Source organism: Amycolatopsis jejuensis (genome assembly GCF_000717335.1).
Lineage (GTDB): Bacteria > Actinomycetota > Actinomycetes > Mycobacteriales > Pseudonocardiaceae > Amycolatopsis > Amycolatopsis jejuensis.
This window is the reverse complement of the sequence record NZ_JNYZ01000020.1, coordinates 1-54133: the sequence shown is the minus strand read 5'-3', so window position 1 is coordinate 54133 and position 54133 is coordinate 1. Positions and strand designations below refer to the sequence as shown.

Here is a 54133-nt window from a genome sequence, read left to right as displayed (position 1 = left end):
GCCGTGACCCCTGCCCGGTACAGCTGGGGCGGAGACGAGCACATCTTCGTCGAGCTGGCCGAGGAAATGAGCCTGCCGGCCAACTTCCGCGCGATGGCGATCACCACGTCACTGCGCGAGAACCGGCCGGACGGCGTGGTGGAGATCTGCCCGGCGAACGCGTCGTACCAGGTCCGCTACAACCCGGACGTCATCGAGCCGCGCGAGTTGCTGGCGCAGCTGCAGGACATCGAGGCGAAGGTCGGTGACGCCGCGGACTTCCGGCTCGCCACGCGCGTGGTCGAGATCCCGGTGCTGTACCAGGACCCGTGGACCACCGAGACGCTGCTGCGCTTCCGCGACCGGCACCAGGACCCGGACGCGACCGACATCGAGTACGCGGCCCGGATCAACGGCTACGCCGGACCGGACGAATTCATTGCGGCACACAGTGGTTCGCCGTGGTTCGTCTCGATGGTGGGGTTCGTCGCCGGGCTGCCGTTCATGTACCAGATGGTGCCGCGGGAACGGCAGATCGTGGTGCCCAAATACCTGCGGCCGCGCACCGACACGCCCAAGCAGACCGTGGGCTATGGCGGGTGTTTCAGCTGCATTTACTCGGTCCGCGGGGCCGGTGGGTACCAGATGTTCGGCATCACGCCAGCGCCGATCTACGACCCGGCGCAGGAACTGCCCGACTTCGCGGACTTCATGGTGTTCTTCCGGCCCGGCGACATCGTGCGGTTCGCGCCGATCGACCGGGACCGCTACGACGACCACGTCAGGCAGGTCGAGGCCGGGACGTTCCGGATCCGCTCGCGCCCGGTCGATTTCGGGCTGCGGGAGTACGTCGAAGACCCGGACGGTTTCACCGCCGGACTGAAGGAGGTGCTCCGTGCCGATTGAGGTCCGCCAGCCCGGGCTGGCCACGACGATCCAGGACGCGGGCCGTAACGGCTACTACGACGTCGGCATCCCGCCTTCGGGGGCGCTCGACCAGTTCTCGTACTCGGTCGCGAACCGGTTGGTGGGCAACGATTCCGGCGCGGCCGTGCTCGAATGCGTCTACCTGGGACCGGAGCTGCATTTCACCGAGGACGCGGTCGTTGCGATCACCGGGGCCGAGCTGCCGCCGAAGGTGAACGGCGAGGATCGGCCGTTGTGGGAGGCGTTCGCGGTCTCTGCTGGTGACGTGCTTAGGTTCGGCTTCTGCAAACGCGGCGCCCGTGCGTACGTCGCGGTGAGTGGCGGGATTGATGTGCCGCTGGTGCTGGGTAGCCGGTCGACGTACGGGCTCGGCAAGCTGGGTGGGATCAGCGGGGCGCCGCTCGTTGCCGGGGATGTGATTCCGGTGGGTGCAGGCAACGGTGTCCCCGGCCGGGTCTTGCCCGAGGAGCTGCGACCGGCGTTGTCGAAGGACATCGAAGTGCGTGTCGTGATGGGTCTTTACGACCACGTGCTCACCGACGCGGGCCGCGCGACGTTCCTCGACACCACCTGGACGCTCACGCCGGTGGCCGACCGCGTCGGATTCCGGTACCAGGGCGGGGAACTGGAGACCAAGCCGCGTACGCCGCCGTTCGGGGCTGGGCAGGACCCGTCGAACATCGTGGACGCGCCTTACCCGATCGGGTCGATCCAGGTACCCGGCGGCGTCGAGCCGATCATCCTGCACCGCGACGCCGTGTCCGGTGGCGGGTACATGATGGTCGGCACCGTGTTGAGCGGCGACCTGGACCTGGTTGCGCAGTCGGCGCCGAATACCCGGACCCGGTTCGTGGCCGTCGACCTTGATGAGGCATTGGCCATTCGCCGAGATTACCGCGCTCGCACGCAGCGGGCCGCTTCGCTGTGACTCGAAAGGATTTCCCATGCCCCACGTGCGAATCGACTGGTTCCCCGGCCGCACCACCGAGCAGAAGCGTGAGCTGGCCGAGGTGCTGACCCGCGAGATCTGCCGGATCGGCAAGTGCGCCCCGGAGTCGGTCGGCATCGTGTTCGCCGACGTCGACACCGCGGACTGGGCGCGCGCCGGGCGACTGTTCGCCGACAGCTGATGGCGGACCTTCTGGCGACCGTCCGCGAGCAGGTGCTCGAACGCGGTGAAGGCCTTGCCCAGCACCAGGTCCGGGAGGTCCTCGACCTGCCGGACGCGGAACTGGACGACCTGCTGGTGCTGGCGCACGAGGTCCGGATGCGCTGGTGCGGGCCGGAGGTCGAGGTCGAGGGCATCGTCTCGCTCAAGACCGGCGGCTGCCCCGAGGACTGTCACTTCTGCTCGCAGTCCGGGCAGTTCCCGTCGCCGGTCCGCGCGGCGTGGCTCGACGTGCCGATGCTGGTCGAGGCCGCGAAGGAGACGGCGAAAACCGGGGCGACGGAGTTCTGCATCGTCGCCGCGGTCCGCGGTCCCGACGAGCGGCTGATGACCCAGGTCGCCGCCGGAATCGAGGCGATCCACGACGCCGTCGACATCAACATCGCGTGCTCGCTCGGCATGCTGACGCCGGACCAGGCGGCGCGGCTGGCCGGATGGGGCGTGCACCGGTACAACCACAACCTGGAGACCGCGCGGTCGTACTTCCCGCAGGTAGTCGGCACGCACACGTGGGAGGAGCGATGGGAAACCCTGCAGCTCGTGCGGGACAACCGCATGGAGGTGTGCTGCGGCGGGATCGTCGGGATGGGTGAGTCGCTGGACCAGCGCGCGGAATTCGCCGCGCAACTGGCCGAACTGGAGCCGGACGAGGTACCGCTCAACTTCCTCAACCCGCGCCCGGGCACGCCGTTCGCCGACCAGCCGCTGATGGAGGGCACGGACGCGCTGCGCACGGTGGCCGCGTACCGGCTGGCGATGCCACGCACGGTACTGCGGTTCGCCGGCGGGCGGGAGCTGACGCTGGGCGATCTGGGTGCCCGGCAAGGGTTGCTGGGCGGGATCAACGCGGTGATCGTCGGGAACTACCTGACGACGCTGGGCCGCCCGGCCGCGGCGGACATCGATTTGCTCGGGGATCTGCGGATGCCGTTGAAGGCGTTGAACAGTTCGCTATGAACCCCCTCGATTGGCTCGATGCCACCGCTGCTCAGCGGCAGGCGGCCGGGTTGCGGCGGTCCTTGACGCCGCGCCCCGCACGCGGCCCGCTGCTGGACCTGGCGGGCAACGACTATCTCGGCCTGTCGCGGGACCCGCGGGTGGTCGAGGCGGGTGTGGCCGCGCTGCGGACGTGGGGAGCGGGCGCGACCGGGTCACGGCTCGTCACCGGCACGACCGAATTGCACGCCGAGCTGGAGGATCGCCTCGCGGAGTTCGCCGGTGCCGAGGCTGCGCTGGTGTTTTCGTCGGGGTACGCGGCCAACCTGGCCGTAGTCACCGCGCTCGCCCCGCGTGGCAGTCTCGTCGTGTCCGACAGTGCCAACCACGCGTCGCTGATCGATGCGTGCCGGTTGTCTCGGGCGCAGGTGGAAGTGGTGCCACACAACGATGTCGAGCGGGTCGGCGAGGTGCTGGCTGCGCGCCGGTCGCCGCATGCGCTCGTGGTCACCGAAAGTGTGGATTCGATTGACGGCGATCACGCGCCGTTACTTGAACTGTCGCGGGTGTGCCGTCGGCACGGGGCCGTGCTGGTGGTCGACGAGGCGCATGCGCTGGGGGTGTGCGGACCGGGTGGCCGGGGCTTGGTCGCAGCCGCCGGACTGGCGGGCGACGAGGTCGTGGTCACCATGACGCTGTCCAAGGCACTCGGCGCGCAGGGCGGCGCCGTGCTCGGACCGCGGCGGGTGATCGAGCACCTCGTCGGCTCCGCGCGCACGATGATCTTCGACACCGGCCTCGCGCCTGCTGCGGTAGGATGTGCGTTGGCAGCATTGGGAATCATCGAAGCGGACCCGACCTTGGGAGGCGCGGCGATCAGGGCAGCGGGAGCGTTCGCGGCACTCCGTGGCCGGGTCGCGTCGTCGGCAATCGTGCCGCTCGTGCTCGGCGATCCCGCACGGGCATTCGCCGCGGCGCAGGAGTGTGCGGCGCGTGGGGTGCAGGTCGGGTGTTTCCGTCCGCCGTCGGTGCCGGAGGGGACGAGCAGGCTCCGTCTCACTGCCCGCGCCGACCTGACCCCGCCGGAAATCGCGACGGCATTGGACGTGCTGCGCGACGTCCTGCACAACCACACCGAGGAGCAGTCATGGCCACCCTTCGTTCACACGTCCTGATCGACGCCTCCGCCGACGAGGTCTGGCAGGTGGTCGGTGACGTCGCCGCGGTCGCGTCGTGGTTCCCGGCGATGGCGTCGTCCGCCGGGGACACGCGGCACCGCACGGTGATCCTGGCCGACGGCTCGAAGCTGGACGAAGCCGTGGTGACGCACGATCCGCAGCGCCGCCGCCTGCAGTACCGCGTGATCGGGGGCGACCTGCCGATCACCGGGCATCTCGGCACCGTGGACGTACTGGAGACCGGTCCGCGGCAGTCGATCGTGGTGTACAGCACGGAAATCGAGCCGGACAGCCTCGCCGGCGCGTTCGATGCGGCGATCGGCGAGGCGGTGGCGGGATTGCCGGATTACGTGCGCGCGATCGTCCGGTAGCTGCTGTCGTGAAAGATGAGCGGTGACACATCCGCCCTGCGCCCATCGTGTACGCGGAGCAGGACGATCAGGTGGTCACCCGCGTCGAGTTCGCGTTCCACCGTGCAGTCGAAATGCGCTGAGGCGCCCTGGATGAACACCCCACCGGCCGGGTGGCTGTGCCAGGCGAGACCGGCGAAACGGTCGCCTTCGCGGGCGGACAGGGCGGCGCAGGCGGGTTCCTGGTCGTGCGCGAGCACCGAAACGCCCAGATGCGGCGCGTACCGCAGCCGCGGCCAGGTACGCGACGTCTTCTGCACGCAGAACGACAGCAGCGGCGGGTCGAGCGACACCGGGACCAGCGAGCTGGCCGCCATCCCGTCGGGCGCGCCGCCGAGTTCGGCGCACACTGCGGCGACTCCGGCGGGCACCCCGGCGTAGAGGGTCCGGTATTCGCGGACGGGGGAGTCGAGTGACATCGCGGGTCCTTTCCGGAAGGGGCCTGTCCGACGGTAGGCCGCGCGTTCCGGCGCGGAAGCGGTAATGGCGGTATGTGCAACGCCGGGCGGCCGGTGTCGCGGATAAGGCAACATCTCTGCGGTCCGGGCCGGATTTCGCGCAGCATCGGGGAATCCGGTCCGGAAGGAGACCCGCACATGTCTGGTACCCGTCCCGCCTTGCGGGTGTTCGTCGACGGCAGCGATTGGCACGAGGTCACCGAGGGGGCCGCGGCGCCGGTGCGCGTGCGGGCCGCGGATCTGCAGCAGGCGCAGGCCCTTCGCGCGTTGTACCGGGCGCAGGCCGCCCGCGAGGGCAAGGACCCCGACGGGATCGCGGTGATCGTCGACCTGCCCGTGTTGCTGGCCTCCGGCAATCGCGAGGCGCTGGCTGCGCTGGCGGCGTCGGGGGAGGAACCGTCGACCCTCAACTACGTGGGCACGGTCGGTGGCCTGCAGGGCCTGCTGGCGGACATGCGAGCGGTGGAAGTGGCCGACGGCGTGACCTTGTCCGCGCTCGCCGGGCACAACGACCTGGACGCGGTGATCGCCGCGCTGACCGGGAAGCAGGCCGTTCCCGCCGGGAGCCCGGCGGGAACGGCCTGGCGTTAGTTGCGGTACCGGAACAGGATCCGGCCGCGGGTGAGGTCGTACGGGCTCAGCTCGACCAGCACCCGGTCGTACGGCACGATCTTGATGTAGTTCTTCCGGATCTTGCCGCTGATGTGCGCGAGGACGTGGTGCCCGTTCGGCAGTTCGACGGTGAACCGCGCGTCCCGCAGGCATTCGACGACGGTTCCCTCGACTTCGATCCCGTTCTTACCGGCCATCGCGCATCAGCTCCACGATGCCGTCGCCCCGCCGGGCGCCGAGGCTCTCGAACAACGCCGTTGCTGCTGCGTTGGCCTCGTTCACTTCGGCGTACGCCGTCTCGATTCCCGCTTCGTGCAGGACCCCGAGCGCGTGGGTCAGCAGCGCACGGGCGATGCCACGGCGTTGCCGGTCCGCGCGGACGGCGACCAGCCCGATCCGGGGCACCCGGGTCACTCGGACCACCCGGATCAGGCCCACGTAGCCGTTCTCGATGGCCACGGTGTATTTCGGCAGGTCAGCGGACTGCCACGGCAGCACCTCGGCAGGCATCTCCGCCCAGCCGACACTGGCTTCGACCTCGGCCCGGATGACGCGGTCCAGCTCGCGCAGCGGACCTTCTTCAGCGGGCCCGATCGTGACTCCCGGTGGCGTCACGGCGCGGGGTGGATCGGTGGGTACGAGGTACTCGCGCTCGCGCCGCCGGACGGTGAGCCCGGCCTGCTGCCACGCGGCCAGCTGTTCGTGATCGGTTTCGTCGACCACCGTGTGCACCGGTTCCGGCAGAGCGGCCAGCATCGCGCGGGCGAGCTGGTCGAAAACCGAGCGGTGCCAGGCGTCGACGCTGAGGAAGATCCGCCCGTCGGGCCGGGTGGTGGCCTCGGCGCGCCCGGCGAGACGGCCGTCGTCGAGCGCGTGCCACCGCCGCGGTTCGACCTGGGTGATCTCCACCGCGGGTTCGCCCGCGGTGAAGCGCAAAGTGTTCATGGGGTTGACCTTTCGGGAGTGCTTACCGCGCTCCCGGCAACCCCTTCGTCAGTCGCCCGACCGTGACGACACGGGGAGCACCCACATCGAAACAGCGTTCATGGTGCTCACCTCCTGGCGTCGAGTCACGGTCGCGGGAACCGTAACCGGGCGGCGCGGTTCCCGTCCGCCGAATTAACCGCCGAGGATTTCCTCCAGCTGGGAGGCGAAGCCGAGACACGGCCCGTCGGCCCGCCACGGGGCGATGACCTGCAGTCCCACCGGCAGGCCGTCCGTGACCCCGCACGGGATCGAGATCGCGGGCCAGCCGGTGAGATTGGCGAGCAGGACGTCCGCCCACCGTCCGCCCGGGCCCAGCGCGACGGGTTCGCCGTTGATGGCCGGATGGTCGTCGTCGTGCCGCCACGCGGGCAGGGGAAGGGTCGGGGTGAGGATGAAGTCGTAGTCCTCGAAGAATTCCGTGGCGCGCAAGTGCAAAGCCGAGCGATTTTCCTGTACCCGGAACAAATCTGCCACCGTCACTTCTGCACCGGCCTCGATGATCGCCGCATGCGAAGGCGAGAACAGCTCCGGCGTGCGGCGGTACGCGTCGCCGAAGTGGTGGAGGTCGTTCGCTGCGTGCCACATGTTGGCCCACTCGATCGGGCTGTCCCAGCACACCTCGGGCGACTCCAGCGGGACCCCGGCGTTCGACAGCCGGTCGCCCACTTTGCGCAGCACCTCGGCGACCCCGTGGTCCAGCCGCTGGCCGAAGAGGCTCTCCACGAATGCAACCCGGCCCCGGCGACGGCGTGGCGGCGGTTCGTCCCACACCAGGTCGGACGGGCCGATCGGATCGCGCGGATCGCCACCGGCCACTGCGCCGGTGATGATCCGCAGGTCGTCGACGCTGCGCGCGAGGAAACCGTGGTGCCCGCGCGCAGCCCAGAGATCCGGCGACGGCACCCGCGGCAACCGTCCGAACGACGGCTTGAACCCGGCGAGCCCGCACAGCGCCGCGGGCATCCGCACCGAACCGGCAGCGTCGGTACCGTGTGCGACCACGCTGACCCCGGTCGCCACCAGCACCGCCGCCCCGCCACTCGACCCGCCGGGCGTCCGCGCGGGGTCCAGCGGGTTCCGGGTGACGCCGGAGACCAGGCTGTCGGTGACGTCCTTGTGGCCGAACGCCGGGGTCGTGGACTTTCCCCAGATCACCGCGCCCGCGGCTCGCAGCCGGGCGGCGAGCGAACCGTCGGCGCGGGTCTCCGGGTCGACGAAGGCGGCACCGTAGGTGGTGGGCAGGCCGGCGGCGGGCTCGAGGTCCTTGAGGGCGATCGGAAGGCCGGACAATGGCCCGGCTGTGGGCTGTGCAAGAGCCCGATCGAAGTCGACTGAGACCAGGGGGTTCAGTTCGGGTGGCAACGCGTCGACCCGTTGTGCGGTTTCCTCGATCAACTCCGCCGGAGACACCTCCCCCGACCGCAGTTGGGCGAGCAGCGCACGCAACGCCGTCACGAGGCGACCGCCTTTGCACTCAGTTCCTGCTTCACCGCCGGGACGACCTCCTCGCCGACCAGCCGGATGCACGACAGGATCTCGTCGTGGGTGGCGTAGTCGACGTGGAACACCAGTTCGTCGATGCCGAAATCGGCCAGCCGGAGGATTTTCTCGATGGCGTAGTCCGGGGTGCCGACGCACAGCGGGGTGAGGTCGAGCAGGCCGTCGAAGTTGTCGAAGAACTGGCCGGTCGTGTCCAGGCCCTTGGTGTTGCCGTAGGTCAGCTCGTGGTTGCGCAGGTCCTGCTTCATCGCGCGGTTCGTGTACTCGACGATGCCGAACTCCACCTGCTCCCGCGCGGCCTGCGCGGTCGGCGCGACATGCAGTGGCACGTACATCGTGATGTCCGCGTTCGGGGTGGCGCCCGCGATCGTGCTGCCGGTGTCCCAGTGCTCGCGGTACGCCCGCAGGCGGTCCTCGACCTGGGGCCACTCCAGGTTGTTCACCGCGCCCATCAGCCCGAGCCGGTTGCTGCCCGCCAGCGAACACGCGCCGACACTCACCGCGGCCAGCGACAGCGGCGGGTGCGGGCTCTGCACCGGATGCGGCGTCACGCGCACGTCGTCGAAGTTCCAGAACTCGCCGTGGTGGTCGAAGGATTCCTCGGTCCACGCCTTCACGATCACCTCGAGCGCCTCCAGCGTGCGCGCGTTGGTCTCGGTGATGGCGACCTCGAACGCGTCGGCCGTCTTCGGGGTGTTTCCGCGGCCGACGGCGAAATCGACCCGCCCGCCGGACAGCGTGTCGAGTGTCGCCCAGTTCTCCGCGACGGCCAGCGGGTGCCGCAGCGCCGGGATCACCGCGCCGGGCTTGATCCGGATCCGCTCGGTGGTCGCCGCGACCCAGGACAGGACGACGTCGATCGCGCTCGTGGTGTTGGTCGGGAACTTGAAGTGCTGCTCGGCGACCCCGAACGAGTCGAGCCCGTACCGTTCGGTGGCCTGGCCCTCCAGCACCACCTGCTTGACGCGGGTGAGCTCGTCGGCGTCCTCGCGCACGTAGCCCTGGGTGACGATGCCGAACTTCATGGCTGATCCTTTCGCTGGCAGTGCTGCCGGAACGTAGGACCGCCACGGATGCCCCGGGTGCCGCGATGCAACTGCGGCAACGAGCGGCGGCGCGCGTTGCAGATGTGACAACCGTCCTGTCCGCGGGCCGGAACCGCGCCGAATACTGCCGATTCCGGACCCGGAGACGGACCCGCAGACAGGAGGGCAGCATGACCGACGCCGTCGCGTGGAGCGGCATGGGTGCGATGGGCGCCCCGATGAGCAGGCAGCTCGAAGCCGCCGGATACCAGGTCCGCGCCGTGTCGCTGCGGCCCGGCCGCGACCCGCGCGCGGTCGCCGAGGCGCTGAAGGACGTCGTCGCCGTGTTCACCTGCCTGCCCGGCCCGCCGGAGGTCCGCGACGCGTGGACCGGGCCCGGCGGGCTGCTGGAGTCGGCCCCGGCCGGCGCGGTCTTGGTCGACGTGTCGACAACCGGTCCCGCGCTGGCCGAGGAGCTGGCCGCGACGGCCGCCCAGCGCGGGTTCGCGGCGCTGGACTGCCCGGTCAGCGGCGGTCCGCAGGGGGCCGCCGCCGGGACCCTCGCGGTGATGGCGGGTGGCGACGAAGCCGCGATCGAGCGGGTACGGCCGATGCTGGACGCGTTCGGCACGGTGCACGTCTGCGGTGGTCCAGGCGCGGGGCAGACGGTGAAACTGATCAACCAAGCCGCGATCACCGGTATCAACGGCGCCCTCGGAATGGCGTACGCGCTCACGGTCCGCAGTGGGATTTCCCCGGACCTCGTGCACGGTGTGCTGGCCGGGGGCGCCGCACGCGGATTCCTCACCGACATGTTGTGGCCGCGCATGGCCGCGGACGAGCTCGAAGGCGGTTTTGCCGTGCAGCACATGATCAAGGACATCCGGCTTTGCCGCGAGCTGGCGGGAGAGCTGAAGCTGCCGACCGGCCTGCTGGACGTCGTCGAGGACTGGTACCGGAAGGCGCAAGCCGAATGCGGCGATTCCCTTGCCACGCAAGCGATCGGCAAGGGGGTACTGGCATGACGGAGCTGATTGCGTTCATGCCGACGCCGTTCACCTCCACCGGGATCGACGTCGGCGCGGTCGAGCGGCAGATGGCCCATTACCGCGACACCGATGTCACCGTCGGCGTGATGGGCGGGCTCGGCGAGTTCTACGCCTTGTCGGACGAGGAGTCCGAGCTGCTGATGCGCACGTCCACCGCAGGTGGCGGACGGGTCCTGGCGGCGATCGGGTTCGCCACGCGGGAAGCCGCGCAGCTGGCCCGGGTCGCCGCGGACGCCGGGTGCGCCGGGCTCGTGGTCAACCCGCCGTATTACGTCCATCCGTCACCGGCTGCGTTCGCCGAGCACGTGCGGGTCCTCACCGCGGAATCCGGGCTGAGCGCGGTCGTGTACAGCAGCAAGCTCCTGGCGATCGACGAGCCGTACCTGGCCGCGCTGGCCGAGGTACCCGGCTTCCTCGGGGTCAAGGACGAGCTGTCGACGCCGGAGGAGTTCGCGCGGCAGGTCAAACGGTGGGGCGACCGGGTGGAGTTCTGGACGGTCGGCGAGCACACCGGTGCGGCCTACCTGGCGGCCGGGGCGACGGCGGTGACCTCGGCGCTGGCGAACGTGTGCCCGGAGGCGAGCCGCGCGCACCTCGCTGGCACGGACTCGACCGGACGGCTCGCGCAGCTGGTGCATGAGAGCGTCCGGCTGCTCGGCGCGGAGCTGGGTACGTCGGCGGCGGTGTCGAAACTCATGATCGCTGCGGTGCGTGACTGGCCGACTGTGGTGCGAAGCCCACAATCCGCGGCTTCGGAAGAGTTATGCTCGGCGGTCAAGTCGCTCGTCACAACTGTGCGGGCATTCGTCGCCGGACGCTGATCGGTGGTGCCCGCCATGGCCGGATCCCGGACCCACGACCTGAGCACGCTCCGGCGCGGGCTCGACATCCTCAACCTGCTGCGCCGCGCGGCCTGGCGGGACGACATCAACGGCTGGGGCAACAACCGCATCGCCGAAGCACTCGGCGCGGACAAGTCCCAGGTGTCGCGGGCGCTCAAGGTCCTCGCGGAGTCCGGGCTGGTGGTGCGCGACGAGGAAACGCGCACTTACCGGCTCGGCTGGGCGATCTACAGCCTCGGCATGCGCGCCGCCGACCAGCACCTGATGCGGCTCGGTTCCGTGGTGGTGCGCAAGGCGGTGTCGATGACCGGCGCCCGCGTGTTCCTCGTGGTGCGGGAAGGCGTGCAGACGGTCACCATCTGGTCGGACGCGCCCTCTCACGTGCGGCCGATCGTCGACAGCATCGGCATGACGTACCCGGTGGTCGCCACGGACACCGGCCGCGCGCTGCTGTACGGCAGCGACGCGTACGCAATCCAGGAGATCATCAAGGAAAGCGGCCTGGACGAGGCTCGCGGCGCCGCGTTCGCGCAGCAGGTGGCGCGGGACAAGCAGGCCGGGTTCTCGCAAGGTGTGCTGTCCGATCAGCGGGGCGCGGTGGCGGCGGTTCCGGTGTGGAGCACCGGGCACCGCGTGGTCGCCAGCCTCGGCGCGACGAGCCCGACCATGGCCGATCAGCAGGAACTCACTGCGACAGTGCGGGTGCTGCTGTCGGCCGCGGCCGAATTGACCCGGCACCTCACCGCGGAGATGCGGGCCGAGGTGGCCGTGAGCGCGGTGCCGTACCAAGGCTGGCCCGCGCTTCCCGAGGAGAGCAAGGCTCGTTGAACGGAAAGGGTTTCTGTGATCATCGAAGTTTCCGGTTCCGGTGCGGTGTCCATTGCGGACGCACGGGATCTCAAGCGGTTGTCCGTGCAGGCGCCCCGGATGGCCGTGGACGCGCTGGCCGCCGCGCTCGGGCCGCTGGGCGCTCCGGACGGCGACGGAGAGCACGTCTTCCTCGATCCGGCACAGCTGCGCACCCGTTCCGGAATCGCGGATCCGGAGTGGGAAAAGCAGTTCGCGGGAATGATCGAATACGCGTCCGGGCACGGCTGGACGGATGATCTCGGGCGGGTCCGCGCGCACGTCGAATACGACGGGTAATCGATTCCCTCGATGCGGGTTTCCCGGCCGATGCGCATGCGGCAACGGCGTTTCCGGGGCGGGCCGCCGTACTGCATGCTCTGGCGCACCTCGTAGTCCGAGCATTCGGAGTGACATGGAAACTCGCATCGAAGACGCGCGTACGGGAATCGTGGTCAAGCGGCGCCGGGCGCTGCTGGCCGCATTTTCCGGGACGACCCTGGAATGGTACGACTTCTTTCTCTACGGATCGATGGCGATTCTCGTCTTCCCCCGGGTTTTCTTCCCGGGGGCGGACGGGTTCGCCGGGGTCCTGCTTTCGGTGTCGACGTTCGGTGCGGCTTTCGTGATCCGCCCGCTCGGCGCGGTGCTCTTCGGCGCGATGGGCGATCGCCGCGGCCGTAAGCACACGCTCGTGGTGACGGTCGTCCTCATGGGACTCGCCACGGCACTCATCGGCGTCCTGCCCGGCTACGCGCAGATCGGTGTCTGGGCACCGCTGGCGCTCGTCGTTCTCCGGCTGCTGCAAGGGTTGTCGACCGGCGGCGAGTGGGGCGGCGCGGCGCTGATGGCGGTGGAGAACGCCCAAGCGTCGCGCAAAGGCCGGTACGGCAGCGTCGTGCAAGCGGCTTCGCCTGCCGGACTGGTGCTGTCGAACCTGGTGATTCTCGGCCTGTCCCAGCTCGCGCCCACCGCGTTTCTCTCGTGGGGCTGGCGGATCGGGTTTCTCACCGGTGGTTTGATCGCGGTGGTGGGACTGCTGATCCGGCTGGGCGTGGCGGAAACGCCGGAGTTCGAACGGCTGGCGGACCGGGTCGCCGCGTCGCCGGTGCGCACGGTGCTGCGCAGCCACCTCGGCAGTCTCTTTCGCGCGGCGGCGATCTACCTCGGCCCGGGTGGGGCGTTCTACGCGGCCATCATTTTCGGCCAGAAGTACGGCGTCGGACCCGGTCGGCTCACCGCCGCGCAGATGAGCCTGGTCGTGGTGGTGTTCGGGGTCGCGATGCTCGTGGCGACCCTGCTGATCGGCCTGGCGGCGGACCGCTTCGGTCCGGCCCGCATGACGCTCGCGGCCATCGTCGCACTGTGCGTGGTGACGCCGTGCGTGCTCGCGGTGCTGGCGTCCGGAAACCTCGCGCTGGTCATCGCGGTGTACGTGCTGATGGCGCTCAACCTGGCTGCGGTGACCGCACCGATGGTGGTGCTGTTCGCCGACCTGTTCCCGGCGGAGGTGCGCTACAGCGGCGTGTCGATGGGTTACCAGCTGGGCACCGTGGTCGGGGGTGCGCTGCCGCCGATCATCGCGCTGTGGCTGTTGCAGTCCACCGGCACGATCTGGTCGGTGACCGGGTACCTCGTGGGATGCCTGGTGATTTCCGCCCTGTGCACGGCCGGTTTGCTCGCCCGGCGCTGAGGACCGGTCCGGCCGGGGTTTCCGTGGCCCCGGCCGGATGTCCGGTTCCGGACAGGACTGGTTCAGACCATTGACACGTCGTGATGATCGTCGTTCCCTGAGATGACCTTGTCCCCGGGAGGTTCGACGATGATCCGGTCCCCTAGAACTCTGGTCGTGGCCGCAATGGCCGTCACTCTTTCCCTTTCCACCGCGTCTTTCGCCGCGGCAGGAACGCGTCCCGCCACGGTGGCGACGCTGGATTGTACGCAGCAAAGCATTCTGGACGGCACCCATTTCAGCGACGTCGACATCGCCCGCACCGCCCGATCCGGCGGTTTTTCGGGCTATGGCTGGCAAGTCTCGATCGCCGTGGCCCTCGCGGAGAGCTCCGGCTGGACCCGCGCGGTGCTCATCAACACCGACTGCAGCCGCGATCGCGGGCTGTGGCAGATCAATTCCCGTTGGCACGGCGAGGTAAGCGACGCCACCGCATTCGACCCGGTCCCCGCCGCGCGGGCGTCGTACACGATTTCCTCGGGTGGCGGCAACTGGTCGCCCTGGGTGACTTACAACAATGGCGCATACCAGCAATACATGGCCCGCGCACAGGCGGCGATCAACGCCGCTTAGGTGGCGCGCGCGGCAGTTTTCCGGATAGAATGACGAGGTCGCGAAAAACGATGCCCCGCGGGATCACCAGGCGGGGCATCGCGCATACATCGAGGCAGCACATTCTGCTCGATGAGCGTCTCCTTGCCGGGAACGGGCATTCCGCCCGCTTCCGGCGCTGACCAGCACCGGCGAATGCCCGTGCACCAGAGGAGCGCAGAATGCAGAAGACCATCGCCATCGTCGGAGCGGGCCTGAGCGGGCTGACGCTCGCCCGGGTGCTGCAGGTACACGGCGTCGCCACCACGATCTATGAGGCCGAGACCTCGGCGACGACCCGTGCGCAAGGCGGCCTGCTCGACATCCACGAAGAGACCGGGCAGGTCGCGCTGCGCGCCGCTGGCCTGTACGACGAGTTCCGTGCACTGGTCCTCCCCGGCGAGGACGCCAAACGCGTGGTCGACCGGCACGGCACCATCCTGTTCGACCGGCTGGGCGACCCCGGTTCGGCCCGTCCGGAGGTGGACCGGGGCGAGCTCCGGCGGCTGCTCATCGGCTCGCTGCCGCCGCAGACGATCAAGTGGGGCCACAAGCTCACCTCGATCCGGCACCATTCGGGCGGCTACGACCTCACCTTCGCCAACGGTTCCGCTCGCGCCGACCTCGTCATCGGCGCGGACGGCGCCTGGTCGATGGTGCGTCCGCTGGTCACGCCCGCCAAGCCGCTTTACAGCGGAACCTGTTTCATCGAGATCGCCCTCGCCGCAGGCGATCCGCGCCATCGGACGCGGGTGGCGGCGATCGGCAGCGGCACGCTGATCGCGGCCGAGCCGGGCCGGGGCATCACCGTCCACCGCTACGCAGACGGGCTCGTACGCGGCTACGTGGCGCTGAACAAGCCCGAGGAATGGATGCGCTCGATCGACTTCGGCGACCCGGCCGCGGGCCTCCGTCGAGTCGCCGCCGAGTTCGACGGCTGGTCCCCGCTGCTCACCGCCTTCGTAACCGAGAGCGACGCCCCACCGTTGCTCCGGCCCATCCACGCCCTCCCCGCCGAGCTCACCTGGGACCGCACCCCCGGCGTGACCCTCGTCGGCGACGCCGCGCATCTGATGTCGCCCTTCGCGGGCGAGGGCGCGAACCTGGCCATGTACGACGGCGCCGACCTCGCGGGTGAGCTGGCCGGGCAGCTCGACACCGAGGCCGCGCTCGCCGCCTACGAAAAGCGACTGTTCCCCCGTAGCAGCGAGATCGCCGCCCGCTCGGCGCAGAACCTGGAAACCTTCTACGGTCCGGATGCACCGCAGAGCGTGGTGAGCGTTTTCGATCGGCACTGACCGGAGTTCTCTCCGGGAAGCGCCGCGAGCTCGGCTCGGTGCCGGTTCGGCCTCTCCACGTGCCCGGCCATCGCCGGGGACGGCCCCGGGCGGGGAAGGCTCGCCCAGGGGCCGTCGGTCGAGGTGCATTCCCGGCTGCGCAGGTCAGAATGTCAGGACAACCGCGCGCCGGGTACCCGCCGGAAGACGGGGGTACCCCCGCCGACCGGCGGGGGAGCCGGGGTTACCCGGCAACGGCGACGACCATCTCGATCTCCACCGAGAAGCCGAGCGGAAGCGCGGCAGCGCCGATGGCGGACCGGGCGTGCCCGCCGCGCTCGGCGCCGAACACCTCGTGGAGCAGGCTGGACGCGCCGTCGATCACCTGGGGTGCGTCGCGGAAGTCCGGCGTACAGGCGACAAACCCGAGCAGCTTCACGATCCGGCCCACGTGGTCCAGCGACCCCAGCGCGGAGCGGGTCTGGGCGAGCAGGTTGAGCATGCAGTCGCGGGCCGCGCGGCGGCCGTCTTCGACCGTGCGGTCCGCGCCGAGATGGCCGAAGTGTCCGTCGGCGCCTTGGCCGGACAGGTAGAGGAGGTCGCCGTGGCGGACGTAGCCCAGGTAGTTTCCCGCGCGGGGGCGGAGCGGGGGCAGCTGGATGCCGAGTTCCGTGAGTCGTTGTTCCGGGCTGGTCATGAGTCTCCTCGGACTGGCCAGTGGATGACCGCGCCGCCGGTGCCCCACAAGGGGCCGTAGGCGTGCACAGTCGCGGGTACGGTGAGCTTTCCGGTTCCGGCGAGAAACGCCAGCGCCCGGAATTGGCTGTCTGCTTGCGCTTTCTGCGCGTACTCCTCGCGCAGTTCGAGCGCGCTGCCGAGATCTCCGGCGGTGAGCAGGTCGAGGATGCGCCGGTCCCATTGTTCGTGTGCGGCGCTGAAAACCGCGTCTTCCTCCGGTTGGATCCAGTGTTGTATGAGCCCGCTCGACAGCCCGGAGATGGCTACGAAAAAGACGGATCGGCCGAGCTTTTCCGCGGCCCGCAGCGCCGCGGCGGCGATGGTGCCGAGGTCGTCGGCGGCGGCGTACAGGTTGCAGGACACCATCGCGGTCGCAATGTCGCCGGACGGGTTGAGCAGCCGCTGGCCGATCATCGTGCCGGTGTCGATGGGGAAGTGCTCGTACCGCGTGCGGCGGGCCTGGAACCCGGCGCCTTCGGTTTCGGCGGCCCAGGCCTCGGTGAGCTCGACGTCGACCGGGAACGAATAGTCGAGATGGCCGTAGTCGAAGTCGTACCAGTTCTCGTCGACGTGCCGTCCCCGCGGATGCGGGTCCAGCTGGAACTGGTGGCCGAGGACCGTGAACCACTGGGTGGACAACAGAACCAGGGCGTCCGGCCGCTGCCGCTCGATGACCGTGCGGACTTCTCCGGCCGCTGCGGCGAGCGCGGCCCATGACTCGGCGGGGCGTTCGGCGAGCAGCTGCGGCATACCGGGGATCAAGGCGGCTCCGGCGAAGCAAGGCGTGGTCATACCGGCTCCCACGCTGCGACGGCGTTGCCCGTTCCGATCACGGTTCCGTATGCCAGGACTTCCCCGATGCCCTCCGGCCAGCCCAGTGCCGACAGCATCCAGGTGAGGCTTCCGGCCTTGGTCTCGGATTCGGTCGCGTCGATGTGCTCCGGGATGAAGGCCCGGAGCTCCCTCGTGCGGCCCGTGCGGATCAGTTCGAGCAGCCGCATGTCCCACTCGTACTGGTGGTGGTTGTACGGATGTTCGGCGGCCATGTCCTCGGGCAGCGCCGGTTCCCGGTCCCAGTGCAGGTGCGACAGCGAGTTGGACCCGGCGACCACCGCGCGCCGCCCGGTCGCCTCGATCGCCTTCCGGGTCGCTTCCCCCAGCACCTCCATCTGCTCGAGCGAGCTGCTGGAGTAGTAGTACGGGTTGTTGTTGGCCGACAGCGAAACGACCGGGATGTCCCAGTCCGGGTTGAGCAGGTGCAGTGCGGTGATGGTCGCGTAGTCGACCCGGACGCCGTCCACCTTCAGCTTGCGCGTCACCAGACCGGCGTCGGACGAGTGGTCCGCGATGGCCTCGGCGAGTTCGACGTCGGTGCGGAAGTCGTAGCGATACCGCAGCAGGTGCGGGAAAATCGGCTCGACCGAGATTCCCCGTGGGCGGGGCACGCAGTTCACGTGGTGGCCCACCATGGTGATCCAGTGCGGGGCGTGCACCACGAGCACGTCCGGGCGCAGCGCTTTGATCCGCTGCTGGAGATCCTGGTACGCCCAGCGGAGAGTTTCCCAGCCGCCCTGCGACCGGGGTTCGTTCTGCGGCGGGTTCTCGGCGTAGGCCAGGTGCGGCGGATGCGGGGCGAGGTAGCCCGCCACGATGCCCGGCCGCTCGGTGTGGGACCGGTCCGGCGGGCGCCGCCAGGACCCGTCTCCGGGGGAGGGATGGAACACTCGGGACATGGCCCGAGTCTGGCGGCGCCGGGTGCGCCGGGCCACGGCCTGTCCGGCTCCACCGGACAGCCGATGCCGTCTCCGGCGGTCCTGGTTACGCTCTCGGGATGGGTGCTCCGTCCGGTTCCCGTGACGTCAAGCCGGTGGCGTCCGTGCTCAAGGCGACGCGGATCCTGCACAGCTTCAACGCGCTCGCGGTGTGCCAGAGCCTGCGCCAGATCGAGGAGCGCACTGGGATCCCGCGGACCACCGCGCACGCGCTCTGCCTGTCCCTGGTCGAGGCGGAGATGCTCGAATTCGTGCCGGGACGGGGTTACCAGCTGGGCCCGGCGTTCATCGGCCTCGGCGGGCAGGTCATCGAGCGGACCGGGCTGCTGGACGCGGCCAAGGACGTCGGGAAGCGGTTCGTGCGCTTCGAACAGGTCGAGGCCCATCTCGGCCAGCTGGTCGGCGGCTGGGTGGTGTACCTCGACCGGACGGCGAGCCTCCTGCGGCTGCCCATGAACGTCCACCTGGGTTCGCGCGTCCTCGCCCACACCACCGACTGCGGCCGCGCCGCGCTGTCCATCCCCGCTCCCGGCGAGGCGTGGGCGCGGGTCGTGGCCGCCTGCGAGGCGGAGCGGCGCGCACTTCCGGACCGGGACGAACTCGAACGCGACCTGGCCGCGGTGAAGCGGCGTGGGTACGCGATGAATCGCTCGGAGCGCAACGGGCGCGCGTCGCTGGGTGCGGCGGTGGTGAACCCGGCGGGGGTGCCGGTCGGAGGAGTGTCGATTTCCGGGCCGGAACGGCTTTTCCAGCGCGGTGAGGTGATGGATTCACTGGTCAACGACCTGCTGGTGGTCGCGGCGACCATCGGCCGCAGGCTGCCGCACACGGCGGAATGAGCGCGGCCCGGGCTCCATGGCCGGGCCGCGCCGCATTCAGTGCGCTGGCACCGACTGCCGCACTTGCGCCTTGCTTCGCGGAACCGCCCACATCGCCACCGCACCCACGAGCGCCGGGATTGCGAAGGCGTAGAAGTTCGCGCTCAGTCCCCATCCGGACGCGAGCACCAGGCCGCCGTAGGCCGGGCCGAGGATCGCGCCCAGCCGTCCGAACGAGAGCGCCCAGCCAAGCCCCGTCGCGCGGGACTCGGTCGGGTAGTGCTTGCCGATGAACGAGCTGACCTGGATCGTGGTCCCGATGCTCCCGGCGCCCGCAATCGCCACGAGGGCCAGCCGCACCCCTGTCGGCAGGCCGAGGCTGAGCAGGTAGATGCACACCGCGGCCATCAGGAACATCCCCGCGGTCACCGTGCGGTCACCGATCCGGTCGGCAAGGGCTCCGGCAATCGGGGTGCCCACGATCGCGCCGACGTTGAGCGCGAGCAGGAACACCAACGCCGAACCGAGGGAGTACCCGGATGCCTTCATGATCTGCGCCAGCCACGTGTTCAGCCCGTACACCAGCAACATGCCGATGGCCATGCCGAACCAGAACAGCACCGTCGTCCGGAGCTGGCCACGCGTGAGCAGGATGCGCGCCGGGGCCAGCAGCCGCCGGGTCCTGGCGAGGACGGTCTCGCCTCGGTGTTCCCTCCGGCGGCCGAGTGCTTCGGCGCGCGCGGCGAGGAAGCTCGGCGACTCGGGCAGCAGGAAGTACACGATCGGCACGAGCAGCACGATCGGGGCGGTGCCGAACCAGAACATCGCCTGCCACCCCAGCGCGGGGATCACCGGGATGGCGATCGTCGCGGCGAGGATGCCGCCGAACGAGTAACCGCAGAACATGAGTGCGTTGGTCATGCTGCGCATCCGCGGATGGGCGAACTCGAGGGTGAGCGCGATGGTGGTCGGGGCGACCCCGCCCAGCGCGATGCCGGTGAGGAAGCGCAGGACCCCGAAGAGTTCCGGATTCGGGGCGAGGGCGCAGAGGCCCATCCCTGCCGAGAACCAGGTCAGGCATACGAGCAGGATTTTCCTCCTGCCCACCAGGTCGGTGATCGTGCCGACGGTGAGCGTGCCGACCAGCATGCCGATGAAGGTGTACGACCCGATCAGGCCAGCCGCGGACGGCGTGAGATGCCAGCCGTCGCCGTGCAGCAGCACCGGCATCACGGTGCCGTACACGATGAGGTCGTACCCGTCGAAGGTGATGCAGGCGAAGCAGACCGCGACCACGAGCAACCGCGTCGCGGAGGTGGGTGCAGATGCCGGTCTTGTCATGGTGCTCCGATCCTTCCGCAGGTTATCGCTGTTCCGTGCCGGATCCGAGGTTGCGCTTCCGGGTACCCGGCTCCTATCAGCTGTCCGGCACCACCGGACAACTCCTCGGAACCGCCGCCGGCCGCGGCTTAGCCTTCCGCCATGCCCAAGGTCTTCCACGCACCGGTCGGGGATCGCACCCGCACCCGACGGGCGGCGGTTTCCCCGCCGGTGTCCTCGGCGGGGGCTTGCTGTGCCGATCAGCCCCTCCCGGCGATCCCGGCCCGGGTGGCCGCCGCACCCGCGGTGGACCCCCGCGACGACGCACCGCTGAGGGTGCTCACCCTGGGTACGGCGGCCGGTCCGGTGGTGTGGCGCGGCCGGACCGGGATCTCGACGGCGATCGTGGTCGAGGGGGTCAGCTACCTGGTCGACGCCGGAATCGGGGCGATCGAGCGGTACCGGCAGCAGGGGCTGCGCTGGGAGGACCTGCGCCACATCCTCATCACGCACCTGCACTCGGACCATTACCTCGAGCTTCCGCACGCGTTGCTGGTGCCGTGGGAGCTGCCCGGTGAGTCCTATCAGGACACTTTGTCGATCTGGGGTCCCGGCTCGGTCGACCTGGCGCTGCCGCACCACGCCGCACCCGGTCAGCCGGTTTTCCCGGCGCGCGTGGAAAACCCGGGCGCACCGCTGCCGGGGATCACCGAGGTCGTGCACGGCATTCTGGGTTCGGCTTTCCAGACCGACCTGAACATCCGTTACGTGGACGAGAACCACGCCGACATCCGCGAATTGATCCGGACGAACGACATTTTCCTTCCGCGGGAAGCAGGCGCGAATCTCGCCACGCGCCGCTGCCCGCCGATGGATCCGTTCCCCGTTTTCGAGGACGACCGGGTGCGGGTGACCGCGACCCTCGTCGACCACCGGTACTGCTTCCCGGCCTTCGCCTACCGCTTCGACACCGAGTACGGCTCGGTCGTCTGCAGCGGCGACACCCGGCCCAACGGCAACCTGCTGAAGCTGGCCCACGGCGTGGATCTCCTGCTGCACGAGGCCATCCACCTCGACCATCTGGTGCGGGAGCTGAAGCCGGAGCCGGGCCTGATGGACGGCCTGCTGGCCAACTGGGAGGAGCGGCACACGCTGCACTCCGCCGTCGGCAAGGTCGCCGCGGAGGCCGGGGTGGCGAACCTCGTGCTCAGCCATCTCGCGCCCGCGCACACAGATCTCATTTCCGACGACGAGTGGCTGGAATTCGTGCGCCGTGATTTCCGGGGGGACAGCGCGGTCGGGCACGATCGCGGCGAAATCCGGCTGGTGTCCCGTCCCGGTACCCGGAAATCCCTCGTGGTCCGGTGAATGGTCCGGTGAATGCCGGGAAAGAGCAAAGGAGAAACGCAGTGCACCAGGCAGCAGGCTTCATCGAGGCCGAAGGGTTCGTCCCGATTTTCGATGCGATCGACGCGATGGTGAAAGCCACCTCGGTCACGGTCACCGGCACCATCCGGCTGGGCGGCGGGCTGGTGGCCGCCGCGGTGACCGGCGAGCTGGCCACGGTGGAGGAGGCCATCCAGGTCGGCGCGGAGGCCGCCCGGGAGCGGTCCGGGGCGCGGGTCCATTCGGTCATCTTCGCCAGCCCGGCCGAACCGGTCGCCGCGCTGGCTGCCCACCCGCAGCTGCTCGACGCTTAGGAGACAAGCACATGGATTCCCCACGCGAAGCAATCGGCCTCATCGAGACGCGAGGTGTCGTCGCCCTCACCGCCGGGATCGAGGCGATGATGAAGACCGCCGACGTCCAGGTCGCGGCCATCGAACGGATCTCCTACGGGTACTTCGCCGCGGCAGTGCGGGGCTCGATCGCCGCGGTGCGGCAGGCCCTGGACAGCGGCACCGCGGCCGTACGCCAGTATGGCGACCTGCGTTCGGCGCAGCTGTACCCGCGCCCGTCCGAACGAGCGTCGGCGTTGCTGGACAACGGATCGCAGACCGCCTTGCAGGAGGCCGTGGCGACGATCCGGACGATCGAACGCGGGCAGTCGCAGTGATCATCGGCAACGTCGTCGGGCGGCTGTGGAACGACCGGCAGATCCCGTCGCTGGCCGACCGCAGGCTCGTCGTGGTCCGCCAGTCCGACGGCGCGATCACGGTGGCGGCCGACCTGATCGACGTCGCGGCCGGCAACACCGTGCTGCTCACCTGTGACGACGCGGCGCAGGAAATCGCCGGGACCGGCATCGACGCGGCGGTCGTGGCGCTGGTGAGCGGCGCCGACCATTTCGGCCGGGAACCGTGAGCAGGCAGGTACAGCTCCGCAACTTCGTCGCGGGCGAATTCGTTGCGGGCACTGCGGTGTTCGACAAGGTCAGCCCGGTCGACGGAACCGTCGTGGCGCAGGTCCACGAAGCCGGAGCGGACGTGGTCGACGCCGCGGTCAAGGCAGCCCGAGCGGCGCTCACGGGTGCGTGGGGACGATCCCGTGTCGCCGAGCGGGCCGCGTTGCTGCGGCGGATCGCGGACGTCATCGAGGACCGGGCCGACGACCTGCTGCGGGCCGAGATCCGGGACACCGGCAAACCCGAAAAACAGGCTCGGGAGCTGGACATCGGCCGCGCGGCGCTCAACTTCCGCGCCGCCGCCGACGTGATCGCCTCGGCCGGGCTGGACTCCTTCCTCACCGAGCTGCCCGACGGCCGCCGCGCGCTGAACTATGCGGTGCCGAAGCCGCTCGGCGTGGTCGGGGTGATCGTGCCGTGGAACCTTCCGCTGCTTCTGCTGACCTGGAAAGTCGCTCCCGCGCTGGCGTCCGGCAATGCGGTCGTCGTGAAACCGTCGGAGGAAACGCCGTCCTCGGCCACGCTCCTGGCGGAGGTGATGGCCGAAGCCGGGGTGCCGGACGGGGTGTTCAACGTCGTGCACGGCCGCGGGCCGGGTTCCGCGGGGGAGTTCCTGGCCACGCATCCCGGGGTCGACGGCATCACCTTCACCGGGGAGTCGGCGACCGGGGCGGCGATCATGCGCTCGGTCGCGCCGCACGTCCGTCCGGTGTCCTTCGAGCTGGGCGGGAAGAACGCCGCCGTCGTGTTCGCCGATGCCGACATCGAGCAGGCCGTCGACGGGCTGAGCCGCTCGATCTTCACCAACACCGGCCAGGTCTGCCTGTGCACCGAACGCGTGTACATCGAAGAGCCGGTTTTCGACAGCGTCGTCGCGGGTCTGGCGGAACGGGCGCGCGAGCTGCGGCTCGGCGACCCTTATGCCGCGGAGACCACCACCGGCCCGCTGATTTCGGCCGCGCACCGGGCAAAAGTGGTGTCCTACCTGGACCGGGCCGTTGCCGAGGGCGCGTCCGTGGTGGTCGGTGGCGGCATCCCGGACCTCGGCCCGGATCTCGCGGCCGGAGCGTGGATCGAGCCGACGTTGTGGACGGGGGTCGACAATACGTCCACCGTGATGCGGGACGAGGTGTTCGGCCCGGTGGCCGGGCTCGTCCCGTTCACCGGCGAGGAGGAGGCGATCCGGCTGGCGAACGACACCGCGTTCGGGCTCGCCGCGGCCGTCTGGACGACCGATCTGGACCGGGCGCACCGCGTGGCCGGCCGGATGCACGTGGGCATGGCCTGGGTCAACACCTGGTACCTGCGGGACCTCCGCTCGCCGTTCGGCGGGATGGGGCTGTCCGGGATCGGACGCGAAGGCGGCCGCCATTCCCTCGGTTTCTACAGTCAACCCACCAACGTCTGCATCGGCCTCGCGGCCGGACCCCGACCGGGAGAACACGGATGGCCAGCCGCATAACGGAAAGCACCGCATTCCTCGCCGAGGCGCTCCGCGACGCGGACCTGCCCTCGCTGCTTCCGGCGCTGGCGCACCTGACCGGCGACACCTCGCTCCTCGCGGACCGGTTCCGCCCGGCGCCGCCTTCTCCGGCGGCCGACGTCCTTCCGCAAGGCGGGATGAGCGGCGCCGCGCAGCAGGAAGCGCGGGAACTGGCGCTGGCGGCGCTCGCGGCTTACCGGGATCGGGGCTGTCCGGAGCCCGCGCAGCCGGGTCCCCGCGAGCAACGGGAGCTGATCCGGTTCGTCACCGGGTCCGAGAACGATGCCTACCTGCCGTTGCTCGCCAACGAGCTCGGACTGGCCGGGGACACCGGCGCACCGTGGTGGACGAAAGACGAGATCGCGCCCGGTACGGAGTTCACCGTCGCGGTGATCGGGGCGGGCATGTCGGGCCTCGCCGCGGCGCACCGGCTCGGACAGGCCGGGATCCCGTACGTCGTGCTCGAAAAGAATCCCGAGGTCGGCGGTACCTGGTGGGCCAACCGGTATCCCGGCTGCCGGCTGGACACCAGCAATTTCGCCTACAGTTTCTCGTTTGCGCAGAAGGCCGGCTGGCAGCATCAGTTCTCGCCGCGCGGCGAGATCCACGACTATTTCCGGCACATTGCAGACGATTTCGACCTCCGCGCCCGCATCCGGTTCGGCACCGAGGTCGTCTCCGCTTCCTACGATTCGGCGACGGCCAAGTGGGAATTGCGGTACCGCACCGCGGAAGGAGCCGACGGCACCCTCACGGTCAACGCGGTGATCAGCGCGGTCGGCCAGCTCAACCGTCCCCATTACCCGGACATCAAGGGCCGCGAGAGCTTCCGCGGCCGGTCGTTCCACACCGCCGAATGGCCCGCCGACCTCGATCTTTCCGGCGCGCGGGTGGCGGTCGTCGGCACTGGAGCCAGTGCTTACCAGGTGATCCCGGCCATCAGTGACACCGTCGGCGAGCTGTCGGTGTTCCAGCGGACGGCGCCGTGGATGATGCCGACACCCACTTACCACGACAAGATTCCGCCGGGGCTCGCGTGGCTGTTCGGGCGGGTGCCGCATTACCACAGCTGGTACCGCTTCCTGCAATTCTGGAACAGTCTCGAAGGCCGTCGGCAGTACCTGCTGGTGGACCCGGAATGGGAGTCGACCGAATCGGTGTCGGAGCTCAATGATCGCGTGCGGGAGGCGCTGACCGAGAATCTCGAAAAGCAGTACGCCGACCGCCCGGATCTGCTGGCCAAGGTCATTCCGCCGTATCCGCCGTTCGTCAAGCGCATGCTGCGCGACAACGGGGACTGGGCGCGCACGCTCAAACAGCCCCACGTCCACCTGGTCACCGACCCGATCCGCGAGATCACGCCCACCGGCATCCGGACCGCGGACGGCGTCGAGCACGAGGTCGACGTGATCATCTACGGCACCGGGTTCCGGGCTTCGGAGTTCCTCGAGCCGATGACCGTGACCGGGCCCGGCGGGGTCGACCTCCACCGGCACTGGAACGACGATCCGCGCGCCTACCTCGGTGTCACGATTCCCGGTTTCCCGAATCTGTTCTGCCTGTACGGCCCCAATACGAACCTCGTGCTGAACGGCAGCATCATCCTGTTCTCCGAGGCGGGTGTGCACTACGTGCTCGACTGCCTCCGGGAACTGCTGTCGCGCAACAAGAAAGCCATGGACTGCCGGATCGGGCCGTTCACGGAGTACAACCGGCGGATCGACGAAGCCAACCAGCGGATGGCGTGGAGTTTCGCCGGGGTCAACAGCTGGTACAAGAACAAGCTCGGCCGCGTATCGCAGAACTGGCCGTTGCCGATCGTGGAATATTGGCGTTTGACGCGGCAGGTGGAGCCCGGGGATTACCGGTTCTTCCCGTGATTCAGAACCAATGCAGGCAATGCGGCGTACGTTCCGCGCGGAAAAGCTGATCGGCGAGGCGGCCGCTTCCGGGTGGTGCGGTTGGATCCGCCGGGCGCGGACGAGGGTGCTCGGCCGTGCCGCCGAGGTAGAGGGAGCCCAGGTCTCTCACGTCCAGGGACAGGTCGGGGTCCTCGGCGGTGGGCGTGCAGTCGGCTGCGCCGTCGCGGATGGTGACGCGGTAGCGGGCGCGCTCGGCCAGGAAAGGGTCGTCGACGTCGAGGACAAGGGTGCCGTCAGCGGGCCAGGTTCGGCTGGTGAGTGCGCGGGGATGTCCAGCACAGCAGGCGGACCCACAGCCATTGCGGTGCACGGCGATGTACCTGGGGGCGGCGGCGCATCAACGCGGCGAGCACGCCGCGGCGCCGGTGTGACGGCAGCACCCCGACGGCGGTGACCCCGGCGGCGGGCGCGAGGACGTTGCCGGGGAGGGTGAGTTCGAAGGAGTGGCGGCGGCGGTGCCGATCGGCCGCCCACCGGTGTCCAGCGCGAACAGGCCACGTTCGATCTCGAGCGCCGACCACCAGTTGCCGCCCGCCGGCGTGGCTTCCCGCGAGCGGCCGAAGGCGGTGTGCACGGTGTCGACGAAGCTCTCGAAGTCGTTGCCGGTGGTCTGCCGGATTTCCATCGGCACAGTCCAGCGCCGATCCGGGTCCGGGGCAAGCGAACAAGGAAGGACGGCCCCGGGCCCGGCAGGGCCCGGGGCGGCCGGGACAGGTCAGACGGAGCAGGTCAGCCGGGACAGGTCAGCAGGGGCAGGTCAGACGGGAACGATGCTCATCGCTTCCGGTGAGCCGGTGTAGGTGTAGACTCCCGGCCCGCCGCGCTCCGCGCAGCCCTGGCCTTGGGACACGATGCCGATCTGGATGTACGTCCGGGTTCCGGGCACGACGCGGAAAATGGGGCCGCCGCTGTCGCCCTGGCAGGAGTCCTTGCCCGCCACCCCCGCGCAGAAGTCGGTGGCCCGGTTGTAGGTCACGTCTTCCGAGCCGGGATAGGAGATCTCGCATTCCTGGTGACTGAGGATGGGCACGTCGACCTGCCGCAACCGGTCCGGGTTGTTGATCTGCACCGGGTCGGTGTTGCCCCAGCCGATCACCGTGGCCGTCTCGCCGGGGCGGATCAGCCCGTCCGTGCCGCGGGTCGGCTGCTGGATCGGGACGATGCCGGTCACCGGCTCGTCCAGCTTGAGCACCGCGATGTCGTAGCCGAGTTTCTCGCCGTATTTGGGGTGTGTCTGGGCGTCGGTGACGTTGCGTACCTGCCCTTGCTGGTCGTTGCTCAGCACCGTACGGCCGACGACCACCTCCAGGTCCTTCACGTCCGCTCCGGGCACGCAGTGCGCGGCGGTCAGCACCGTGTCCGAGTTGATCAGGCTGCCGCCGCACACGTGCCGTTCGTACCCGTTGCCGGAGCCTTTGTTGCGCAGCGAGGCCATGAACGGGTACGCGTCGTCGGACACCTCGGTGCCGCCGACGATCTGTCCTTGCGCGCCGTCGCCGGGCGGGGGCGCGGCATGTGCGGGGACTGCGGTGGCGACGAGCGCGGCGGCGGCGAGGAGGACGGCCGCTCTTCGGCGGGAAAACGGGATACGCATGGAGGTTCTCCGTTTCGCGTTGGCCGGGGGAATGGTCTGCTCTCCTCGGCGGTACCGCCGAGGCTGACAGGACCGCCTCCGCGAAAGCCATCCGTCGGACGGCTGGCGGCACCCCACCGGTCGGCCGGGCACAACCGGGCGAAGATCCTTTATCGGGCACTTATGGGGCGCTCGATACGGTGCCGGAGACCTGTTCCGGCCGCGTCGAGACGCTGGAGAAACCCATGCGAATTCCGGATTTCCTGCGCCGTGTGGCGGTGGCCGCCGCCGCACTCGGGCTGGCCGCCGTGGGCACCCCGGCCGACGCGATCACCGGCGGAACACCGGCCGGTAAGGCGGAACCCTGGATGGTGTCCCTCCGCGGCGGCGACGGACACTACTGCGGGGGCACGCTCGTCGCTCCGCAGTGGGTGCTCACCGCGGCACATTGCGCCCTGCGTGACACTCCCGGTGCCGTCCCGCAGCTCCCGCGCGAGGTCGTGCTGGGCAGCCTGCGCCTCTCCAGCGGCGGGACCACCGCTCAGGCCGCGGAGGTACACGCCCATCCGGACGCGAAATGGGTGCAGGAAGACGGGCGGCTGTACTTCAGCGGCACCGACGCGGCCCTGATCAAGCTGACCAAGCCGGTCGCGAACCAGCCGCTGCCGCCTGCCCCCGCAACCCCCGCGGTCGGCACCCCGGTGCGGCTGCTGGGCTGGGGATACGCCGGTCAGGACACCGAGGGCAAGCCCGTCTTCCCGGACGCACTGCAGGAGGTCACCCTGCCGCTGTCGGGGACCGGCACGAAGGACGGCGCAGTCCGCGACGACCAGATCGTCGTCAAGGACAGCAAGGGCCGCGGCGCCGGCAACGGGGATTCCGGCGGCCCGGCAGCGGTGCAGACCACGGCGGGATGGGCGCTGGCCGGTATCTGCTCGGCAGGTGGCAGCCCGGAGGGCACGACGGTGTCGATTTACACCGACGTTTCCCGCCATCTCGGGTGGCTGCGGCAGACCATGGGGGGAGCTGCCGCCGATTGACCCGGCCGGAGCACCTGATGATTGGCCGGCAGCTTTTCGCGCGTTTGAGGTCCGTGAAGGGAACCATCACGGAATCTGATTCCCTCATGGTTCCCTTCACGGACCGGCTCAGCCGAAGCAGGACTCCATGGCGGCGCGCATGGTGGTGATCCGGTGAGTGCCACACCCCCGGCGGGGATCCGGGTCATGCTGGTGGCCGGTGAGCTCCCGATCCTCCCGAAGCTCCGGCCGGTCCTGGACCACGCACCCGGCATCGAGGTCGCAGCCACCGTGACCGCGGCGGCGGCCGGTGAGGTCGAGCGGCTGGCCCCGGACGTAGTGCTGCTCGGGATGCCCGAAGCCGGTGGGTTCGCCGTCGTGCGGAGGTTGCGTGCGCTGCCTCGTCCGCCGGTGGTCGCCGTGCTCGCGGCGGCCGGGGCGAGGCAGTGCGTGATGGCCGCGCTGTGTTCGGGCGCGTCGGGATTCCTGTTCGAGGACACCGATCCCGTGCTGCTGGTCCAGTACGTGCGGACGCTGGCGTGCGGCGCCGTCGTCCTGGCGCCGGAGGTGACCGCTTCCCTCGTGCCCGGCTGCGCCGGCCGGGGGATCGCCGCCCGGCTGGCCCGGCTGACCGGGCGCGAGCGGCAGGTGCTCCGGCTTGTCGCGGAAGGACTGTCCAATGTGGATATCGCGGCCCGGATGCACCTCAGCACCGGCACGGTCAAGGACCACCTGAGCGCCGTGTTCGTCAAGCTCGACGTCCACAGCCGGGTACGGGCTGCCCTGCTGGCGCAGAAGGCCCGCCTTTGACAAGTGGGGACCCACCCCGTATAAATGGGGGAGTACCCCACTTAAAGGAGGCGGGTCATGTCCGAGGCGGTCCGGGTCGAGGTCTGGGCGGACGTGCAGTGCATCTGGTGTTACGTCGGCGACGCGCGCTGGAAGCAGGCGGCCGGGCAGTTCGCGGGTGAGGTCGAGTTCGTGCACCGCGCGTTCGAGCTGCAGCCCGGATCGCCCGCCGACTTCGATGCGCAGGCGTATCTGCAGTCCCAGCGGGGGATGACCCCGGCGGACCAGGAGCGGGCGTTCGGGGCGATCAAGCAGGTCGCGAAGGCCGAGGGGCTCGAGTACCTGCCGGAGCGCATCCGGCCGACCAACTCCCACCTCGCGCTGGAGCTGCTCCACCACGCCGGGCAGGAAGGCGCGCGCGACGTCCTGAGTGACCGGCTCTACGCGGCGTACTTCGCGGAGGGCAGGCACGTCGGCCGGGTCGACGAGCTGGTCGAGCTGGCCGGTGAAGCGGGTCTGGACCGGCAGCGGGCCCGCGCGGCACTCGATGCCCGGACGCACGCGGAAACCGTCGACCGCGAAGCCGCGCGCGCCCGTTCCCTCGGTGTGCAGGGCGTGCCGTTCTCCGTGCTGAACGACACGTACGCGATCTCCGGCGCGCAGCGCACCGAGGTCCTGCTCGACGCACTGAACCGGGCGGCAGCATGACTCCACTGTGCGTCGACGGCGTCTGCCTGATTCCATCTCACCACAAGGAGAACAACCCCATGACTACTGTCGACCCGGCTCTCCGGTTCGAAATCCTCGACCTCGTCACCCGCTACGCCACCGCAATCGACACCCGCGACTGGGTGCTGTTCCGCAGCACCTTCACCGCCGACGCGGATGTCGACTACGGCTTCGCCAAGTGGTCCGACGCGGACTCGTTCACCAAGTTCATGCAGGAGAACCACGACCCGGCCGGAATGTCGCTGCACCGGATGAGCAATACCGTCATCACCGGCGTCGACCCCCTGGCGGCCCGCACGTACGGCGACGCGCTGATCCTGTCGCCGGACAACAGCAAGGGCACGGTGTCGAATGCCTGGTATGACGACGAGTTCGTCCGCACCGAGGAGCGCGGGTTGCGGATTTCGCGTCGTCACCTGCGGATGACGTCGTTGATCGAGACCGGTCCCAATCAGGCTCCGCTGGGCTGAGCGGGCTTACGCCGTCAGTCCCTCGAGCCGCCGAGAGTTCCCTGCTTCCACCACCGGGTTCCGGCGACGATGGTGTGCCGGGCGTGGACCGGGTCGCAGCGGAGCCACGCTTCGACGACGCGCTTTCGGGACGCTTGGTATGACGACGAGTTCGTCCGCACCGAGGAGCGCGGGTTGCGGATTTCGCGTCGTCACCTGCGGATGACGTCGTTGATCGAGACCGGTCCCAACCAGGCTCCGCTGGGCTGAGCCGGTTTACGCCGTCAGTCCCTGGAGCCGCCGGGAGATTCGGTGGTGGTGCTCAAGCATTTCGGGGAGCCGTGGTAGCCGGAGTTCTCCGCTTTCCACCACCGGATTCCCGGCGACGATGGTGTGCCGGGCGTGGACCGGGCCGCAGCGGAGCCACGCTTCCACCGCGTCCGAGTGGGCCCCGGCGAAGGCGACCGGGTTCAGGTCCCACGCGACCAGGTCCGCCGGGGCACCCACGCGGATGCGGCCCAGGTCGGACCGGCCGAGGCAGGCCGCCGACCCGGTGGTGGCCATCTCCAGCACATCCCGCGCGGAGATCGCTCCGGCACCACCACGGCCCTTCAGTGCGACCAGGGCGGTGTGCGCCTCCAGCCACATACTCGCGTGCGCGCTGTGCGTCGACGAGTCACAGCCGATCCCCACCGGCACCCCGGCCGCGCGCAGTTCCGGCACCGGCGTCGGACCGGCGCCGCGCATCAGGGTCGGCGTCGGGCAGTGCGCGACCCCGGTACCCCATCGGCCCAGCCGCTCGATCTCCGCAGCGTTCGGGAACACGCAATGCGCGACCCACGCCCGGTCGGTACCCCAGCCGACGTCCTCGAACACCTCCACCGGCCGCTTTCCGAACACCCGCGCGCAATATTCGTCCTCGGCCTGCACTTCCGACAGATGGGTGTGCAGCCGCACGTCGAGGCGTTCGGCCAGCTCTGCCGTCTCCCGCATCAGCGAAGGGGTCACCAACGCCAGCGCGCACGGCGCGAGTCCGATTTGGACCATCGCCCCCGCGGAACGGTCGTGGTACTTGCTCACCAGCCGTTCCGAATCCGCGAGGATCTCGTCGGCCGTCTGCACCACCGAGTCCGGCGCGAGTCCACCGTCCTTTTGCGACAGGCTCATCGACCCGCGCGTCGCATGGAACCGCAGCCCCACTTCCTGTGCCGCGCGTACCTGGGCGTCGATGAAGTTCGGTCCAGTGTGGACATACAACATGTCCATCGAGGTCGTACACCCACCGAGCGCAAGTTCCGCCAAGCCGACATACGTGGACACCTCGATGGCTTCCTCGTCGAGGCCCGCCCACATCGGGTACAGCGCCTTGAGCCAGTCGAACAGGTCGACGTTCATCGCCGCCGCGTTGCCTCGCGTGAGGTTCTGGAACAGATGCTGATGGGTGTTCACCAGCCCGGGGGTCACGAGACTTCCCTTGGCGGACAACGTCTTCGCCGCAGCAGGTTCCGTACCTGGCGTGCCGACAGCGGCGACCTTCCCGCCGGACACCGCGATCCAGCCGCCGGGGACGTCGTCGCCGTCCATGGTCACGATGAGGTCCGCGTCGCGGACCAGCAGGTCGTACATCAGAGGAGTCATCCCGTCTGTCGAGGGTGGGCGAGGGTGCGGGTGTCGGGGTCGATACTGGGAATGGAGGACAGCAGCAACCGGCTGTACTCGTGCTGCGGATTGGCGTAGAGCTGCTCGGCGGCGACCGATTCGACCACCTCGCCGTGGTACATCACGAGCACGTGATCGCTCATGTACTCGACGACGTTGAGGTCGTGGCTGATGAACACGTACGTCAGCCCGAGCTCGCTCTGCAAATCCTTGAGGAGATTGAGGATCTGCGCCTGCACGGACTTGTCGAGCGCGGACACCGCTTCGTCGCACACGATCAGCTTCGGGCTCAGGCTGAGCGCCCGCGCGATGTTCACCCGCTGCAGCTGCCCGCCGCTGAGCTGGTGCGGGTAATGCGAACCGTGGTTGGGATGCAGCCCGACCCGCACCAGCAGATCCGCCACCCGCTCGCGGATCTCCCGCCGCGGCGAACCCTGGATCCGCAGCGGGTACCCGATGTTCGCCTCGATCGTCATCCGCGGGTTCAGCGACGAATACGGGTCCTGGAACACCATCTGCACGGTCTGCGGCCGCTCGCGCCGCTCCAGCTCGCGCACGTCCTTGCCGCCGATCGTCACCGTGCCCTGGTCCGCCTTGAGCAGCCCGACCAGCACCCGGCCGAGCGTCGACTTGCCGGACCCGGATTCGCCGACCACGCCGAGGGTTTCGCCCTCGTTGACGTACAGCGACACATCGGACACCGCGGTGATCGCGTCGCGGCTGAACGGCCCGTTGCGGATCGGGAACCGTTTGACCAGCGAGTCGGCGACCATGAGGGGAACAGGCATCGGGGTCACCTCCGCACGTCGAGAGCGTCACGGAAGCTGTCGCTCAGGATGTTGAACCCGGCCGAGGCCAGGAAGATGAACAGACCGGGCAACGCGACCACCACGGGCACGGTGTACAACGCGTCCCGCAGACTGTTGAGCATGGCGCCCCATTCGGCAGTCGGGGGCGGCGCGCCGAGCCCGAGGAAGCTCAACCCAGCGCCGACACTGATGCTGAGACCCACCAAGCTTGCCGCGTACACGAACACCGGACCGGCGATCGTCGGCAGCACGTGGTGCAGCAGCACCTGCCACCAGCGCGCCCCGCTGAGCCGCGCGGCTTCGAGGTATTCCTCCACCATCACCTGCCGCGTCGCCGATTCGGCGACCCGCGCGACCGGCGGGATGAACGCAAGACTCAAGGCCAGCAACGAGTTCACCACGCCCGGCCCGAGCGACGCGGTCACCGCGATACCGATCAGGATCGCCGGGAAGGCGTACGACATGTCCAGTACCCGGCCGAGCGCCGCGCCGACAGTCCCGCCGACGTAGGCGATGAACGCGCCGAGCAGCGTCCCGGCCACTGCCGCCACGGCCACCGGGACGATGCCGGTGGTGAGCGAAAGCCGTCCGCCGTACAGCAGCCGGGTGAGCATGTCGCGGCCCAGCTCGTCGGTGCCGAGCAGGTGCCCGGCGGTCCCGAGTGGACGGAGCCGGTCGCCGACCGCGACCACGTTCGGGTCGTACCCGGTGAGCCACGGCGCGAAGATCGCGGACAGCACCAGCAAGGCGAGCACCACCACGGCCACCATCGCGACCGGGTCGCGGCGGATGCGGCGGGCGATCTCGGCGGAGCGGCGGACCGGCGCGACCTGCGGGCCGTCGTCCGGGACGGCGGAAACCTCCGGCAGCGCTTCGGAATGGCTGCGGCTCATGATCGGACTCCTCTCCGCAGGCGCGGGTTGAAGGCGAACTGGAGCAGGTCGACGACGAGCGTGATCACCACGAACGTCACCGCGATGACCAGGACGGAGCCCTGCACCACGCGCAGGTCGCGTTCCGCGATCGCGTGGTACATCAGCTGCCCGAGGCCGGGCCAGTTGAAGATCGTCTCCACCAAGACCGAACCGCCGAGCAGGTACCCGATCTGCAGACCGCTCACCGCGAGGATCGGCGGCGCGGCGTTTTTCGCCACGTGCACGAGAATCCGCCAGTTGCGGACCCCTTGCGCGCGCAGCGTCTGCACGAAGTCCTCCCCGAGTTTCTCCAGCAGGCTGGCCCGGGTCATCTTCGCGGAGAGCCCGGCGGTGACGCACGACGCGGCGAGCGCGGGCAGCACCAGATGCTGGACGAGATCGGCGAAACCGCCTGCCGCACCGTGCATCCCGCTCGGCGGGAACCAGCCGAGCGTGCTGCTGAACAGGATGATCAGCAGGATCGACGCCCAGTAGTTCGGCACGCTCAGCCCGAGTACCGCACCACTCGAGATGACCCGGTCCGGCCACCGCCGGGCACTGCGCGCGGCCACGCTGCCGAGCAGGATGCCGACGCCGAGCCCGATGATCGCGGCGGCCGCGGCGAGGACCATCGTGTTGGGGAAGGCGGTCGAGATCAGCTCGGCCACCGGGCGGCCGCGGGGCAGCGAGAACCCGAGGTCGCCGTGGAACACCCCCTGCAGCCACACCCAGTACTGCCCGGGCAGCGACCGGTCCAGCCCGAGCTGGTGCGCGAGCGCGTCGCGTTCGGCCTGGGTCGAGCCGGGCCCGACCACCCCGGCGAGCGGGTCGCCGGGGAGGACGTTGAGCAGGAGGAAACTGACAAGGGACACGCCGAACAACGCCGGGACGGCCATCGCGAGGCGCTTGACGAGGAGGACGAGCATCGTTGCTCCCTGCTTCCCGCGGGCTAGGCCGGTTTGACCCAGACGTTGCGGACGTCGAAGTACCAGGACTGCGGCTGCACGAAACCGCGTACGGACGGGGCGAGGGCCTGCAGGTCGAGGTCGTGCACCACGAACGTCATCGGCGAGTCCGCGGCGGCGAGGCCGAGTGCCTTGGCCATCAGGGCGGCCTGCTTGGCCGGGTCGAACTCCGCGGCCACCGCGGCGAACGCCTGGTCGACCGCGGGATTGCGGTACCCCATGACGTTGCAGCAGCCGGCGGGCGGGATACGGCCGGACGAGAACCGGTCGGCGAGGAACGGCGCGGCCCAGGACATCGAGTTGTACAGCGCGTCGTACTGCTGGTTCGGCCCGGTGAACCCGGCCCGCCCGATGGTCAGCAGCAGGTTCGACTCCAGCGGGACGAGCTGCATGTCGATGCCGACGTCCTTGAGGTTCGCCTGCAGTACCTGGGTCATCGGCTGCGGCCACATTGTGCCCGACCCGCCGGTGGGCACCGCGACCTTGATGCTCAGCCCGCTGCTGTGCCCCGCTTCGGCCAGCAGCGCCTTGGCCTTGGCCGGATCGTAGTGGTACTTCTCCCCGAGAGTCTTGTCGTACCAAGGGTTTCCCTCGTACGCGGCTTGGCTCGCCGGTATGCACAACCCGTCGAGCAGGCCGCTGCACAGGCTCTTGCGGTCGATCGCGTACTGCAGAGCTTCGCGTACCTTGGGGTCGGTGAACGGCGCCTTCGCCAGGTTGAGGTACAGCACCATCGTGTGCGGGTACGGATGCGTGCGGATGGCGTCACCCTGCGACTTCAACCGCGGTACGGCGTCCGGCGGCGGCGTTTCGATCCAGTTGACGTCGCCGGCTTCGAGCGCGGCCAGCCGGCTCGACGGGTCGGCCATCGCACGGATCCGCAGACCGTCCAATTTGGGCGGTCCGGCCCAGTACTCCTTGTTGGCGACCAGGTCCAGCGTGTCCTGCGTGTAGGTGCGGACCTTGAACGGCCCGGTTCCGGTGGCATGCCCGGGGTAGTCGCGGTTGCCGTACTTGCGGACCGCGGCAGGGCTCGGGAAGTAGATCCCGGCGAGGTCCCACAGCAGCAGGGAATCCGGGGCGCGGGTGGTGATTTCGACGGTGTTCGCGTCCGGCGCCCGGTACGACGCGATGGTCTGGGTCTGGAACTTCGCGGCGGTGCTGAGCGATTCGCTGAAGAACTCGGAACCGGGTTTCGTGAGCCGGTCGAGTTCGAAAAGGACCGCGGCGGAGTCGAAAGCCGTGCCGTCGTGGAACTTCACGCCGGTCTTGAGGTGGAACGTCCAGGTGCGCTTGTCCGGCGACATCGTCCACTTCTCCGCCAGCGACGGCTGTGGCGTGGGGGCTTTGTCGGCCTGGTCGAGGTCGAAGGCGGTGAGCGCGTCGTAGATCTGGCCGCTGACCCAGCGGATGCCTTCGGCACCCTGTGTCGCGGGGGAGTCGGGGATGGGGACGGTGGCGGCGTTGATCGCGACGCTCAGCGTGCCGCCGGAACCGCTCCGGTCGGTCGCGGCGTCGCCGGTGCCTCGGGTGCTGCCACCGGCGTTGCATGCGGTGGCGAGGGTCAGCACGCTCAGCCCGGCCAAGATCCTGGTCCGCAGGGAACGGCGCATGATCTCACTCTCCTCGGTCCGCGGATGCGCCGGTGAGGACGCATCGGGCGGTGTGGCTGTCGGTGAACCGCCGCACGGGCGGGTCGTCGGCACGGCAGAGGGCCGCGGCGTGGCGACAGCGGGGTGCGAAGGAACACCCGGACGGCAGCAGCGCCAGGTTCGGCGGGGCACCCGGGATGGCCACGGGACGGGTGCGTTGCCCGCCCCGGACGTTGGCGTCCAGCAGCCCGATCGTGTAAGGGTGCCGGGGGTTCTTCAGTACTTCGCGGCAGGTGCCGGACTCGATGGTGCGCCCGGCGTAGAGGACGAGTACCTCGTCGGCGATTTCCGCGGTCACGCCGACGTCGTGGGTCACGATGACGGTGCTCGTCCCGAGTTCGGTGCGGACGTCGTTCAGCAGCGCGAGAATCCGTGCCTGCACGGTGACGTCGAGCGCGGTGGTCGGCTCGTCGGCCAGCAGCACGCTCGCGCCGCAGGCCAGCGCGGCGGCGATCGCGACCCGCTGCCGCATCCCGCCGCTGAGCTCGAACGGGTAAGCCCGCAGCCGCCGTTTCGGTTCGGTGATCTGCACGAGCTCCAGTAGTTCGAGCGCGCGCGTGCGGGCTGCGCGTTTGTCCATTCCGGAATGCCGGCGCAGTGGTTCGACGAGCTGTTGCTCCACTGTGTACACCGGATCGAGCGCGGTCATCGGATTCTGGAACACCATGGAAATCCACGCGCCCCGGGTGCCGTTTCGTTCCCGCGGCGGCATCGCGATCAGGTCGCGCTCGCGGGTCCACACCTCGCCGGACACCGCGGCCCCCGGCGGTTCGATGCCCATCAAGGTACGCAGCAGCATCGATTTGCCAGACCCGGATTCGCCGAGCACCCCCAGTACGGAACCCTTTGCCAGGTCGAAGGAAACCCCGTCGACCGGCCGTAGCGGACCCGCGTTGCCGTGGATTTCCACGGTGAGCCCGCGGACCGACAGCACGGCACTCATGGCCGGTTCCCGTTCTCCGCCACGAGCACCCCGCCGACGTACACGCGTGTGGGCAGCGCGCCGAGGTCTTCGGTGAGGAAGAAATCGGCCCAGCGGCCCGGGGTGATGCTGCCGAGGACGTGGTCGAGCCCGTAGTGCGTGGCCGCGTTGAGACTGCCGAGCTGCAGGGCGACCGGCGCGGAGATCCCGGCGGCGAGTGCCCGCGCGACCTCCGGAAGGACCTGCCCGGACCCGGTGCCCAGGCACAGATGCCGCGCGTCGAGGGTGCCGTCGGCGATTGCGGTGAGGACTTCGGCGTCGTCCGGGACCAGCACCGTCCGGCCCATCCGCAGGGTGGACCGCACGGAACTGCCCGGGACGCGCGCCATCCCCAGCCCGTGTGTGGCCGCGGCGGACTGCACGGTGGCTCCGGCATAGTCCGCGGACGGGCCGCTGCGTTGGGTGAGGCCGTGTCCGGTTGCCTCGAAGAGCCGCCCGGGGAGGTCGTACCGCGCGATCCCGTCGGCGGGGCCGAGCTCCGGCGTGACCACCGTGGTCGTCCCGGTGCGGACCGCGTTCCAGCCGATTTCCGCCCAGGTCAGGTCGGGGTCGGGCAGCAGATGCGGTTCGACCAGCCCGGGTGCGGCGAGCAGGCCGGAACAGTCCTCCTCGCGGGCGGCCGGGCCGTCGAAGTTCTCCCGTACCGCGACGATCCGGCGGCCGAGCAGGACGACGTCCGCAGGGTGGGTTTCGTTGCTGTAGGGGGAGATCACGTGGCAGTTGCGGAGGACCAGGTCGGCCCGGTGGTGCCCGCGGGCGGTGCCGATCTCCCGGGTCAGAGCGCGGACCCGGTCGCGGATGGCGTCGGTCATCGGGCCACTTCCTCGGGCTGCAGGACGACGGGGACGAATTCTCGGGTGGAGACCTCGACCAGGCCGCGGTCGGTCATGCCGTACGCGGGCAGCGTGTGCAGCACGGTCCCGGCCAGCGCACGGACCGGGTTGGTCAGCACGCAGCCGAGCGCGTCCTGCGCGACCTGCTCCAGCCGGGCGACGGAGTCGACGACCTGTTCGTACGGCAGTTCGGAGATGATGCCGCCGACCGGCAGCGCCACGTCGGCGAGCACCTCGCCGTCGCGGACGACGACGTACCCGCCCTGCATTTCCTCCACCCGGCGGATGGCGGTCCACATGTCGCCGTCGTCGACCCCGGCGCACACGATGTTGTTGGAGGGCCCGGAAACCGAGCTCGCGATGGCACCGGTGGTGAGGCCGAACCCGCGGATGAACGCGACGGTCGCATTGCCGTTGCGGCCATACCGCTCGACCATGCAGAACTTGAGCACGTCCGCCGCGATGTCCGGCTGGACCAGGCCGTCGACCACCGGGAGTTCGGCGGTTTCCGCGCGGTTGAACGCCGCGTCCTGGTCACTGGCGTGAATCACGCGTACCCGCGCTGTGGTCGAGCTGTCGGGAGCGGGTACCGCAAGGCGTTTCGCGTCGAGGGTCGGATGCAGGCGGACCGTGGTGCGATAGGTGGCGGGGAACTCGGGCTCGGGGACCTTCGCGACGAGCACCCCGTCGACCGCGGCGACCTTGCCGTCCGCGACGACGATGTCCGGGCGGAACTGGGCGAGGTCGTCGACGAGGGAGAAATCGGCAAGGCGGCCGGGGGAGACGCTGCCGAGCAGGTGCGCGAGCCGGTAGTGCTGCGCGGTGTTGAGCGTGCCCATCCGCACGGCTTCGACCGGCGAGAGGCCGCCTTCGATCGCCACCCGCACGGAACGGTCGAGGTAGCCGAAACCACGGGCGACCATGCTGGTGACGGTGATGTTGTCGATGCAGAAATGCAGGTGCCGGGTGGGGACCTGCGCGTCGCGGATGAAGTCGACGAGCCCGTTGGTCAGGTTTTCCCGGCCCGCGGATTCCACGGCGAACATCGCGACGCCACGCCGCAGCCGCGGCCGGATGTCGGCCGGTTTCGTGACGCAGTGGTCGTCGCGGACCCCGGCGGTCACGTATGCGTCGAAAGCGGCTTCGACCTCGGGCGGCAGGTCGCCGCCGTGACCCGACACGCGCAGCCCGCGGGCCAGGCACAGCGCCAGCCGTTCGAGGTACGCCGGGTCGGTGGCGAGGATCTTCGACGAGATGGTTTCGCCGATGCTGACCGATTCCGGCCATGCCAGCATCCGGTCGAGGTCGGTGGAATCCATTTCGTACGCGACGGTTTCGCGGTCGGGGTCCACCGGCGAGTACGACGGCATGGCGAAGTACGCGCGGAGCGGGAGCCCGGCGAACTGGTCGATCACGCTCCGGACGCCGTCCGGGCCGCCGGTGGTGATGATGTTGGTGGTGTCCACGAAAACGGTGGTGCACCCGAGCGGCACGACGACCCTGGCGAGCTCGCCGGGGCTGAGCGACGTCGTGTCGAGGTGCATGTGCGGGTCGAGGAGACCGGGGACCACGTAGCGGCCACCGGCGTCGATGACCTGTTCCGCCTCGCGGAATTCGCCGGCGGTCACCGAGACGATCCGGTTCCCGCGGACGGCTACGTCGGTCGGGTAGATCTCTCCCGACCACACGTTGACCAGGGTGGCATCCCGCACGAGGAGGGACGGGGCTTCCATCATGGGCGCTGCCTTTCGCGCTGTCGCGACCTGCTGCCTTCGAGGCGTTCAGTTAACGTTCACGGGCGCGACAGGCACAATGTGGTCGGACACGAAGCTTCGACCGCCTCCGCGGCACTGGTCTCGTAGGTTTCTCCAGTGCCCAGGGAGCGGCGCGAGGGAAAGCGGGCGAGGAATGCGCATTCGCGACCTGATGCAGCTGGCCGATCTCCGGCTGCGCTGCCTTGCCGGGGAATCGCACCTGGACCGGCAGATCCGCTGGGTGCTCAGCACCGACGTGCTCGACCCGCGCGGGCATCTGTCCGGCGGCGAGCTCGTGCTGACCGGGCTGATGTGGCGGCGCAGCGCGGAGGATTCCGAGGCGTTCGTGGCGGCCCTCGCGGAAAGCGACGTGGCGTGCCTGGCGGCGGGCGAGGCGGCGTACGGCGGGGTGCCGGAGGATTTGGTGCGGGCCTGCGTGAAACACGACGTGCCGCTGGTGGAAATCCCGCAGGGAGTGTCGTTCTCGCACGTTTCCGGCTGCGTGCACCGGGCGTTGATCGACAACCGGCACGAGGATCTGGCGGACCTGCTGCGGCGGCGCCGGAAGCTGGTCAGCTCGGTGAGCAGGCACGGCGGCCTCGACGCGCTGCTGGCGTTGTCCGCGGACGATCCCGAGGTGCCGTTCTGGCTGCTCACCGCCACCGGCCGGGTCCCGGCGATCGCGCCGTCCCATCCCGCCGGGGCCGAAGGCGAAACGCTCGCCCGGGAGTTCCTCACCGCCACGTCGTTTCCGCACCGGGCGCGTATCCGCAGCGGTGGGCGGTCCGCGGATTTCTCGATTTTCCCGGTGGGCGACGATATCCGTCCGCGCGTGATCGGCTGGTTTCTGGCCTGCGAAGGCGACTACCGCACGTGGAGCGACGGGACGCGGGAGTCGATGACCGAGCTCGCCGCGCTGGTGAGCCTGGAGCGCGAGCGCCGCGAAGAGGTCCGGCGGCTGGAGAACGCCCAGCTCGAACGCCTGGTGACGGACACGCTCGCGGGAAACCCGGGCGAGCCGGGCGAACTCGCCGGGCAGCTCGCGCGGATGGGCCTCGACCAGAGCCCGTACGTGGTGGTGGCCGGAGCGGTGACCCCGGCGAGCGCGGGCGCGATCGCGCGCACGGTGATGGTGGACCTGCTGGTGCCGTTTTCCGATGTGCCGCAATCGATTGTACACGCGACGGCGGTGGGAACCGAGGCCATTGCGGTGATTCCGATGCGCAAGGACGTCGCCGCGCTGACGGAGTACATCCGGTCGCGGGCGGGTCTGATGTCGCTCGGGCTGGACCGGCACCGGCTCGCGATCGGGATCAGCACCGCCGCGGTGGGGCCGGAAGCATTGCTGTCCGCGCTCGGTGAGGCCCGGCAGGCGCGTAAACTGGCGGAATTGCAATCCGGTGCGTTACGGGTCGTCGCCACACAGGAAATCGATTCGTTCGAGCAATTGCTGGCCGCAGTTCCGGCCGAGGTGCGCGCTGCGTATCGGGACCGTTTTCTCGGCCCCTTGCTCGCCTACGACAACGCGCACCACGGCGATCTCGTCCGTACCCTGGAAGTGTTCCTGGAGACGGCGTGTTCGTGGTCCCGCTGCGCGAATGCCCTGCACATCCACGTGAATACGCTGCGGTACCGGATTCAGCGGATCGAAGCACTCACCGGCAAGTCACTGACGAGCCTGCAGGGAAGGCTGGAATTCACCCTTGCGCTCCGGGTTTCGTGAGGTGAATTGCTGCAGTAAGGCCGCCGCCACGCTCACCGCGATCACCGCCGGGTCTTTCCCGGTGATTTCCGGAATGCCGATCGGGGTGGTGATGCGGGACAACGCTGTTTCCTCGTGCCCGAGGTCGGTGAGCCGTTTCCGGAAACGGGACCACTTTCCGGCGGACCCGATCAATCCGATCGACCCACCGGTGCCGTTCCGCAGAGCCGCGTCGCACAAAGCGATGTCCTCGGCGTGGTCGTGCGTCATGATGAGCACGTGAGTTCCGGCGGGTAGCGTCGACAGCACGGTCTCGGGCAGCAGCGGGATGCGGTGGACGTGCACGCTCGCCACCGCATCGGACAGGACGTCGAGGCGTTCCGGCGTGAGCTGCTCCGGACGGCTGTCCACCAGATGCAGGGATACCTCGTGCCGGGCGAGAATCCTCGCCAGCTCCAAACCGACGTGGCCGACGCCGAAAATGGCCACCGCTGGGCGGACTGGAAGTGGTTCGAAGAGCAGGGTCATCGTCCCTCCGCAGCATTGCACGCCGTGCTGGTACGGAGCCTTGTCGGACAACGAAAGCGTGATCGTCTCCGGACTGAGTGCGTTGTCCCGCAACAGTTCCCGCGCCCGATCCACCGCGACCGCCTCGGCATTGCCGCCGCCGATGGTACCGTGGCATTCGGACTCACCGACCACCATTTTCGCGCCGCCCTCCCGCGGGGCGTGCCCGCGCACGGCCGTCACCGTCACGAGCACGCCCGGCAGACCCGCTTCCCGCAGGTGCTGCACGGCGGTGAGCCAGTTCATGACCGGCCTGCCGGGACCAGGGCGGTGACCCGTTCGATCGCCCAGAACACGGCTTCCGGCGTGGCCGGGGACGCCAGGTCGACGCTGTGCCCGGGTTCGCCGAATGCCGCGACCGCCTGTCGTAACGCTTCCCGCACCGAGAACGCCAGCATCAACGGCGGTTCCCCGACCGCCTTCGAGCCGTAGACGGCACCTTCCTCGGCTGCGTCGGTGAGCAGCGTGACGTTGAAGACCTCCGGCATTTCCGAGAAGCTCGGCAGCTTGTACGTGCTCGCCGCCTGCGTCGCGAGCCGTCCGCGGGTGGGCCGGTCGGACTCGTCCCAGCGCAGGTCTTCGAGCGTCAGCCAGCCGAGCCCCTGCACGAACCCGCCCTCGATCTGGCCGATGTCGATGAGCGGGGACAGGCTGTCGCCGACGTCGTGCACGATGTCCACCCGCCGGGTCCGGTAGGCGCCGGTGAAATCGTCCACCTCCACCTCGGCGACCGCGGCCCCGTACGCGAAGTACTTGAACGGCACCCCGCTCATCGTCGCGGCGTCCCAGTGCAGGCCCTCGGTGCGGTAGTACCCGGCGGCCGACAGGTGCACGCGGTCGAAGTACGCGGCGGACACGAGCTCGTCCCAGCCCAGCTGCGCACCCGACGAAGCCCGCGCGACGCCGCCGACGATCCGGATGTCGCCCTCGCCGAGCTTCTTCGCGGCCACCTCCAGCAGCCGGTCGCGGATCTGCTCGCAGGCGTTCTTCACCGCGCCGCCGTTGAGGTCCGCACCCGAACTCGCCGCGGTGGCCGAGGTGTTCGGGACCTTGTCCGTACGGGTCGGCGCCAGCCGTACCTTCTCCAGCGGTACGCCGAGCGCGGTGGCGGCGACCTGCAGCATCTTGGTGTGCAGGCCCTGTCCCATTTCGGTGCCGCCGTGGTTGATCAGCACCGAGCCGTCCTTGTACACGTGCACCAGCGCGCCGGCCTGGTTGAACGCGGTGAGGTTGAACGAAATCCCGAACTTCACCGGGGTCACCGCGAGGCCGCGTTTGGTGTGCGCATGCGCGGCGTTGTACTCGGCGATCTCTGTCTGCCGCTGGTCGACGTCGCTCGTTGCGAGGAGCTGCTGCCAGATCCGGCGCATGCGTTCCGGGTGCCGCACTGGCATGCCGTACGGCGTGTGCTGGCCTTCGGAGTAGAAGTTGCGGCGGCGCAGCTCGGTGGGGTCGACGCCGAGCAGCGGCGTGCAGCGGCCCAGGATGTCCTCGATGACGAGCATCCCTTGTGGACCGCCGAACCCGCGGAAGGCGGTCTGCGAGGTCTTGTGGGTTTTGGCAATCCGGCCCATCGCGCGGACGTGCGGGATCCAGTACGCGTTGTCGACGTGGCACAGCGCGCGGGCGAGCACCGGCTCGGAGAGGTCGAGGCTCCAGCCGCCGTCTGCGGTGAGCGTGACGTCGAGCCCTTGCAGCAGGCCGTCGGAGTCGAAGCCGACTCGCCACTGCGCGTGGAAGCCGTGCCGTTTCCCGGTCATCGTCATGTCCTGCGTGCGGGTGAGCCGCAGCCGCACCGGACGGCCGGTGAGCGTGGCACCGAGCGCAGCGACCGCGGCGTACCCGTGCGGCTGCCATTCCTTGCCGCCGAAACCGCCGCCCATCCGCAGGCTCTGCACGGTGACCTCGTGGCTGTGCTTGCCCAGCACGTGCGCCACGATGTCCTGGGTCTCGGACGGATGTTGCGTGCTGCTGTGCACGAAAACCTGGTCGGATTCGTCCACATAGGCCAGTGACGCCTGGGTTTCGAGGTAGAAATGCTCCTGTCCGGCGAAGTCGAACTCGCCCTCGAACACGTGCGCCGCGCCGGAGAGCGCCGAGTCCACGTCGCCGCGCGCCACCACCCGCGGTTCGCCCTGGAAACTGCCCGCGGCAATCGCGTCGCGAACGGTGACCAGCGACGGCAGCGGTTCGGTGTCCACCTCGACCGCCGCCGCCCCGAGCCGCGCGGCTTCCCAGGTCTCGCCGAGCACCCAGCACACCGCGTGCCCGAAGAACATGACCTCCGACGGGAACAGCGGTTCGTCGTGGTGCACACCGGAATCGTTGACCCCGGGAACGTCGGCCGCGGTCAGGACGCGGACCACGCCGGGTACCGCTTCGGCCGCGTCGGTGCGGATCGCGAGCACCTTGGCGTGTGCTTCGGATACCTGTACGGGGTATGCGTGCAGGATGTCCTTGGTGCGGGCGACCAGGTCGTCGGTGTACAGCGCGGTACCCATGACGTGCCCCGCGGCGCTTTCGTGCGGCCGGGCGATCCCGATGGCCGGGCTTTCCGGACGTTGCGACAGTGCACTCATGCTCGTGCCCCCTCCAGGGAGTCCGCGTGCAGTTTCAGCAGGCTGCGACCCAGCGTCGCGGCGCGGTAGGCCGCACTCGCGCGGTGGTCGTCCATCGGCGTGCCCTCGCCACGCAGCACTTCTGCCGCGGTACGAACGGTTTCTTCAGTCCATGGCTGCCCGATGAGTGCCGCCTCGGTGTCCCGCGCCCGGATCGGCGTCGCGGCGACTCCGCCGAGCCCGATAGCTACTGTCCGGACCCTGTTGTCTTCGAGGCTTAGTGCGAAGGCGACCGCAACGCTGGAGATGTCGTCGAACCTCCGCTTGGCGACCTTGTGAAACGCCGTGGTTCCGGCCAAGGGCAAGGGAATCCGGACGGACCGGATCAACTCGTCCGGCCGCCGGACACTCTGCCGATACCCGGTGAAGTACTCGGCGAGCGGCACCTCCCGGTCGCCGTCCACACTGGACAACACGACGCCGGCGTCCAATGCCAGCAGCACCGGCGCGGAGTCCCCGATCGGCGAACCGGTACCGAGGTTCCCGCCGAGAGTCGCGGCGTTGCGAATCAACCGGGACGCGAACTGCGGCATCAGGTCACTCAGCAGCGGAACCCGCCCGTCGAGACGACGCTCGATCTCGGTGAGGCTGAGCCCAGCGCCGATTTCGAGGGTATCTTCGGCGAACTCGAGTATTTGCAACTCCGGCAGCCGATCGAGGGCGACGACGCAGTCCGCCCGCACGCCACGGATGTTCACCTCGACGCCCCAGTCAGTGGACCCGGCCACGAACGTCGCATCCGGACGGTCCCGCCGCAGCCGCAACGCCTCCTCCCAGCCGGACGGCCTCAGGTAGTCGCGCCCTTCGCTGTGCCACCTTGTGGCCACGGCTTCCGGCGCGTTGTGCTTGCGCCTCTGGGCGAGCGGGTCACTTTCCGCGGGGCTGCCGAGCGCGTGCGCCGCGTCGCGGATCGGCCGGTACCCGGTGCAGCGACAGAGATTCCCGCTGAGGGCATGAATATCGAACCCGTTGGGCGCATGGTGGTCACCGGTGGTGGCGCGATCGCCGCGGTAGTACTCGGCCGCCATGCTGCACACGAACCCCGGAGTGCAGTACCCACACTGCGACCCCCCGCGGACGGCCATTTCCCGCTGCACCGGATGCAGCTCGGCCCCGCCGAGCCCTTCGGCAGTCCAGACTTCCTGCCCGTCAAGCGACCCAACCGGGGCAAGACAGGCATTGATGGCAACGAGGTCGGTAGGCACGCCGACACCAGGCCGCGCGACGAGGATCGCACAGGCGCCGCACTCGCCCTCGGCGCAACCTTCCTTGCAGCCGGTGAGGCCAAGCCCGCGCAGCCAGTCGAGCGCAGTGGTATGCACGGGAACCTCGCCGATCGGGGTGCGCTTCCCGTTGACGGTGATTTCGGCGTTGGTTGCTGCGGTGTGTGGCCCGCCGTCTGAGGCTCCGGCGTCGGTTTCTTCGGTGTGTGGCCCGCTGGATATGGCTCCGGCGTCGGCCGCTGCGGTGTGTCGCCCGCCGACAGTGGCGTCGGCGGCGGCGACCGTGGTGTGTGGCCCGCCGTCTGAGGCTCCGGTCTCGGCCGGTTCGGTGCGCGGCCCGCGGACGGTGGCTTCGGCTTCGGCCTCGGCCGCTGCGGTGCGTGGCCCGCCTGTGGCGGATTCGGTGTGGGCAGTTGCAGCGTCTCGCGCGCTATCGGCCTTCGCGGCGTCGGCGGCTGCGGTTTGTTGCGCGTCGCTCGGCTTTGTGGCATCGGCCGGTTCGGTGCGTGGCCCGCCGACAGCGGCGTCGGCGTCGGCTGCTGCGGTCCGCGGTGCGCCACCGGAAGCTTGGAGATCGGCCGTTGCAATGCCTTGCGCCATGTCGCCCGTCGCCGCTTCGGCGGCTGCGGTGCGTGGCGCGTCACCCGTCTTTGTGCCGTCGGTTGCGTCGGTGCGCGGCCCGTCGGTGGCTTCGACGTCGCCCGTCGCGGTGCGCGGCCCGTCAGTGGCCTCGACGTCGCCCGTCGCGGTGCGTGGCCCGCCGTCGGAGGCGTCGGCCGCTGCGGTGCGCGGCCCGTCGGTGGCCTCGACGTCGCCCGTCGCGGTGCGCGGCCCGCCGTCGGAGGCGTTAGCCGCTGCGGTGCGCGGCCCGTCGGTGGCCCCGACGTCGCCCGTCGCGGTGCGTGGCCCGCCGTCGGAGACGTTAGCCGCTGAGGTGCGTGGCCCGTTAGTGGCTTCCGCGTCGCCCGTTGTGGTGTCTCGCGCTCCGGCGGTCTTCCCGGCATCGCCCGGGTCGGGGTGATTCCCGTTGACGGTGACTTCGGCGTCGACCATCGCAGTGGTTCCTCTCGTCTTCGATTCGCCGCGGTCCGCGCAAGGCCATTACAGGCGGGGGACCGCTGGAGGGGGCCGGGAGATCCGGCGGAGGCGGGGGCTCAGCCCGCCCGGGGCAGCAGCAAAGCGCCGGGGGCGCTCAGTGCTGCGCTGGCCGTCCGTGCGCGACCCGGCCCTTGTTCCAGGCGGACTCGCGCATGCGGCGGCGGAGGTCGGCGAATCGCTCGGTCTTGAGGAACACGCGAACCCCCTTCGGGCGAATCGGGACGGTGCAGACACACCGCGGTTGCCGAAGCGTAACTCCGGGCGCGCAGTCAGACAAGGCCCGCGGCGAGACCCACGACACACTGATAAATACCCCTAGGGGGTATATGGTCTCGGACATCACCAGCACACCGAAGGGGATTCCGATGACCAGCACCGCACTTTCGAGCGACGGCTTCCAGCTCGGCGCGGTCCACGCGACCGATGGCGAGTTGTCGTTCACGATCACCACGGCGGACGGCCACCCGGTGACGCGGTTCGGCGAGGCGCACGGCAAGCAACTGCACCTGATCGTGGTCCGCAGCGACGGGGCGTACTTCCGCCACCGCCATCCCGTGCTCGACCCGGCAACCGGCGTCTGGACCATCCCGTGGACCTGGGAAGCTGCCGGTAGCTACCGGGTTTTCACCGACTTCACCCCGGACGGCGGGCCGGGCGTGACACTTTCGCGGACTGTCGAGGTCCCCGGTGAATACCGGCCATGGGATCCGTTACCGCATGCGCGGAGCGAAACGGACGGCTACACGGTCACCCTCGAAGGCGCCCTCGGCAACGGGACCATCCTGACCGCCCGCGTAACCCGGAACGGCCAGCCGGTACCGGCGCTCGAGCGGTACCTGGGCTCGTACGGGCACCTGGTCGCATTGCGCCAGGGCGACCTCGCCTACCTGCACATCCATGCCCTCGAAGGCGAACCGGCCGACGGCATCCGCTTCCACGCCGAGGCCCCGACCGCAGGCCGCTACCTCCTGTACCTCGACTTCCAGGTCGACGGCGTCGCGCACACCGCCGGCTTCGTCCTCGACGCAGAAAGCGAAAAACGATGACCACCACCGAAAAAGCAAGCACGCTCCGCTGGTGGGCGCTCGGATTGATCGCCTTGGCGCAGTTCATGGTGATCATGGATACGTCGATCATCGGCGTCGCGCTGCCGCGGATGCAGGACGACCTCGGCTTCACCCCGAGCACCCTGTCCTGGGTGTTCAACGCGTACGTGATCGCGTTCGGCGGCCTCCTGCTGCTCGGCGGGCGGCTGGCCGACCTGTTCGGCGCCAGACGGCTGTTCGCGATCGGATGGGCAATCCTGCTGGCCGGGTCGGTGCTGGCGGGCGTCGCCGGGAACGTGCCGGTGGAGCTCGCCGGGCGGATCGTGCAGGGCGCCGGGGCAGCGCTCATCGCACCGTCCGCGCTCACGTTGCTGATGATGCTCTTCGGCGCGAACCCCAAGGAACTCGCCAAAGCACTGGCCCTGTACGGCGCCGCGGCACCGGCCGGGGGTACCGCGGGCGTGTTCCTCGGCGGAGTGATCACCGAGTACCTGTCGTGGCCGTGGGTGTTCTACCTCAACGTGCCCGTCGCGGTGGTCGCCTTGCTCGCCACCCGCGTGGTCCTGCCGGGCGGGTCCGCCGGAACACGCGGCACCGTCGACGTCCTCGGCGCGCTCATCGTCACGCTCGGCCTGGGGACGCTGGTGTACGGGATCGTCCGCGCCCCCGAAACCGGCTGGACGGCGCCGGAAACCTGGCTGGTCCTCGGTGCGGGCGTCGTCCTGCTGGCCGTTTTCCTGCTGGTACAGGCAAAAACGCGGACCCCGCTGATGCGGCTGTCGATCTTCCGCGCACCCCGGCTCGGCGCCGCGAACCTCGCGCAGGTTTTCCTCGGCGGCGCGTGGATTCCGATGTGGTTCTTCCTGAACCTGTACCTGCAGCAGGTCCTCGGCTACCGCGCGTTCCCCGCGGGCGCCGCGCTGCTGCCGATGACCGGCCTGATCATGCTCGGGATGATCGCCCTCGCGCCGCGCGTCCTCGCTCGGTACGGCCCGAAGACCCCGATCGTGACGGGGCTTCTGCTGCTGGCCGCCGGGCTGGCTGTCGCTGATCCGGCCGGACGGCAGCTTCCTGGCCGACGTCCTGCCCGCGTCACTGGTCGCCGCGCTCGGCATGGCGCTCGCGTTCGTCCCGTCGCTCGGCACCGCGATTTCCGCCGCCCGCCCGGAGGAGGGCGGGCTCGCGTCGGGCATCGTCAACACGGGTTACCAGGTCGGTTCGGCGCTCGGCTTGGCGGTGATGACCGCGTTGGCGGCTGGTTCCGTCGGCGACGTCGAGGCGTTGACGAACGGTTACTCGGCCGCGTTCCTGGGTTCGGCGGTGGTCGCGCTTGGTGGTGCGTTGCTTACGGCGCTGACGTTTCGGTCTTCTTCCCCGAAATCCGTCCGTACAGCCCCACGAACAGGAGCACGAACGCAGCCGTGAGCAGAATGTGCCCCAGCCCGGCGATCCCCGCGATCGCGGCGCCGGACTGCTTGCCTGCCACCGTCAGCGTGCCGTGTACGACGAGGGTGCCGACCGTGATCACCAGACCGGCCTGGTAGAGCCAGAAAAACCACGAGAACGACTTCGCCGCCGACAGCGTGAACGTCTTCTCCAGCGCCAGCAGGATCAGGAAGAACAGGGTCCCGAGGGCGAGCAGGTGGGTGTGTACCACCGACAGCTGCGTGTCGCCGGTGAAGTCGTACGCCTTGGTCAGTTCGCGGTAGTACAGCCCGCCGAGCAGGCCGAGGATCGTGTAGATCGCGGCTGCCCAATAGATCTTCTTCATCGTCGGTTCTCCTCGGTCGCGGTCCGGGCCGGGTGGTGGATCCGCCCGTCGACGACCTCGTGCACCGCGTCGGCCGCGTCGAGAACGGAGCGGTCGTGGGTGACCAGCACGGTGGCCGTCGCCTGCTCGTGAGTGATCGTAGTGAGCAAGGCGACGACCGCCGCGCCGCGGTCCCGGTCGAGGGCGCTCGTCGGCTCGTCGACCAGCAGCACGGCGGGTTCGTTCATCAACGCACGGGCGATGTTCACCCGCTGCTGCTGCCCGCCGGACAGCCGTCCGGGCCGATGGGTGGCACGAGCGGTGAGGCCCACCGCGTCGAGCAGGGTTTTGGCGCGGTGGCGGGCTTCGCGGCGCGGGATGCCGTCGAGGCGGGCCATCACCTCCAGCTGCTCCAGCGCGGTGAGGGAGGCGAGCAGATTGGGTTGCTGGAAGACGATGCCGATCCGGTTCCGGCGCAGTTCCGCCAGCTGCGCGCGGCTTTTGCCGGTGGTCTCGACGCCGTCGATGACGACCCGGCCGCGGTCGGGCGTGATGAGCGTGGCGGCAACGGCGAGCAGGCTCGATTTGCCCGACCCGGACGGGCCAACGACGGCGGCGAGGTGGCCCGCGGGAACGTCGAGATTGACTTGGTGGAGGGCGGTGAGGCGGGTGTCGCCGTCGGGGTAGGTGAGGGTGATGCCGGATAGGTGGAGGCTCATGCCGGGGCTCCGGAGGTGAGTGGGTCGACGGAGGTGATGCGGCGGATGGCGAGTGCGGCGCCGAGCAGGCTGAGGACGGCGGCTGGGGCGAGCAGGGTGGCTGGGGTGAGCACGAATGGCACCGTTCTGGCCGCGAGGTGGCCCGCCGGAACGTCGAGGGCGGTGGGGCGGGTGTTGCCGTCGGGGTAGGTGAGGGTGATATCGGCTAGGTGGAGGCTCATGCCGGGGCTCCGGAGGTGAGGGCGGTGAGCGGGTCGACGGAGGTGATGCGGCGGACGGCGAGTGCGGCGCCGAGCATGCCGAGCACGACGAGGACGGCGGCTGGGGCGAGCAGGGTGGCCGGGTTGAGCACGAATGGCACCGTTCCGGCGGCGATCGCGCCGAGGGCGGCGGCCAGGCCGGTACCGAGGGCCGTTCCACCGGCGAGTAGCAGCACGGCTTGGCCGAGGGCGTCGCGCAGGAGGTACTTCGTGGTGGCGCCGAGGGCCTTGAGCACGGCGATGTCGCGGCTGCGCTGGATCGTCCAGACTGTGAAGAACGCGCCGATCACGAGCGCGGAAATCGCGAACAGGAACCCGCGCATGAGCTGGAGGGAGCCGTTTTCCGCCGAGTACGAGCCGATCGCGGACAGTGCGTCGGCCTTTTCGACGGTGCGGGTGCCGAGCCGGGCGTCGGCGGCGGCGAGCGCGGACGGGTCCGTGGTGGTCAGGGCGACCACGGTGCCGGTGGTGCCGGACAGGCTCGTCCACACGACGGGCGTGTGGCTGAACGACGCATCTCCGGAGACGGCCGCCACCGTGACCGGACGACCGGAAAGGGTGAACTTGTCGCCCTCGCGCAGGGAAAGCGCGTCGGCGGCACCGGTCGACAGCACGACGGTGTCTCCTGCCTGCCGCGCGACCCCGAAGGCCGACACGGCAGCGGTGTGCGCACCGGAAGTCGCGTTGACCGTCTGGATCGACATCAGGTCTGCGCTGGTCACGCCGGGAACGCGGGCGAGCTGTGCGGCTTGCTCACTGGTCACAGTGGACTGTCCGAAGGAGAGCTTCCCATCGGTCGCCGCGAAAGCGAGGTGGTCGGCTTTCAGGCCGGTGATGGCGGACGTGCTCTGCTCGGCCAGCCCCGCGGTGAGTCCGGACAGCAGCCCGACGAGCAGGGTCATCAACACGACGACGGTGCCCATCAGCGCGAACCGCCCCTTGGCGAAGCGCAGATCCCGCCACGCGACGAACATGGTGCTTTCCTTCCGGCTCGGTGTGCTCTCCACTCTCGCCGGGCCGGGGCCGGGGAGCATCGCGCTGCGGACGGGATCTGCGGAATCGAACGGTGCACGCCACGCTCCATCTTTCGATTGATGCCGAGGTGCAGTGGAACAAGGACAATCGGGGAGAGGAGGCTTTCCCGGTGAACCCGCACACCCTCGACCGGCCGTTGCGCCTGCTGCGTATCTGCCTGCACCTGCTGCTGGGCGGGTTGCTGGTGCTGGCCGTGGCGCGCGCGTACGTCGACGGCCGGCCGCATGCGCTGGAGGTGCTCGCCGGTGCGCTGGTGATGGGTGGCGTGTACACGGCCGGTCCGCTGCTGCCCAGGGTCGGCCGTTCGCCGGCGGCCACCGCGGTGTGGCTCGCGGTGCTCGGTGCGGCGTGGCTGGTGCTGCTGTTGCGCACCCCGGACGGGGTGTGGCTGGCGTTTCCGCTGTTCTTCCTCCAGATGCACCTGCTGCCGACGCACTGGGGGCTGCCGGTCGTCGCGGTGACCACGGTGGTGGCGATCGCGGGGTTCACGCGGCACGTGGGCGGTCTCGGGTACGGCGTGACCATCGGGCCGATGCTCGGGGCGGCGGTCGCGGTGGCGACCGTGCTGGGATATCAGGCGCTGTACCGGGAAAGCGAGCAGCGCCAGCGGCTGATCGAGGAGCTGCACGAGACCCGAAACGACCTCGCCGCAGTCGAGCGGTCCGCCGGCGTGCTCGCCGAACGGGAGCGGCTGGCGCGGGAGATCCACGACACGCTCGCGCAAGGGTTGTCCAGCATCCACCTGCTGCTCCGGGCGGCCGAACGCGCGCTGCCCGACCGGCCGGAAGCGGCGGTCCCGCACGTCACCCAGGCCCGGCAAGCGGCGCAGGACAACCTCACCGAGGCACGGCGGCTGGTGTACGCGCTGGCGCCGGTCGAGCTGGAGGGTGCGTCGTTGCCTGCCGCGCTGGAACGGTTGTGCGCCACCACGCAGCAGCGGTCCGGCCTGACTGTCCACTTTCACCTCAGCGGAGAGCCGTTCGAGGTGCCCACCGCGTACGAGGTCGCCTTGCTGCGGATCGCCCAATCGGCATTGGCCAACACCGTGCGGCATGCGGAAGCGAGCCGCGCGGAGCTCACCTTGAGCTACATGGACACGAGCGTCACGCTGGACGCCGTGGACGACGGAATCGGTTTCGACCCGCAGAACGCCGGGTTCGGGCTGTCCGCAATGCGCGCGCGGGCGCGGTCGCTGGGCGGCTCGTGGACGGTCGAATCGTCGCCAGGGCACGGCACCGCGCTCGCCGTGAGCTTCCCGTGGAGCGTGCGATGATCCGTCTCCTGCTCGCCGACGACCACCCCGTGGTGCGCGCCGGGCTGCGCGCGGTCCTCGAAACCGAGCCGGACCTGGAGGTGGCCGCCGAAGCGTCGTCCGCAGAGGAAGCCGTTCAGCTCGCGGCCGGGGTCGACGTGGTGCTGATGGACCTCCAGTTCGGCGAGGGCATGCACGGTGTCGAAGCCACCGCGGAGATCGTCGGAAAGCCCGGCGCGCCAAGGGTTCTGGTGCTCACCACCTACGACACCGACGGCGACATCCTGGCCGCCATCGAAGCCGGTGCGACGGGGTACCTGCTCAAGGACGCCCCGCCGGAGGACCTGGCCACCGCCGTGCGCAACGCGTCCGCCGGGCAGACCGTGCTGGCCCCGGCGGTCGCGCACCGCCTGATGAACCGGATGCGCACCCCGGCGGAGGCGCTGTCGGCCCGGGAGATCGAGGTGCTGACCCTGGTCGCGGACGGCCTGTCGAACCAGGAGATCAGCAAACGGCTGTTCCTGAGCCAGGCGACGGTGAAATCGCATCTCGTGCACATCTACGCGAAACTGGGGGTGGATTCCCGCACGTCCGCGGTCGCGGCGGCGCAGACGAAGGGCCTGATCCGCCGCGGGTGATCCCGGGCCGGGCGCCGACCCGACCGCGCCATGGACGCGGCGCCGACCGGCGGCTGGATCGGCCGCGCCGACCGGCCCGGCTGGATTGGCCGCGCCGACCGCGCCGACCGGCGGCCGGATCGACCGCCCAGCCCAGCCCAGCCCAGCCCAGCCCAGCCCAGCCCAGCCCAGCCCAGCCCAGCCC

56 protein-coding genes and 1 pseudogene (1 of these 57 cut by a window edge) are annotated in these 54133 nt (G+C 69.8%); 30 read left to right on the top strand and 27 right to left on the bottom strand.

What is annotated here, in order from left to right; genetic code table 11:
* The 6 genes in view from OO71_RS26360 to OO71_RS26335 are tightly spaced (at most 16 nt apart) and all read left to right on the top strand, a layout consistent with a single transcriptional unit that may run on beyond the window.
* A protein-coding gene (locus OO71_RS26360) for a 5-oxoprolinase subunit B family protein (protein ID WP_033292587.1) crosses the window boundary here: on the top strand, positions 1 to 885 show its 3' portion. 6 nt of this gene lie to the left of the window's left edge; 885 of the gene's 891 nt are visible here — the last part of the coding sequence; its start codon lies off the left edge, out of view; the stop codon is at positions 883 to 885.
* On the top strand, positions 875 to 1834 hold the full coding sequence (locus OO71_RS26355; protein ID WP_033292586.1) for a 5-oxoprolinase subunit C family protein: 960 nt from the start codon (positions 875 to 877) through the stop codon (positions 1832 to 1834). The genes OO71_RS26360 and OO71_RS26355 overlap by 11 nt, the downstream gene beginning before the upstream one ends.
* 16 nt (positions 1835 to 1850) lie before the next feature.
* Positions 1851 to 2036, top strand: a complete 186-nt coding sequence (locus OO71_RS26350) for a tautomerase family protein (RefSeq protein WP_033292585.1) — start codon at positions 1851 to 1853, stop codon at positions 2034 to 2036.
* Positions 2036 to 3031, top strand: coding sequence for a biotin synthase BioB (gene bioB, locus OO71_RS26345; RefSeq protein ID WP_033292584.1), 996 nt, complete (start codon positions 2036 to 2038; stop codon positions 3029 to 3031). Before OO71_RS26350 ends, bioB begins: the two co-directional genes overlap by 1 nt.
* Positions 3028 to 4185 (top strand): 8-amino-7-oxononanoate synthase, encoded by a 1158-nt coding sequence (locus tag OO71_RS26340; protein WP_051792210.1) that lies wholly within the window; start codon positions 3028 to 3030, stop codon positions 4183 to 4185. Before bioB ends, OO71_RS26340 begins: the two co-directional genes overlap by 4 nt.
* Positions 4158 to 4559, top strand: coding sequence for an SRPBCC family protein (locus tag OO71_RS26335; RefSeq protein WP_033292583.1), 402 nt, complete (start codon positions 4158 to 4160; stop codon positions 4557 to 4559). The genes OO71_RS26340 and OO71_RS26335 overlap by 28 nt, the downstream gene beginning before the upstream one ends.
* On the opposite strand, the gene OO71_RS26330 is transcribed toward OO71_RS26335, so the two are convergent.
* Positions 4535 to 5017, bottom strand: coding sequence for a flavin reductase family protein (locus tag OO71_RS26330; RefSeq protein ID WP_033292582.1), 483 nt, complete (start codon positions 5015 to 5017; stop codon positions 4535 to 4537). The genes OO71_RS26335 and OO71_RS26330 overlap by 25 nt on opposite strands.
* 177 nt (positions 5018 to 5194) lie before the next feature.
* On the opposite strand from OO71_RS26330, the gene OO71_RS26325 reads away from it, so the two are divergent.
* Positions 5195 to 5647 carry a hypothetical protein gene (locus OO71_RS26325; protein WP_033292581.1) on the top strand — a complete coding sequence of 151 codons (453 nt, stop codon included), beginning with the start codon at positions 5195 to 5197 and terminating at the stop codon, positions 5645 to 5647.
* Here OO71_RS26325 and infA read toward each other — a convergent pair.
* The 4 genes from infA to OO71_RS26305 form a co-directional block, all read right to left on the bottom strand.
* On the bottom strand, positions 5644 to 5865 hold the full coding sequence (infA, locus tag OO71_RS26320; RefSeq protein WP_033292580.1) for a translation initiation factor IF-1: 222 nt from the start codon (positions 5863 to 5865) through the stop codon (positions 5644 to 5646). The two genes, OO71_RS26325 and infA, sit on opposite strands and share 4 nt — an antisense overlap.
* Positions 5855 to 6613 (bottom strand): GNAT family N-acetyltransferase, encoded by a 759-nt coding sequence (locus tag OO71_RS26315; protein ID WP_033292579.1) that lies wholly within the window; start codon positions 6611 to 6613, stop codon positions 5855 to 5857. Before OO71_RS26315 ends, infA begins: the two co-directional genes overlap by 11 nt.
* 174 nt (positions 6614 to 6787) lie before the next feature.
* Complete coding sequence (locus OO71_RS26310; RefSeq protein ID WP_033292578.1) at positions 6788 to 8110, bottom strand: amidase; 1323 nt, start codon at positions 8108 to 8110, stop codon at positions 6788 to 6790.
* Entirely contained in the window at positions 8107 to 9180 is a 1074-nt protein-coding gene (locus OO71_RS26305; RefSeq protein ID WP_033292577.1) for an LLM class flavin-dependent oxidoreductase, read from the bottom strand. Before OO71_RS26305 ends, OO71_RS26310 begins: the two co-directional genes overlap by 4 nt.
* 191 nt (positions 9181 to 9371) lie before the next feature.
* On the opposite strand from OO71_RS26305, the gene OO71_RS26300 reads away from it, so the two are divergent.
* The 7 genes from OO71_RS26300 to OO71_RS26270 all read left to right on the top strand — a co-directional run bounded on the left by OO71_RS26300 (position 9372) and on the right by OO71_RS26270 (position 15538).
* Entirely contained in the window at positions 9372 to 10205 is an 834-nt protein-coding gene (locus OO71_RS26300; RefSeq protein ID WP_033292576.1) for an NAD(P)-dependent oxidoreductase, read from the top strand.
* Entirely contained in the window at positions 10202 to 11050 is an 849-nt protein-coding gene (locus OO71_RS26295; RefSeq protein ID WP_033292575.1) for a dihydrodipicolinate synthase family protein, read from the top strand. The genes OO71_RS26300 and OO71_RS26295 overlap by 4 nt, the downstream gene beginning before the upstream one ends.
* A 15-nt stretch (positions 11051 to 11065) precedes the next feature.
* Positions 11066 to 11899, top strand: coding sequence for an IclR family transcriptional regulator (locus OO71_RS47670; RefSeq protein ID WP_051792208.1), 834 nt, complete (start codon positions 11066 to 11068; stop codon positions 11897 to 11899).
* Positions 11900 to 11914: 15 nt separating this feature from the next.
* On the top strand, positions 11915 to 12217 hold the full coding sequence (locus tag OO71_RS26285) for a hypothetical protein (protein ID WP_051792207.1): 303 nt from the start codon (positions 11915 to 11917) through the stop codon (positions 12215 to 12217).
* Between the two features lie 115 nt (positions 12218 to 12332).
* Positions 12333 to 13610, top strand: coding sequence for an MFS transporter (locus OO71_RS26280; RefSeq protein ID WP_051792205.1), 1278 nt, complete (start codon positions 12333 to 12335; stop codon positions 13608 to 13610).
* A 165-nt stretch (positions 13611 to 13775) separates the two neighbouring features.
* On the top strand, positions 13776 to 14222 hold the full coding sequence (locus OO71_RS26275; RefSeq protein WP_051792202.1) for a transglycosylase SLT domain-containing protein: 447 nt from the start codon (positions 13776 to 13778) through the stop codon (positions 14220 to 14222).
* A 200-nt stretch (positions 14223 to 14422) separates the two neighbouring features.
* Positions 14423 to 15538 (top strand): FAD-dependent oxidoreductase, encoded by a 1116-nt coding sequence (locus OO71_RS26270; RefSeq protein ID WP_033292574.1) that lies wholly within the window; start codon positions 14423 to 14425, stop codon positions 15536 to 15538.
* A gap of 223 nt (positions 15539 to 15761) precedes the next feature.
* On the opposite strand, the gene OO71_RS26265 is transcribed toward OO71_RS26270, so the two are convergent.
* Genes OO71_RS26265 through OO71_RS26255 form a run of 3 tightly spaced genes read right to left on the bottom strand, consistent with a single transcriptional unit; the run spans position 15762 to position 17988 of the window.
* A complete protein-coding gene (locus tag OO71_RS26265) occupies positions 15762 to 16214 on the bottom strand; it encodes a RidA family protein (protein ID WP_033292573.1) in 453 nt (150 codons plus the stop codon).
* Complete coding sequence (locus tag OO71_RS26260; RefSeq protein WP_033292779.1) at positions 16211 to 17047, bottom strand: DODA-type extradiol aromatic ring-opening family dioxygenase; 837 nt, start codon at positions 17045 to 17047, stop codon at positions 16211 to 16213. The genes OO71_RS26265 and OO71_RS26260 overlap by 4 nt, the downstream gene beginning before the upstream one ends.
* Positions 17044 to 17988 (bottom strand): DODA-type extradiol aromatic ring-opening family dioxygenase, encoded by a 945-nt coding sequence (locus OO71_RS26255; protein WP_084145301.1) that lies wholly within the window; start codon positions 17986 to 17988, stop codon positions 17044 to 17046. Before OO71_RS26255 ends, OO71_RS26260 begins: the two co-directional genes overlap by 4 nt.
* Positions 17989 to 18086: 98 nt before the next feature.
* Between OO71_RS26255 and OO71_RS47665 the strand changes: the two genes are divergently transcribed.
* Entirely contained in the window at positions 18087 to 18866 is a 780-nt protein-coding gene (locus OO71_RS47665) for an IclR family transcriptional regulator (RefSeq protein WP_051792200.1), read from the top strand.
* Between the two features lie 36 nt (positions 18867 to 18902).
* Here the strand turns inward: OO71_RS47665 and OO71_RS26245 are convergent, their stop codons facing one another.
* Positions 18903 to 20186, bottom strand: a complete 1284-nt coding sequence (locus OO71_RS26245; RefSeq protein WP_033292572.1) for an MFS transporter — start codon at positions 20184 to 20186, stop codon at positions 18903 to 18905.
* A gap of 141 nt (positions 20187 to 20327) precedes the next feature.
* On the opposite strand from OO71_RS26245, the gene OO71_RS26240 reads away from it, so the two are divergent.
* Genes OO71_RS26240 through OO71_RS26215 form a run of 6 tightly spaced genes read left to right on the top strand, consistent with a single transcriptional unit; the run spans position 20328 to position 25872 of the window.
* Positions 20328 to 21533 carry an MBL fold metallo-hydrolase gene (locus tag OO71_RS26240; RefSeq protein ID WP_084145299.1) on the top strand — a complete coding sequence of 402 codons (1206 nt, stop codon included), beginning with the start codon at positions 20328 to 20330 and terminating at the stop codon, positions 21531 to 21533.
* Between the two features lie 41 nt (positions 21534 to 21574).
* The gene (locus tag OO71_RS26235) at positions 21575 to 21865 is read left to right on the top strand and encodes a BMC domain-containing protein (RefSeq protein ID WP_033292571.1); all 291 of its coding nucleotides are present in this window, start codon (positions 21575 to 21577) and stop codon (positions 21863 to 21865) included.
* Between the two features lie 11 nt (positions 21866 to 21876).
* Positions 21877 to 22221 carry a BMC domain-containing protein gene (locus OO71_RS26230; RefSeq protein WP_033292570.1) on the top strand — a complete coding sequence of 115 codons (345 nt, stop codon included), beginning with the start codon at positions 21877 to 21879 and terminating at the stop codon, positions 22219 to 22221.
* Positions 22218 to 22469, top strand: coding sequence for a EutN/CcmL family microcompartment protein (locus OO71_RS26225; protein ID WP_033292569.1), 252 nt, complete (start codon positions 22218 to 22220; stop codon positions 22467 to 22469). Before OO71_RS26230 ends, OO71_RS26225 begins: the two co-directional genes overlap by 4 nt.
* Entirely contained in the window at positions 22466 to 23971 is a 1506-nt protein-coding gene (locus OO71_RS26220; protein WP_051792196.1) for a 2-hydroxymuconic semialdehyde dehydrogenase, read from the top strand. The genes OO71_RS26225 and OO71_RS26220 overlap by 4 nt, the downstream gene beginning before the upstream one ends.
* Entirely contained in the window at positions 23956 to 25872 is a 1917-nt protein-coding gene (locus OO71_RS26215) for a flavin-containing monooxygenase (protein ID WP_033292568.1), read from the top strand. Before OO71_RS26220 ends, OO71_RS26215 begins: the two co-directional genes overlap by 16 nt.
* 1 nt (position 25873) lies before the next feature.
* Here OO71_RS26215 and OO71_RS52395 read toward each other — a convergent pair whose 3' ends face one another.
* From OO71_RS52395 to OO71_RS26200, 3 genes are all read right to left on the bottom strand, one after another.
* The gene (locus OO71_RS52395) at positions 25874 to 26224 is read right to left on the bottom strand and encodes a sterol carrier protein domain-containing protein (protein WP_033292567.1); all 351 of its coding nucleotides are present in this window, start codon (positions 26222 to 26224) and stop codon (positions 25874 to 25876) included.
* The gene (locus OO71_RS52390) at positions 26148 to 26435 is read right to left on the bottom strand and encodes a GNAT family N-acetyltransferase (protein WP_245633778.1); all 288 of its coding nucleotides are present in this window, start codon (positions 26433 to 26435) and stop codon (positions 26148 to 26150) included. Before OO71_RS52390 ends, OO71_RS52395 begins: the two co-directional genes overlap by 77 nt.
* Positions 26436 to 26671: 236 nt before the next feature.
* Complete coding sequence (locus OO71_RS26200; RefSeq protein ID WP_051792193.1) at positions 26672 to 27508, bottom strand: S1 family serine peptidase; 837 nt, start codon at positions 27506 to 27508, stop codon at positions 26672 to 26674.
* 224 nt (positions 27509 to 27732) lie between these two features.
* Between OO71_RS26200 and OO71_RS26195 the strand changes: the two genes are divergently transcribed.
* The 4 genes from OO71_RS26195 (at position 27733) to OO71_RS26180 (ending at position 30494) form a co-directional block, all read left to right on the top strand.
* On the top strand, positions 27733 to 28527 hold the full coding sequence (locus tag OO71_RS26195; RefSeq protein WP_051792191.1) for a S1 family peptidase: 795 nt from the start codon (positions 27733 to 27735) through the stop codon (positions 28525 to 28527).
* Positions 28528 to 28680: 153 nt separating this feature from the next.
* On the top strand, positions 28681 to 29316 hold the full coding sequence (locus tag OO71_RS26190) for a LuxR C-terminal-related transcriptional regulator (RefSeq protein WP_245633777.1): 636 nt from the start codon (positions 28681 to 28683) through the stop codon (positions 29314 to 29316).
* Positions 29317 to 29373: 57 nt separating this feature from the next.
* Positions 29374 to 30003 carry a DsbA family oxidoreductase gene (locus OO71_RS26185; RefSeq protein WP_033292564.1) on the top strand — a complete coding sequence of 210 codons (630 nt, stop codon included), beginning with the start codon at positions 29374 to 29376 and terminating at the stop codon, positions 30001 to 30003.
* 59 nt (positions 30004 to 30062) lie between these two features.
* A complete protein-coding gene (locus OO71_RS26180) occupies positions 30063 to 30494 on the top strand; it encodes a nuclear transport factor 2 family protein (protein WP_051792189.1) in 432 nt (143 codons plus the stop codon).
* 255 nt (positions 30495 to 30749) lie between these two features.
* Here the strand turns inward: OO71_RS26180 and OO71_RS26170 are convergent, their stop codons facing one another.
* The 8 genes from OO71_RS26170 to OO71_RS26135 are packed head-to-tail and all read right to left on the bottom strand — an operon-like array spanning position 30750 to position 40023.
* The gene (locus OO71_RS26170; protein ID WP_033292562.1) at positions 30750 to 32111 is read right to left on the bottom strand and encodes an amidohydrolase family protein; all 1362 of its coding nucleotides are present in this window, start codon (positions 32109 to 32111) and stop codon (positions 30750 to 30752) included.
* On the bottom strand, positions 32108 to 32920 hold the full coding sequence (locus OO71_RS26165; RefSeq protein ID WP_084145297.1) for an ATP-binding cassette domain-containing protein: 813 nt from the start codon (positions 32918 to 32920) through the stop codon (positions 32108 to 32110). The genes OO71_RS26170 and OO71_RS26165 overlap by 4 nt, the downstream gene beginning before the upstream one ends.
* 5 nt (positions 32921 to 32925) lie before the next feature.
* Entirely contained in the window at positions 32926 to 33834 is a 909-nt protein-coding gene (locus OO71_RS26160; RefSeq protein ID WP_051792183.1) for an ABC transporter permease, read from the bottom strand.
* Positions 33831 to 34781: an ABC transporter permease gene (locus OO71_RS26155; protein ID WP_033292561.1), complete on the bottom strand. Its 951-nt coding sequence runs from the start codon at positions 34779 to 34781 to the stop codon at positions 33831 to 33833. Before OO71_RS26155 ends, OO71_RS26160 begins: the two co-directional genes overlap by 4 nt.
* A gap of 23 nt (positions 34782 to 34804) precedes the next feature.
* Positions 34805 to 36433 carry an ABC transporter substrate-binding protein gene (locus OO71_RS26150; RefSeq protein ID WP_051792180.1) on the bottom strand — a complete coding sequence of 543 codons (1629 nt, stop codon included), beginning with the start codon at positions 36431 to 36433 and terminating at the stop codon, positions 34805 to 34807.
* A gap of 4 nt (positions 36434 to 36437) precedes the next feature.
* A complete protein-coding gene (locus tag OO71_RS26145) occupies positions 36438 to 37415 on the bottom strand; it encodes an ABC transporter ATP-binding protein (RefSeq protein WP_033292560.1) in 978 nt (325 codons plus the stop codon).
* Positions 37412 to 38266, bottom strand: coding sequence for an amidohydrolase family protein (locus OO71_RS26140; RefSeq protein ID WP_033292559.1), 855 nt, complete (start codon positions 38264 to 38266; stop codon positions 37412 to 37414). The genes OO71_RS26145 and OO71_RS26140 overlap by 4 nt, the downstream gene beginning before the upstream one ends.
* The gene (locus tag OO71_RS26135) at positions 38263 to 40023 is read right to left on the bottom strand and encodes an adenine deaminase C-terminal domain-containing protein (RefSeq protein WP_033292558.1); all 1761 of its coding nucleotides are present in this window, start codon (positions 40021 to 40023) and stop codon (positions 38263 to 38265) included. Before OO71_RS26135 ends, OO71_RS26140 begins: the two co-directional genes overlap by 4 nt.
* 172 nt (positions 40024 to 40195) lie before the next feature.
* Here OO71_RS26135 and OO71_RS26130 point away from each other — a divergent pair, with 172 nt between their 5' ends.
* Complete coding sequence (locus OO71_RS26130; protein ID WP_033292557.1) at positions 40196 to 41764, top strand: PucR family transcriptional regulator; 1569 nt, start codon at positions 40196 to 40198, stop codon at positions 41762 to 41764.
* Here OO71_RS26130 and xdhC read toward each other — a convergent pair.
* The 3 genes from xdhC to OO71_RS52385 are packed head-to-tail and all read right to left on the bottom strand — an operon-like array spanning position 41708 to position 47204.
* The gene (gene xdhC / locus OO71_RS26125; protein WP_033292556.1) at positions 41708 to 42556 is read right to left on the bottom strand and encodes a xanthine dehydrogenase accessory protein XdhC; all 849 of its coding nucleotides are present in this window, start codon (positions 42554 to 42556) and stop codon (positions 41708 to 41710) included. The genes OO71_RS26130 and xdhC overlap by 57 nt on opposite strands.
* On the bottom strand, positions 42553 to 44889 hold the full coding sequence (gene xdhB / locus OO71_RS26120) for a xanthine dehydrogenase molybdopterin binding subunit (RefSeq protein ID WP_033292555.1): 2337 nt from the start codon (positions 44887 to 44889) through the stop codon (positions 42553 to 42555). The genes xdhC and xdhB overlap by 4 nt, the downstream gene beginning before the upstream one ends.
* Entirely contained in the window at positions 44886 to 47204 is a 2319-nt protein-coding gene (locus OO71_RS52385) for an FAD binding domain-containing protein (protein ID WP_245633776.1), read from the bottom strand. Before OO71_RS52385 ends, xdhB begins: the two co-directional genes overlap by 4 nt.
* Before the next feature lie 410 nt (positions 47205 to 47614).
* Here OO71_RS52385 and OO71_RS26110 point away from each other — a divergent pair, with 410 nt between their 5' ends.
* Both OO71_RS26110 and OO71_RS46605 read left to right on the top strand, forming a co-directional pair.
* On the top strand, positions 47615 to 48295 hold the full coding sequence (locus tag OO71_RS26110; RefSeq protein WP_051792368.1) for a hypothetical protein: 681 nt from the start codon (positions 47615 to 47617) through the stop codon (positions 48293 to 48295).
* Positions 48292 to 49720, top strand: a pseudogene (locus OO71_RS46605) (MFS transporter). Before OO71_RS26110 ends, OO71_RS46605 begins: the two are co-directional and overlap by 4 nt.
* Here OO71_RS46605 and OO71_RS26100 read toward each other — a convergent pair.
* From OO71_RS26100 to OO71_RS26090, 4 genes are read right to left on the bottom strand one after another with little or no spacing between them, the layout of a single operon-like run.
* Entirely contained in the window at positions 49641 to 50066 is a 426-nt protein-coding gene (locus OO71_RS26100; RefSeq protein WP_033292554.1) for a DUF2871 domain-containing protein, read from the bottom strand. The pseudogene OO71_RS46605 and the gene OO71_RS26100 overlap by 80 nt on opposite strands.
* The gene (locus tag OO71_RS26095; protein ID WP_033292766.1) at positions 50063 to 50764 is read right to left on the bottom strand and encodes an ABC transporter ATP-binding protein; all 702 of its coding nucleotides are present in this window, start codon (positions 50762 to 50764) and stop codon (positions 50063 to 50065) included. The genes OO71_RS26100 and OO71_RS26095 overlap by 4 nt, the downstream gene beginning before the upstream one ends.
* Positions 50761 to 50985, bottom strand: a complete 225-nt coding sequence (locus OO71_RS52975) for a hypothetical protein (RefSeq protein ID WP_051792179.1) — start codon at positions 50983 to 50985, stop codon at positions 50761 to 50763. The genes OO71_RS26095 and OO71_RS52975 overlap by 4 nt, the downstream gene beginning before the upstream one ends.
* Entirely contained in the window at positions 50982 to 51998 is a 1017-nt protein-coding gene (locus OO71_RS26090) for an ABC transporter permease (RefSeq protein WP_033292553.1), read from the bottom strand. The genes OO71_RS52975 and OO71_RS26090 overlap by 4 nt, the downstream gene beginning before the upstream one ends.
* Positions 51999 to 52168: 170 nt before the next feature.
* Here OO71_RS26090 and OO71_RS26085 point away from each other — a divergent pair, with 170 nt between their 5' ends.
* Both OO71_RS26085 and OO71_RS26080 read left to right on the top strand, forming a co-directional pair.
* Positions 52169 to 53332 (top strand): sensor histidine kinase, encoded by a 1164-nt coding sequence (locus OO71_RS26085; protein WP_033292765.1) that lies wholly within the window; start codon positions 52169 to 52171, stop codon positions 53330 to 53332.
* The gene (locus OO71_RS26080) at positions 53329 to 53949 is read left to right on the top strand and encodes a response regulator (protein ID WP_033292552.1); all 621 of its coding nucleotides are present in this window, start codon (positions 53329 to 53331) and stop codon (positions 53947 to 53949) included. Before OO71_RS26085 ends, OO71_RS26080 begins: the two co-directional genes overlap by 4 nt.
* Positions 53950 to 54133 lie beyond the last annotated feature (184 nt).

What these genes read in the sequence shown, in the direction of transcription:
- OO71_RS26350 (WP_033292585.1), top strand. Translation starts at nt 1,851, where the DNA reads ATGCCCCACGTGCGAATCGACTGGTTCCCCGGCCGCACCACCGAGCAG.
- bioB (WP_033292584.1), top strand. Translation starts at nt 2,036, where the DNA reads ATGGCGGACCTTCTGGCGACCGTCCGCGAGCAGGTGCTCGAACGCGGT.
- OO71_RS26340 (WP_051792210.1), top strand. Translation starts at nt 3,028, where the DNA reads ATGAACCCCCTCGATTGGCTCGATGCCACCGCTGCTCAGCGGCAGGCG.
- OO71_RS26335 (WP_033292583.1), top strand. Translation starts at nt 4,158, where the DNA reads ATGGCCACCCTTCGTTCACACGTCCTGATCGACGCCTCCGCCGACGAG.
- OO71_RS26330 (WP_033292582.1), bottom strand. Translation starts at nt 5,017, where the DNA reads ATGTCACTCGACTCCCCCGTCCGCGAATACCGGACCCTCTACGCCGGG.
- OO71_RS26325 (WP_033292581.1), top strand. Translation starts at nt 5,195, where the DNA reads ATGTCTGGTACCCGTCCCGCCTTGCGGGTGTTCGTCGACGGCAGCGAT.
- infA (WP_033292580.1), bottom strand. Translation starts at nt 5,865, where the DNA reads ATGGCCGGTAAGAACGGGATCGAAGTCGAGGGAACCGTCGTCGAATGC.
- OO71_RS26315 (WP_033292579.1), bottom strand. Translation starts at nt 6,613, where the DNA reads ATGAACACTTTGCGCTTCACCGCGGGCGAACCCGCGGTGGAGATCACC.
- OO71_RS26305 (WP_033292577.1), bottom strand. Translation starts at nt 9,180, where the DNA reads ATGAAGTTCGGCATCGTCACCCAGGGCTACGTGCGCGAGGACGCCGAC.
- OO71_RS26300 (WP_033292576.1), top strand. Translation starts at nt 9,372, where the DNA reads ATGACCGACGCCGTCGCGTGGAGCGGCATGGGTGCGATGGGCGCCCCG.
- OO71_RS26295 (WP_033292575.1), top strand. Translation starts at nt 10,202, where the DNA reads ATGACGGAGCTGATTGCGTTCATGCCGACGCCGTTCACCTCCACCGGG.
- OO71_RS47670 (WP_051792208.1), top strand. Translation starts at nt 11,066, where the DNA reads ATGGCCGGATCCCGGACCCACGACCTGAGCACGCTCCGGCGCGGGCTC.
- OO71_RS26280 (WP_051792205.1), top strand. Translation starts at nt 12,333, where the DNA reads ATGGAAACTCGCATCGAAGACGCGCGTACGGGAATCGTGGTCAAGCGG.
- OO71_RS26275 (WP_051792202.1), top strand. Translation starts at nt 13,776, where the DNA reads ATGGCCGTCACTCTTTCCCTTTCCACCGCGTCTTTCGCCGCGGCAGGA.
- OO71_RS26270 (WP_033292574.1), top strand. Translation starts at nt 14,423, where the DNA reads ATGCAGAAGACCATCGCCATCGTCGGAGCGGGCCTGAGCGGGCTGACG.
- OO71_RS26265 (WP_033292573.1), bottom strand. Translation starts at nt 16,214, where the DNA reads ATGACCAGCCCGGAACAACGACTCACGGAACTCGGCATCCAGCTGCCC.
- OO71_RS26260 (WP_033292779.1), bottom strand. Translation starts at nt 17,047, where the DNA reads ATGACCACGCCTTGCTTCGCCGGAGCCGCCTTGATCCCCGGTATGCCG.
- OO71_RS26255 (WP_084145301.1), bottom strand. Translation starts at nt 17,988, where the DNA reads ATGTCCCGAGTGTTCCATCCCTCCCCCGGAGACGGGTCCTGGCGGCGC.
- OO71_RS47665 (WP_051792200.1), top strand. Translation starts at nt 18,087, where the DNA reads ATGGGTGCTCCGTCCGGTTCCCGTGACGTCAAGCCGGTGGCGTCCGTG.
- OO71_RS26245 (WP_033292572.1), bottom strand. Translation starts at nt 20,186, where the DNA reads ATGACAAGACCGGCATCTGCACCCACCTCCGCGACGCGGTTGCTCGTG.
- OO71_RS26240 (WP_084145299.1), top strand. Translation starts at nt 20,328, where the DNA reads ATGCCCAAGGTCTTCCACGCACCGGTCGGGGATCGCACCCGCACCCGA.
- OO71_RS26230 (WP_033292570.1), top strand. Translation starts at nt 21,877, where the DNA reads ATGGATTCCCCACGCGAAGCAATCGGCCTCATCGAGACGCGAGGTGTC.
- OO71_RS26215 (WP_033292568.1), top strand. Translation starts at nt 23,956, where the DNA reads ATGGCCAGCCGCATAACGGAAAGCACCGCATTCCTCGCCGAGGCGCTC.
- OO71_RS26200 (WP_051792193.1), bottom strand. Translation starts at nt 27,508, where the DNA reads ATGCGTATCCCGTTTTCCCGCCGAAGAGCGGCCGTCCTCCTCGCCGCC.
- OO71_RS26195 (WP_051792191.1), top strand. Translation starts at nt 27,733, where the DNA reads ATGCGAATTCCGGATTTCCTGCGCCGTGTGGCGGTGGCCGCCGCCGCA.
- OO71_RS26185 (WP_033292564.1), top strand. Translation starts at nt 29,374, where the DNA reads ATGTCCGAGGCGGTCCGGGTCGAGGTCTGGGCGGACGTGCAGTGCATC.
- OO71_RS26180 (WP_051792189.1), top strand. Translation starts at nt 30,063, where the DNA reads ATGACTACTGTCGACCCGGCTCTCCGGTTCGAAATCCTCGACCTCGTC.
- OO71_RS26170 (WP_033292562.1), bottom strand. Translation starts at nt 32,111, where the DNA reads ATGACTCCTCTGATGTACGACCTGCTGGTCCGCGACGCGGACCTCATC.
- OO71_RS26165 (WP_084145297.1), bottom strand. Translation starts at nt 32,920, where the DNA reads ATGCCTGTTCCCCTCATGGTCGCCGACTCGCTGGTCAAACGGTTCCCG.
- OO71_RS26160 (WP_051792183.1), bottom strand. Translation starts at nt 33,834, where the DNA reads ATGAGCCGCAGCCATTCCGAAGCGCTGCCGGAGGTTTCCGCCGTCCCG.
- OO71_RS26155 (WP_033292561.1), bottom strand. Translation starts at nt 34,781, where the DNA reads ATGCTCGTCCTCCTCGTCAAGCGCCTCGCGATGGCCGTCCCGGCGTTG.
- OO71_RS26150 (WP_051792180.1), bottom strand. Translation starts at nt 36,433, where the DNA reads ATGCGCCGTTCCCTGCGGACCAGGATCTTGGCCGGGCTGAGCGTGCTG.
- OO71_RS26145 (WP_033292560.1), bottom strand. Translation starts at nt 37,415, where the DNA reads ATGAGTGCCGTGCTGTCGGTCCGCGGGCTCACCGTGGAAATCCACGGC.
- OO71_RS26140 (WP_033292559.1), bottom strand. Translation starts at nt 38,266, where the DNA reads ATGACCGACGCCATCCGCGACCGGGTCCGCGCTCTGACCCGGGAGATC.
- OO71_RS26135 (WP_033292558.1), bottom strand. Translation starts at nt 40,023, where the DNA reads ATGATGGAAGCCCCGTCCCTCCTCGTGCGGGATGCCACCCTGGTCAAC.
- OO71_RS26130 (WP_033292557.1), top strand. Translation starts at nt 40,196, where the DNA reads ATGCGCATTCGCGACCTGATGCAGCTGGCCGATCTCCGGCTGCGCTGC.
- xdhC (WP_033292556.1), bottom strand. Translation starts at nt 42,556, where the DNA reads ATGAACTGGCTCACCGCCGTGCAGCACCTGCGGGAAGCGGGTCTGCCG.
- xdhB (WP_033292555.1), bottom strand. Translation starts at nt 44,889, where the DNA reads ATGAGTGCACTGTCGCAACGTCCGGAAAGCCCGGCCATCGGGATCGCC.
- OO71_RS52385 (WP_245633776.1), bottom strand. Translation starts at nt 47,204, where the DNA reads ATGGTCGACGCCGAAGTCACCGTCAACGGGAATCACCCCGACCCGGGC.
- OO71_RS26110 (WP_051792368.1), top strand. Translation starts at nt 47,615, where the DNA reads ATGACCAGCACCGCACTTTCGAGCGACGGCTTCCAGCTCGGCGCGGTC.
- OO71_RS26100 (WP_033292554.1), bottom strand. Translation starts at nt 50,066, where the DNA reads ATGAAGAAGATCTATTGGGCAGCCGCGATCTACACGATCCTCGGCCTG.
- OO71_RS26095 (WP_033292766.1), bottom strand. Translation starts at nt 50,764, where the DNA reads ATGAGCCTCCACCTATCCGGCATCACCCTCACCTACCCCGACGGCGAC.
- OO71_RS52975 (WP_051792179.1), bottom strand. Translation starts at nt 50,985, where the DNA reads ATGAGCCTCCACCTAGCCGATATCACCCTCACCTACCCCGACGGCAAC.
- OO71_RS26090 (WP_033292553.1), bottom strand. Translation starts at nt 51,998, where the DNA reads ATGTTCGTCGCGTGGCGGGATCTGCGCTTCGCCAAGGGGCGGTTCGCG.
- OO71_RS26080 (WP_033292552.1), top strand. Translation starts at nt 53,329, where the DNA reads ATGATCCGTCTCCTGCTCGCCGACGACCACCCCGTGGTGCGCGCCGGG.